Annotated in this window: 51 protein-coding genes and 2 tRNA genes (2 of these 53 cut by a window edge); 35 read left to right on the top strand and 18 right to left on the bottom strand. The window is 33.9% G+C overall.

What is annotated here, in order from left to right:
- On the bottom strand, window positions 1-2,096 hold the 5' portion of the coding sequence (locus RM519_RS12240; RefSeq protein WP_311594106.1) for a SusC/RagA family TonB-linked outer membrane protein. 1,123 nt of this gene lie to the left of the window's left edge; 2,096 of the gene's 3,219 nt are visible here — the first part of the coding sequence; its start codon is at window positions 2,094-2,096; its stop codon lies off the left edge, out of view.
- A gap of 415 nt (window positions 2,097-2,511) precedes the next feature.
- Between RM519_RS12240 and RM519_RS12245 the strand changes: the two genes are divergently transcribed.
- Complete coding sequence (locus tag RM519_RS12245) at window positions 2,512-3,420, top strand: dihydrodipicolinate synthase family protein (RefSeq protein ID WP_311594107.1); 909 nt, start codon at window positions 2,512-2,514, stop codon at window positions 3,418-3,420.
- 70 nt (window positions 3,421-3,490) lie between these two features.
- The gene (locus RM519_RS12250) at window positions 3,491-3,949 is read left to right on the top strand and encodes a NanQ anomerase/TabA/YiaL family protein (protein WP_311594108.1); all 459 of its coding nucleotides are present in this window, start codon (window positions 3,491-3,493) and stop codon (window positions 3,947-3,949) included.
- 8 nt (window positions 3,950-3,957) lie between these two features.
- On the opposite strand, the gene RM519_RS12255 is transcribed toward RM519_RS12250, so the two are convergent.
- Complete coding sequence (locus RM519_RS12255; protein WP_311594109.1) at window positions 3,958-4,665, bottom strand: FadR/GntR family transcriptional regulator; 708 nt, start codon at window positions 4,663-4,665, stop codon at window positions 3,958-3,960.
- 206 nt (window positions 4,666-4,871) lie between these two features.
- On the opposite strand from RM519_RS12255, the gene RM519_RS12260 reads away from it, so the two are divergent.
- The 8 genes from RM519_RS12260 (at window position 4,872) to RM519_RS12295 (ending at window position 16,843) form a co-directional block, all read left to right on the top strand.
- A complete protein-coding gene (locus RM519_RS12260; protein WP_311594110.1) occupies window positions 4,872-6,053 on the top strand; it encodes a n-acyl-d-glucosamine 2-epimerase in 1,182 nt (393 codons plus the stop codon).
- Between the two features lie 3 nt (window positions 6,054-6,056).
- Window positions 6,057-6,827 (top strand): creatininase family protein, encoded by a 771-nt coding sequence (locus RM519_RS12265; RefSeq protein ID WP_311594111.1) that lies wholly within the window; start codon window positions 6,057-6,059, stop codon window positions 6,825-6,827.
- 14 nt (window positions 6,828-6,841) lie between these two features.
- Window positions 6,842-7,972: a sialidase family protein gene (locus RM519_RS12270; RefSeq protein WP_311594112.1), complete on the top strand. Its 1,131-nt coding sequence runs from the start codon at window positions 6,842-6,844 to the stop codon at window positions 7,970-7,972.
- Window positions 7,973-7,998: 26 nt separating this feature from the next.
- Window positions 7,999-8,874 carry a phytanoyl-CoA dioxygenase family protein gene (locus RM519_RS12275; protein ID WP_311594113.1) on the top strand — a complete coding sequence of 292 codons (876 nt, stop codon included), beginning with the start codon at window positions 7,999-8,001 and terminating at the stop codon, window positions 8,872-8,874.
- 2 nt (window positions 8,875-8,876) lie between these two features.
- The gene (locus RM519_RS12280) at window positions 8,877-10,940 is read left to right on the top strand and encodes a GDSL-type esterase/lipase family protein (RefSeq protein WP_311594114.1); all 2,064 of its coding nucleotides are present in this window, start codon (window positions 8,877-8,879) and stop codon (window positions 10,938-10,940) included.
- 9 nt (window positions 10,941-10,949) lie between these two features.
- On the top strand, window positions 10,950-12,992 hold the full coding sequence (locus RM519_RS12285) for a family 20 glycosylhydrolase (protein ID WP_311594115.1): 2,043 nt from the start codon (window positions 10,950-10,952) through the stop codon (window positions 12,990-12,992).
- A complete protein-coding gene (locus RM519_RS12290) occupies window positions 12,985-14,085 on the top strand; it encodes a sialidase family protein (RefSeq protein WP_311594116.1) in 1,101 nt (366 codons plus the stop codon). The genes RM519_RS12285 and RM519_RS12290 overlap by 8 nt, the downstream gene beginning before the upstream one ends.
- Window positions 14,086-14,158: 73 nt before the next feature.
- Window positions 14,159-16,843 carry a sodium:solute symporter family protein gene (locus tag RM519_RS12295; RefSeq protein WP_311594117.1) on the top strand — a complete coding sequence of 895 codons (2,685 nt, stop codon included), beginning with the start codon at window positions 14,159-14,161 and terminating at the stop codon, window positions 16,841-16,843.
- Window positions 16,844-16,852: 9 nt separating this feature from the next.
- Here the strand turns inward: RM519_RS12295 and RM519_RS12300 are convergent, their stop codons facing one another.
- Genes RM519_RS12300 through RM519_RS12310 form a run of 3 tightly spaced genes read right to left on the bottom strand, consistent with a single transcriptional unit; the run spans window position 16,853 to window position 18,599 of the window.
- Window positions 16,853-17,767: a transporter gene (locus RM519_RS12300; protein ID WP_311594118.1), complete on the bottom strand. Its 915-nt coding sequence runs from the start codon at window positions 17,765-17,767 to the stop codon at window positions 16,853-16,855.
- A 59-nt stretch (window positions 17,768-17,826) separates the two neighbouring features.
- Complete coding sequence (locus tag RM519_RS12305; protein ID WP_311594119.1) at window positions 17,827-18,168, bottom strand: hypothetical protein; 342 nt, start codon at window positions 18,166-18,168, stop codon at window positions 17,827-17,829.
- Window positions 18,168-18,599 (bottom strand): hypothetical protein, encoded by a 432-nt coding sequence (locus RM519_RS12310; RefSeq protein ID WP_311594120.1) that lies wholly within the window; start codon window positions 18,597-18,599, stop codon window positions 18,168-18,170. Before RM519_RS12310 ends, RM519_RS12305 begins: the two co-directional genes overlap by 1 nt.
- A gap of 355 nt (window positions 18,600-18,954) precedes the next feature.
- Between RM519_RS12310 and RM519_RS12315 the strand changes: the two genes are divergently transcribed.
- The 14 genes from RM519_RS12315 to RM519_RS12375 all read left to right on the top strand — a co-directional run bounded on the left by RM519_RS12315 (window position 18,955) and on the right by RM519_RS12375 (window position 34,653).
- Complete coding sequence (locus RM519_RS12315) at window positions 18,955-20,433, top strand: alkaline phosphatase D family protein (protein WP_311594121.1); 1,479 nt, start codon at window positions 18,955-18,957, stop codon at window positions 20,431-20,433.
- A 17-nt stretch (window positions 20,434-20,450) separates the two neighbouring features.
- Window positions 20,451-21,842: a sulfatase family protein gene (locus RM519_RS12320; protein WP_311594122.1), complete on the top strand. Its 1,392-nt coding sequence runs from the start codon at window positions 20,451-20,453 to the stop codon at window positions 21,840-21,842.
- Between the two features lie 361 nt (window positions 21,843-22,203).
- Window positions 22,204-23,550, top strand: a complete 1,347-nt coding sequence (locus RM519_RS12325; protein WP_311594123.1) for a tyrosine-type recombinase/integrase — start codon at window positions 22,204-22,206, stop codon at window positions 23,548-23,550.
- Window positions 23,551-23,687: 137 nt separating this feature from the next.
- Window positions 23,688-24,281 (top strand): hypothetical protein, encoded by a 594-nt coding sequence (locus tag RM519_RS12330; protein ID WP_311594124.1) that lies wholly within the window; start codon window positions 23,688-23,690, stop codon window positions 24,279-24,281.
- 227 nt (window positions 24,282-24,508) lie between these two features.
- Window positions 24,509-24,700 (top strand): helix-turn-helix domain-containing protein, encoded by a 192-nt coding sequence (locus RM519_RS14015; protein WP_432280187.1) that lies wholly within the window; start codon window positions 24,509-24,511, stop codon window positions 24,698-24,700.
- Window positions 24,700-26,283 (top strand): DUF3987 domain-containing protein, encoded by a 1,584-nt coding sequence (locus RM519_RS12335; RefSeq protein ID WP_311594125.1) that lies wholly within the window; start codon window positions 24,700-24,702, stop codon window positions 26,281-26,283. Before RM519_RS14015 ends, RM519_RS12335 begins: the two co-directional genes overlap by 1 nt.
- 262 nt (window positions 26,284-26,545) lie before the next feature.
- A complete protein-coding gene (locus tag RM519_RS12340) occupies window positions 26,546-28,015 on the top strand; it encodes a DUF6965 family protein (protein WP_311594126.1) in 1,470 nt (489 codons plus the stop codon).
- A gap of 11 nt (window positions 28,016-28,026) precedes the next feature.
- Window positions 28,027-28,302: a hypothetical protein gene (locus RM519_RS12345; RefSeq protein ID WP_311594127.1), complete on the top strand. Its 276-nt coding sequence runs from the start codon at window positions 28,027-28,029 to the stop codon at window positions 28,300-28,302.
- Between the two features lie 192 nt (window positions 28,303-28,494).
- Window positions 28,495-29,178: a hypothetical protein gene (locus tag RM519_RS12350; protein WP_311594128.1), complete on the top strand. Its 684-nt coding sequence runs from the start codon at window positions 28,495-28,497 to the stop codon at window positions 29,176-29,178.
- Between the two features lie 87 nt (window positions 29,179-29,265).
- A complete protein-coding gene (gene xerA / locus RM519_RS12355; RefSeq protein ID WP_311594129.1) occupies window positions 29,266-30,438 on the top strand; it encodes a site-specific tyrosine recombinase/integron integrase in 1,173 nt (390 codons plus the stop codon).
- Between the two features lie 361 nt (window positions 30,439-30,799).
- On the top strand, window positions 30,800-31,165 hold the full coding sequence (locus RM519_RS12360; protein ID WP_311594130.1) for a hypothetical protein: 366 nt from the start codon (window positions 30,800-30,802) through the stop codon (window positions 31,163-31,165).
- Window positions 31,166-31,302: 137 nt separating this feature from the next.
- A complete protein-coding gene (locus RM519_RS12365) occupies window positions 31,303-32,604 on the top strand; it encodes a TlpA family protein disulfide reductase (RefSeq protein WP_311594131.1) in 1,302 nt (433 codons plus the stop codon).
- Window positions 32,605-32,756: 152 nt separating this feature from the next.
- Window positions 32,757-34,304: a TlpA family protein disulfide reductase gene (locus RM519_RS12370; protein ID WP_311594132.1), complete on the top strand. Its 1,548-nt coding sequence runs from the start codon at window positions 32,757-32,759 to the stop codon at window positions 34,302-34,304.
- 154 nt (window positions 34,305-34,458) lie between these two features.
- Complete coding sequence (locus RM519_RS12375) at window positions 34,459-34,653, top strand: hypothetical protein (protein ID WP_311594133.1); 195 nt, start codon at window positions 34,459-34,461, stop codon at window positions 34,651-34,653.
- A 374-nt stretch (window positions 34,654-35,027) separates the two neighbouring features.
- On the opposite strand, the gene RM519_RS12380 is transcribed toward RM519_RS12375, so the two are convergent.
- Together RM519_RS12380 and RM519_RS12385 are read right to left on the bottom strand one after the other, a co-directional pair.
- Window positions 35,028-35,111: transfer RNA gene (locus RM519_RS12380), tRNA-Leu, on the bottom strand.
- A 26-nt stretch (window positions 35,112-35,137) separates the two neighbouring features.
- Window positions 35,138-35,209 (bottom strand) — tRNA-Gly (locus tag RM519_RS12385).
- A 232-nt stretch (window positions 35,210-35,441) separates the two neighbouring features.
- Here RM519_RS12385 and cyoE point away from each other — a divergent pair.
- From cyoE to tsaB, 10 genes are all read left to right on the top strand, one after another.
- The gene (gene cyoE / locus RM519_RS12390; RefSeq protein WP_311594134.1) at window positions 35,442-36,341 is read left to right on the top strand and encodes a heme o synthase; all 900 of its coding nucleotides are present in this window, start codon (window positions 35,442-35,444) and stop codon (window positions 36,339-36,341) included.
- Complete coding sequence (locus RM519_RS12395; RefSeq protein ID WP_311594135.1) at window positions 36,341-36,925, top strand: cytochrome c oxidase subunit 3; 585 nt, start codon at window positions 36,341-36,343, stop codon at window positions 36,923-36,925. Before cyoE ends, RM519_RS12395 begins: the two co-directional genes overlap by 1 nt.
- Window positions 36,926-36,981: 56 nt before the next feature.
- The gene (locus tag RM519_RS12400; RefSeq protein ID WP_311594136.1) at window positions 36,982-37,974 is read left to right on the top strand and encodes a cytochrome c oxidase subunit 3; all 993 of its coding nucleotides are present in this window, start codon (window positions 36,982-36,984) and stop codon (window positions 37,972-37,974) included.
- Between the two features lie 20 nt (window positions 37,975-37,994).
- Window positions 37,995-38,348, top strand: coding sequence for a cytochrome C oxidase subunit IV family protein (locus RM519_RS12405; RefSeq protein WP_311594137.1), 354 nt, complete (start codon window positions 37,995-37,997; stop codon window positions 38,346-38,348).
- A gap of 57 nt (window positions 38,349-38,405) precedes the next feature.
- Window positions 38,406-39,044: a hypothetical protein gene (locus RM519_RS12410; protein WP_311594138.1), complete on the top strand. Its 639-nt coding sequence runs from the start codon at window positions 38,406-38,408 to the stop codon at window positions 39,042-39,044.
- A gap of 4 nt (window positions 39,045-39,048) precedes the next feature.
- Window positions 39,049-39,690 carry an SCO family protein gene (locus RM519_RS12415; protein ID WP_311594139.1) on the top strand — a complete coding sequence of 214 codons (642 nt, stop codon included), beginning with the start codon at window positions 39,049-39,051 and terminating at the stop codon, window positions 39,688-39,690.
- Window positions 39,683-40,198, top strand: coding sequence for a DUF420 domain-containing protein (locus RM519_RS12420; protein WP_311594140.1), 516 nt, complete (start codon window positions 39,683-39,685; stop codon window positions 40,196-40,198). Before RM519_RS12415 ends, RM519_RS12420 begins: the two co-directional genes overlap by 8 nt.
- A 1-nt stretch (window position 40,199) precedes the next feature.
- Window positions 40,200-40,415, top strand: a complete 216-nt coding sequence (locus RM519_RS12425) for a hypothetical protein (protein ID WP_311594141.1) — start codon at window positions 40,200-40,202, stop codon at window positions 40,413-40,415.
- A 99-nt stretch (window positions 40,416-40,514) separates the two neighbouring features.
- On the top strand, window positions 40,515-41,906 hold the full coding sequence (locus tag RM519_RS12430) for a TolC family protein (RefSeq protein WP_311594142.1): 1,392 nt from the start codon (window positions 40,515-40,517) through the stop codon (window positions 41,904-41,906).
- Window positions 41,907-42,009: 103 nt separating this feature from the next.
- Window positions 42,010-42,687, top strand: coding sequence for a tRNA (adenosine(37)-N6)-threonylcarbamoyltransferase complex dimerization subunit type 1 TsaB (gene tsaB, locus RM519_RS12435; protein ID WP_311594143.1), 678 nt, complete (start codon window positions 42,010-42,012; stop codon window positions 42,685-42,687).
- Here the strand turns inward: tsaB and RM519_RS12440 are convergent.
- The 7 genes from RM519_RS12440 to RM519_RS12470 form a co-directional block, all read right to left on the bottom strand.
- A complete protein-coding gene (locus RM519_RS12440) occupies window positions 42,684-43,274 on the bottom strand; it encodes a peroxiredoxin-like family protein (RefSeq protein ID WP_311594144.1) in 591 nt (196 codons plus the stop codon). The two genes, tsaB and RM519_RS12440, sit on opposite strands and share 4 nt — an antisense overlap.
- Before the next feature lie 51 nt (window positions 43,275-43,325).
- Complete coding sequence (locus RM519_RS12445) at window positions 43,326-44,945, bottom strand: sulfatase family protein (RefSeq protein WP_311594145.1); 1,620 nt, start codon at window positions 44,943-44,945, stop codon at window positions 43,326-43,328.
- Window positions 44,946-45,035: 90 nt separating this feature from the next.
- Window positions 45,036-45,398, bottom strand: a complete 363-nt coding sequence (locus tag RM519_RS12450; RefSeq protein WP_311594146.1) for a DUF1304 domain-containing protein — start codon at window positions 45,396-45,398, stop codon at window positions 45,036-45,038.
- Between the two features lie 25 nt (window positions 45,399-45,423).
- Window positions 45,424-47,472: a thioredoxin domain-containing protein gene (locus RM519_RS12455; RefSeq protein ID WP_311594147.1), complete on the bottom strand. Its 2,049-nt coding sequence runs from the start codon at window positions 47,470-47,472 to the stop codon at window positions 45,424-45,426.
- A gap of 158 nt (window positions 47,473-47,630) precedes the next feature.
- Complete coding sequence (locus RM519_RS12460; RefSeq protein ID WP_311594148.1) at window positions 47,631-48,818, bottom strand: pyridoxal phosphate-dependent aminotransferase; 1,188 nt, start codon at window positions 48,816-48,818, stop codon at window positions 47,631-47,633.
- A gap of 14 nt (window positions 48,819-48,832) precedes the next feature.
- Complete coding sequence (locus RM519_RS12465; RefSeq protein ID WP_311594149.1) at window positions 48,833-49,921, bottom strand: fatty acid desaturase family protein; 1,089 nt, start codon at window positions 49,919-49,921, stop codon at window positions 48,833-48,835.
- 222 nt (window positions 49,922-50,143) lie between these two features.
- The gene (locus tag RM519_RS12470) at window positions 50,144-51,439 is read right to left on the bottom strand and encodes an NCS2 family permease (RefSeq protein ID WP_311594150.1); all 1,296 of its coding nucleotides are present in this window, start codon (window positions 51,437-51,439) and stop codon (window positions 50,144-50,146) included.
- A 106-nt stretch (window positions 51,440-51,545) separates the two neighbouring features.
- Here RM519_RS12470 and rsmG point away from each other — a divergent pair, with 106 nt between their 5' ends.
- On the top strand, window positions 51,546-52,175 hold the full coding sequence (gene rsmG, locus RM519_RS12475) for a 16S rRNA (guanine(527)-N(7))-methyltransferase RsmG (RefSeq protein WP_311594151.1): 630 nt from the start codon (window positions 51,546-51,548) through the stop codon (window positions 52,173-52,175).
- Between the two features lie 318 nt (window positions 52,176-52,493).
- Here rsmG and RM519_RS12480 read toward each other — a convergent pair whose 3' ends face one another.
- From RM519_RS12480 to pruA, 4 genes are all read right to left on the bottom strand, one after another.
- A complete protein-coding gene (locus RM519_RS12480; RefSeq protein WP_311594152.1) occupies window positions 52,494-53,327 on the bottom strand; it encodes an FKBP-type peptidyl-prolyl cis-trans isomerase in 834 nt (277 codons plus the stop codon).
- A gap of 38 nt (window positions 53,328-53,365) precedes the next feature.
- Window positions 53,366-55,147, bottom strand: a complete 1,782-nt coding sequence (locus RM519_RS12485; protein ID WP_311594153.1) for a M61 family metallopeptidase — start codon at window positions 55,145-55,147, stop codon at window positions 53,366-53,368.
- A gap of 15 nt (window positions 55,148-55,162) precedes the next feature.
- Complete coding sequence (gene ggt, locus RM519_RS12490; RefSeq protein ID WP_311594154.1) at window positions 55,163-56,854, bottom strand: gamma-glutamyltransferase; 1,692 nt, start codon at window positions 56,852-56,854, stop codon at window positions 55,163-55,165.
- An 84-nt stretch (window positions 56,855-56,938) separates the two neighbouring features.
- Window positions 56,939-57,671 carry the 3' portion of an L-glutamate gamma-semialdehyde dehydrogenase gene (gene pruA, locus RM519_RS12495; protein WP_311594155.1) on the bottom strand. Its footprint extends 893 nt past the window's final position, so only the last 733 of its 1,626 coding nucleotides appear in the window; the start codon falls outside the window, past its right edge; it ends in the stop codon at window positions 56,939-56,941.

Genomic DNA, 57,671 nt, shown 5'->3' on the forward strand with positions numbered 1-57,671 from the left:
GTTGGTAAAGCAGTATTTGCATAACCAGTTTGTCCATTATAAACTCCTTGGCTACCATAAGCACCATACACACCGTAGTTGCTTAATACCTCTTGGTTTCCGTTAACACCATAACTCAATCTTGGCTTCACTCTGTTTAAAACATTCGCAAAAGAAGAATTTATAAAGAAATCTTCGTTGTGTAAATTCCATCCAAAAGAAACTCCAGGGAAGAATCCGTATTTGTTATTGCCTAATCTTGATGAACCATCATTTCTGAAAGTAAATGAGAATAAATATTTATTGTTATAATCGTATAACAACCTTCCGAATACTGAAGAAATTACATATTCAGTTTCAAAACTTGAAGGAATACCATTTGCTTCTGCTCCAGCATTTAATGTTTCAATTAAATCCGTTGGAGAATTTCTTGTTCCTGCAGAAGTTGAAAAATAATTGTCTTTGTAATATTCAGCACCTAATAAAGCATTGAAATTGTGATTGTCAATTTTCTTAGTATAATTTAAAGTACCAGTAACTTGGTTTCTTAAAGTTCTGCCTAAACTAACAGCAGCTTCACGTCCAGTTCTTAATGGCCCAGTTGTGCTTCCAACTCTATAGGCTCTGTTAAAACTTTCGTTATGATTGTTAACTGTAAAGTGGCTTCCGTTAACCGCTAAGGTTAAGTCGTCAATAATATCCCAACTAATACCAACATTAGCTGATAAACGTTGCTCTAAGTTTTTTCTAACAAATTTATCTTGGTAGTACAATGGGTTACCAAATCCTTGGTTTTGACCTACTGCATAAACATCAGACCAAGTTCCATCAGGATTATTATCGTAATCTCTAGATGTTGGTGCTTGCCCTTGGAATCTTCTAAATACGGTGTTGTCGCTACCTAGTGGACTTCTACTTAAATTAGAATGAGAATATAAAATGTTAGAGTTCACTTTTATGTTTTCTCTAATATTATAAGAGCCACTGAATTTACCAGAATATCTTTCAAATCCAGAACCTAAAATTAGTCCATCATTGTCTAGAATTCCTAAACCTAAATAGTAGGTTCCATCTTCATTACCACCGTCAAAAGATAAGTAGTGGTCTCTTGTACTACTATCTTGATAAATTCTATCACCTACGTCTTGATTGTCATAGAATAAAATTTCTTGACTCGGATCTAAAATATCCGGAATAGAGTTCCAACCAGGCTGATTTAATAAATATTGATTTGCAGGTGTGAGTGTTTGTGTTGTAAAAGGTGAGTTAGTTGCGTTACCACCAGTTGCAAACGAGTTAGCACCAGTTAAAAACTGACGAATAAAATTAGGGTTGTTTAAAACCTGCTCTGCGTACTCATGACCTTGTCTGTTATAGTTCAAGAAATCTTCGGCAGTTAAGTATTCTTGATCGTTACGTTCGTTATTTATACTATACTTGTATTTATAGTTGATAGAACTTTTACCAGCTTTACCAGATTTTGTAGTTACCAAAATAACTCCGTTTGCAGATCTTGCTCCATAAATAGCAGTTGCAGCGGCATCTTTTAATACCTCGATCGATTCAATATCGTCTGAGTTTAAGGCGTAAAAAGAACTTGGTATCCCATCAACTAAAATAAGCGGGTCTCCTTTACCGTCAAAAGTAGATCCACCACGTAATACAATTTGAGGAGTAGAACCAGGTTGTCCTGTAGTATTGGTTACTCTTAATCCGGCAATAGTTCCTTGTAAGGCTGTTGCTGCGTTCGATCTTGTTGAGGTTTCTAAAATTTCAGTATCTAATTTTGCAACCGAAGTAGTAAGTGTTGCTCTAGATTGTGAACCATAACCCGTTACTACAACTTCGTCTAGTACAGAGTCATTCTCTTCCATAGAAACGTTAATTGTAGTTTGATCTGCTACGGTAATCTCTTGTGTTGCGAATCCAACAAAACTGAAGACCAATACGTCTCCGGCCGATACATCAATAGAAAAGTTTCCATCAAAATCTGTTTCGGTTCCGGTGGCTGTCCCTTTAATTATTATACTCGTACCGGGCAGCGGTTCGTTTTGCGAGTCTGTTACAACTCCTGTAACAGTTTTAGTTTGACTATATGCGCTTGTGCACAGTATCATCAAACAAAGCATGAATATGCTTTTAATAAGTTTGTTTGTTTGTCCCATATTATATTACTTGTTTTATGTATAACATAATGCAATACTATACATTATTTTTTGAACAAACAAAAAATCTTAGCCCAATCAGCGAAAATAAATGATTGAGTTTTAAAATTTTCCGAAAAATATGGAGGCAGACCAAACGGTTTTTTTTGTAGTTGGTTAGCGTCAATGTAGGTGATGGTTTGCTGTTAATCGATCTTGATTTAGGCTCTGAAATCTACCGTGTTTATTGGTTGTTTTTCATTATTTGGTTTGATTTAACCGACTTCTTTTTGTATCTTTAATAGACGGAAATAATGTAATTATCTGCAATATTTCTTTGTTAATTCAATTCGGTTACCTAATATTGCATTATGTTATACATATTAAAATGAATATAAAAAATTTAATCGCTGCTACATATACTCCATTGAAAGATGATGGATCTTTAAATGTTGATTTAGTGCCTAGATACAATGAGTTCTTAAAAAAGAATAAGGTTGCTGGAGTCTTTGTAAATGGCTCAACTGGAGATTTTGTTTCCTTAACAGTTGATGAGAGAAAAGAAATAATAGAAGCATGGTCTAAAGTGAAGTCTGATGATTTTTTTGTTATAAACCATGTTGGTCATACAAGTTTAAAGGTTTCTAAAGATTTGGTAACGCACTGTGCAGATAAAGTAGATGCAATTTCTACGTTGGCTCCGTATTATTTTACTGTACCGACTTTAGAGTCGTTGGTAGAATACTGTGCTGAGATTGCGGCTTGCGCTCCACACTTGCCTTTTTATTATTATCACATTCCAGTTTTATCTGGGGCGGATTTTTCAATGCTAGAATTTTTAAAATTGGCTGAGACAAAAATTCCAAATTTAGGCGGGATTAAGTTTACCAAGAATGATGTTATTGATTATAGATATTGTAAAAACTATAAAAATGGTAAATACAATATATTGTATGGTGTAGATGAAATGTTGCTTTCTAGTTTGCCTTATGAGGCTACTGGTTGGGTAGGTAGTACCTATAATCACTTAGCGCCATTATATTATGGAATTATTGAAGCGTTTAAGCTGGGAGATCACACACTTGCTTCTCAGTTACAGACGAAATCGGCTCAGTTTGTCGATGAATTGAATGGTAGAGGTGGATTTAACGGTGCCGGTAAATCTTTTATGAAAGTTTTAGGTGTTGATTGTGGGCCATGTAGGTATCCGCATAAAACATTTTCAGATGAAGAACTTTCCGAAGTGAAAAAAATATTAACAAATTCGGGTATAATGGATTATACCAGTAAATTGTAATTTCAAGTAGTTTAGTTTTCAAGGAGCTCGGTATATTTTGTACCGAGTTTTTTGTTTAAAAAAAAATTGTATGATTATTGATAAATTAGAGAATATCGATTTATATAAATCGATAAGTAATAACCTCACAGGTGCGTTAGAGTTTTTAAAAATTATGGATCTATCTTCACTAGCCTTGGGTAAGACGATTGTCGATTTGAATGAAGAAACTGTTTTTGCAATCGTAAGTGATTATGAGACGAAAGAAATTGACGAGTCAATTAGATTAGAGGCACATCGAAAATATATAGATATTCAGTTGGTATTGAGTGGAAGTGAAGAAATTGGATTTGTTTCTAAATTCGATCAGATTGCCTCAAAACCATATGATTCAGAAAACGATTATGAATTGTTTCATGAAGAATTTAAAACGGTTATTCTTAAGGCAGGTCTTTTCTGTATTTTGTTTCCAGATGATTTACATGCTCCTGGATTAATTCATGAGAAATCTGAAACCGTAAGAAAAATTGTTATTAAAGTTAAAATTTAATAGTACTCTTAGAGAATTCTGTAAAAATGAGGATCTAAATGTTGTCGCATTGCTGTTCTAAAGGTTTCAGGATTTCCAACTTTTAAATTGTCCAATAAATTACGGTGGGTAACTACTTTTCCTTTAACGTAATTCTCATCCAAACCTTGTTGTTCATGAACAAACTCAAAAACAGGAAGAAGTAAAACCTGAAAACGTTGCAAGGTAACATTGCCGGCCATTTGATATAGTTTTCCATGAAATTGAATTTCATGTTCTAAAGAAAATATAGAGTTGTCTACACCTTCGGCCTCACCTGCTTCTACAATTTTTTCTAATTCATCAATCCCTTTTTGTGTTTTTCTTGCAAATAAGGAATCTGCCATGCCCATTTCTAGCATTAGACGTAACTCAAATAGGTTTTTTAAAGTTTCATTTCCCAACAATTTAGGATCCAAAACGCGTTCAAAATTATCTATAAAATCCGGTTGGGTTAGAATCATTCCACGATGCTTTTTTGATTCTACCAAGCCAAGAGTCCTTAAACGCAAAAGTGCCTCGCGTACAACCGTACGGCTTACTCCGAGTGATTCCGCAAAATCTAGTTCCTTTGGAATAGCGTCTCCGGGAACTAAATTATTATCTTTAAAGAATTGAATTAGTCGAAGTTCTACTTTGTCAACTAGTGACAGGTTTTTTAAAGGGGCGATTTTTTTAAATTTCTTAGTTTCAGACATGAATAGTTAGTTCTTTTTTAGCGTCTTAATTCGATAAACAAAAATAAGTAAATATATTTAACGAATATTACATTCATTCGTGAAGCAATTGCTCAAATATACACAAAAAATTAAATATGTCTGATTTATATGTAATTTTAATCTGATTTCTATCAATTTAACTTAAATTATTCGAGTGTAATTAATAAATTTTATATTTTTGTCTTATGTTAGACATATTAAAACATAGAACACTTAGTAAGCAGTATAAAGACACCTTATTAAAGGATGTGATTCCATTTTGGGAACAAAATTCTGTGGACTTCGAGAATGGTGGGTATTATACATGTTTGGATAATACAGGAAATGTTTTTGAAAAGGATAAGTTTATGTGGCTTCAAGGGCGCCAAGCTTGGATGTTTTCTATGCTTTATAATAAAGTTGAGACAAACGAAAAATGGTTAGAAATAGCAAAAAACGGAATTGATTTTATTGTAAAGAATGGAATGGATGCTGAGGGTAACTTTTATTTTTCAACAACCGAAGAAGGAGAAGCGTTGGTGCAGCCCTATAATATTTTCTCAGATTGTTTTGCAGCGATGGCATTTAGTCAGTACGCAATTGCAAGTGGAGATGAAAGTATCAAAAAACTTGCAGTCGACACCTATAGAAGCATTTTAAAAAAGAAGGATAACTCAAAAGGGATTTATGAAAAATCTACCGGAGCAAGACCTCTAAAGAGTTTTGCTTTACCAATGATTTTATCGAACCTTGTTTTAGAACTCGAAGATATTCTTCCGAAAGAGGAAGTAGAAAAAACCATTGACTTCAGTATTCACGAAGTTATGGAGGTGTTTTTGGATAAGGAATCTGGAATTATTTATGAGTTCGTAAAACCTGATGGCTCTTTGGAGGATAGTTTTAACGGTCGCTTATTAAACCCCGGTCATGGAATTGAGGCCATGTGGTTTATGATTGATATTGGTATTAGAAGAAACGATCAGAGTCTAATTCAAAAAGCAACAGATACTATTTTAAAAATCTTGGAGTATAGTTGGGATTCAGAATTTGGAGGAATTTTATATTTTATGGATGCCAAAGGGTATCCTACACAACAATTAGAATGGGATCAAAAATTGTGGTGGGTGCATTTAGAAACTTTAGTTGCACTTGCAAAAGCATACGAGCATACACAAAGAGAGGAATTGTTGCCTTGGTATCAAAAAGTGCATGACTATTCTTGGTCACACTTTTCAGACCCGGAAAATGGAGAGTGGTATGGTTATCTAAATAGACAAGGTGAAGTGCTTCTTGATTTAAAAGGAGGTAAATGGAAAGGGTGTTTCCACGTGCCAAGAGCCATGTATCAATGCTGGAAATCCTTCGAAAATATTGAAAGTAAATTATAAAATATGAAAACTCCAAGACCCTATATTCTGGCAGAGACCAACTGGAAACATGTTAAAGATGAACAGTTTTCAATTGCGATATTACCATGGGGTGCAACCGAAGCACATAATTATCATTTGCCTTATGCAACAGACACCATTTTAGCCGATAAAGTTGCCAATGAAGCTGCAAAGTTGGCTTGGGAGCAAAATTGTAAACCGATTGTATTACCAGCTATTCCCTTTGGTGTAAATACCGGTCAGATGGATGTTCAATTATGTATGAATATGAATCCATCTACACAATATGCTGTACTAAAGGATGTGGTTCAAGTTTTAGACACACACAACATTCATAAATTAGTAATTGTAAACGCTCATGGCGGGAATAATTTTAAACAAATGATTCGTGAATTGAGTCTTGAGTTTCCGAATGTGTTTGTGTGTTCATTGAATTGGTGGCATGCTGTAAATCCTTCTGATTATTTCGATGAACCAGGTGATCATGCGGGTGAATTAGAAACCGCGGCAATGATGCACGTTACACCAGAATTGGTGTTGCTCTTAAGTGAGGCGGGAGATGGAGCTGCAAAACAATTTAAGATAAAGGGACTAAAACAAGGATGGGTTTCTGCTCAGCGAAAATGGACATCAGTTACTGAAGATACTGGAGTGGGAGACCCGAAAATGGCAACTAAAGAGAAAGGAGCCAAATTTCTAAATGAAACAACAAAGGCAATAGGTGAATTCTTGGTTGAATTACACCATGCCGATATAAATAATATGTACGAATAGAAAAACTAGAAAAAATGAGAAAATATATTTTAGGTTTAATTGCAGCATGTTCAATTTCTGCTTGCGCACAAACAAAGGATTTTAAAATTGCTGAAGGAATCATTCATTACGAAGATTTGTTCAATAAATCGATGCAAGATGATGTAGAGTGCTATAGGATTCCGGCAATAGTAACAGCGCCAAATGGCGATTTAATTGCAGTAATTGACGAGCGTGTTCCAAATTGCGGTGATTTAAAATGGAGTAAAGACATTAATATTATTCAGCGTCGTAGTTCGGATAATGGAAAAACGTGGACACCTATTGAAATGGTTATTGATTTTCCGTTTGGTCAATCGGCTTCAGACCCATCAATGATTGTTGATGAGGTTACAAAAGAAATTTTCTTGTTTTACAATTACATGGATTTAGACAAGGAATTAAATGTGTATTACTTACATGTCTTGAAAAGTTCAGACAACGGTAAAACTTGGGGTGAGCCAGTAGACATTACCTCGCAAATTGCGAAACCAGAATGGCATAAAGAGTTTAAATTTATTACATCGGGTAGAGGAATTCAAACACGTTCTGGAAAATTATTGCATTGTATGGTTAATTTAGAAAGTGGAATGCATTTGTTTGGAAGTGATGACCACGGTAAAACTTGGTTCTTTATCGATACGCCAATATCACCAGCAAATGAATCTAAAGTTATTGAATTGGCAGATGGAACTTGGATGGTAAATGCCAGAGCAAATGATAAAAAAGGAGTTCGTTATGTGCATACTTCAACTGATGAAGGTAAAACTTGGGAAACAAAAGCGGAACCTCAATTGATTGACCCAGGTTGTAATGCAGCAATTCTTAGGTATACATCAATAGAAGACGGTTACAAGAAAAACAGATTACTATTTGCAAATGCCGCTTCAAAAAAAGGGCGTGTAAATATGACGGTAAAAATCAGTTACGATGAAGGAAAAACATGGTCTGAAGGAAAAGTTATTTATGAAGGAAAATCTGCTTATTCAGATTTAACAATTTTAGAAAATGGAGACATCGGTTTGTTCTTTGAACAAGATGGTCATAAGAAAAACCCATTTGTAAGTTTTTCATTGAAGTGGCTAACAGACGGAAAAGACAAATACAAAAAGCCAAGAAAGAAGTAATACAATTCTTTTAGAATGCCATAAATATGATTAAAGACTTAGCAGATTTTCATTACCCTTTGAGTTCGGTTTTTCAAATGCCGAAATCTAAAGAAGAATGGGATGAGTATAGGTTAACCGAAGACCAAATTGCTCATTATAATGAGATGGGATATGTTTCTGGTATTAAATTATTTGATGAAAGTCATTTAAAATTATTAAAAAAGGAATTAAATGAAATTAGAGATCCAAAACATCCTTTACATCATTTGTTTCATGAATTTCATTCAAATGAGTCAACGAATGAAAACTCGGTATTGTTTCATTCTTTAGGGCATTGGAGAATTGGACAAACCTTTCATGATATATTGTGGAATCCGGCTTTTGTGATGGCTGCAAGTCAATTGTTAGGTAATCGTTCTGTACGTTTTTGGCATGATCAACTTTTTTGCAAACCAGCAAAACACGGAGGAGTTGTCGCTTGGCATCAAGATTATTCATATTGGACACGAACAGTTAAAATGCAACATTTAACCTGTTGGACTGGTTTAGATGATACTACAACAGAAAATGGTTGTATTCATTACATACCCAAAAGTCATAAATGGGGACTATTAGATGCTCCAAATTTGGCAGGAGATATGAACGGCTTAATGCAATATTTGACTGAAGAACAAAAATCAGCATTTAAACCTGTTGCCATAGAATTGAAAAAGGGTTACGGAACATTTCATCACCCATTAATGGTACACGGATCTTACGAAAATCATTCCGATATCAGTAGGAGAGCATGCGTATTGAATGTCTTTGCAGATGGAACTGTAAGCGATACGGATAAAGAATTATTGAAAGGAGTTCCAATAGTTAAAAAAGGGCAAAAAATGGAAGGAAAATTTTTCCCACTACTTTATAAAAACATTTAAGTATGAACCGTCTTTTTTTATTGAAAATGTTAGTGATTCTATTGGTTGTTGAAAGTATGGTTGCTCAAAAAATTAAAGTCGCTTGTATTGGTGATAGCGTGACTTTTGGCGCTGGGATTGAAAATAGAGAAGAAAACTCGTATCCTGTTCAATTGCAAGAATTGTTGGGAACTAAGTATGAAGTTCAAAACTTTGGATTTTCTGGAGCGACACTTTTAAAAAATGGCCACAAACCTTATTGGGAAAAACCACAGTTTCAAAAATCTAAAGATTTCGAGCCTAAAATTGTAATCATACATTTAGGGCTAAATGATCAAGGCAACAATAATTGGCCTGCTCACAAAGAAGAATTTATTGATGATTACTTGGAGTTGATCGAAGTTTATAGAAAGTTACCTTCGAAACCAAAAGTTCTAATTTGTAAAATGTCACCAACATTATCTGGGCATCATTGGTTTGAAGAGGGTATGCGAGAGAGTTTCAAAGAAATTCAAACGAAGATTGAGGAGATTGCAACAATGGCAAAGGTAAAACTCATTAATTTGCACGACCCACTAAAGTACTTCCCTGAATATTTACCGGACAATTTACATCCAAATAAAAAGGGAGCCTCCATAATTGCTAATAAAGTATACGGTGCTATTTCCGGTGATTATGGCGGATTGCAATTGCCAAAATTATATGGTGAGAAAATGGTCTTACAACGGAATGAACCTGTAGTGATTTCCGGAACTGCCAATGAGAATGATCAAATCAAAGTTACTTTAAACAACAGTTCATTAGAAACAAAAGCAATAAATGGTACTTGGAAGGTGGTTTTTCCAAAAATGGAAGCAGGAGGACCTTATCAACTTTCGATTTCATCTGAACAATCTCAAAACATTGTTATAAACGAGATTTATATAGGTGAAGTTTGGTTGGCTTCAGGGCAATCTAATATGGACTTTAAAGTCCACCAAATGAAAAATGCCAAAACCGTTTTAAGTGATTCGCTAAATAAAAATATTTTCTTGTTCTCCATGGATCCAAAAGTTTTGGGGCCTAATAAATTTACTGAAGAAGAGAAGACATTATTAAATGCGAATGACTATTTCAAATATTCTGGATGGAGTAATGCAAATAATGAGATTTTATCTAATTTTTCCGCTGTTGCATACGCTTATGCTTACAATCTTCAAAAAGAATTAAATGTACCGGTAGGTGTTGTTTGTAACGCAATTGGAGGTTCACCCATTCAAAGTTGGGTAGATAGAGAATGGATGGAGCAAAAGCACGAAACCATAAGTTTATTGAATGATACATGGATGCACCCTAAAATGAACAAGTGGGCAGCTGGGCGAATCTCTGAGAACTTCGGAGGAAATAAAAGAAGAGCAACTAGGCACCCGTATGATCCAACATTTTTATTTGATGCAGGGGTAAGGCCTATAAACAATTATAATTTTGCTGGAGTTATTTGGTACCAAGGAGAATCCAATGCACATGATATCGAATTGCATAACACCTTGTTTAAAATGCTTGTTGACAATTGGAGAAGAGCATGGAACAAAACTGAAATGCCATTCTATTTTACACAGTTAAGTAGTATTAATAGAGGTACTTGGGGTGCCTTTAGAAATTCACAAAGTAAGTTGACCAGTATTCCAAATACAGGTATGGCGGTGACCTTGGATGTTGGGCATAAAACCGATGTACATCCAAAAAAAAAATGGATTGTAGGCGAACGACTTTCAAAAATTGCCTTGGCAAACACCTATGGAAAAAATATAGAGTATTCAGGACCTGCTTTAGATTTTATAAATGTGAACGAGAATAAATTAGAGGTTTATTTTAAACATGATAATGGATTAAAAACGGCTGATGGATTGCCTGTAAAAGATCTTAAAATTGCTGGGAATGACGGAGTGTTTATTCCAGCAGATTCAGAAATAAATAATGGAATATTGTATGTGTGGTCTTCCGAAATAAGTGAGCCACGTTATGTACGATATGGATATACACCTTTTAGTGAGGGAAATTTAATTAACGATGCTAAGTTACCAGCGTCAACATTTTCAAACGAATAACAAGTTCTAATGGGAAACATTAAACATTTAGTTGCAGCAATATTAGTAGGAGTAAGTTTAATTTCCTGTACTGCTCATAAGCAGGAAGATTGCAGTCAAACGCATCCAATAATTCCAACACCGCAAGAAATTTCGTATGGCAATGCGTTGTTAGAATTTAAAGTTGTTTCAATAGTTGCTAATGAATTTGAACCGGAAGGAGAATTGTTAAAAGGCTTTTTTCAAAAAGAAGGAGTCGAAATTGGAGAGAATGGTCTTGCCATAGAATTAGTTAAAAAATCTAGTGAAAACGATTCTTCTGATGAGGGGTACACCTTAGATATTACTGATAAAATAGTTGTTACAGCGAACACCTCTAAAGGAATTTATTATGGAATTCAATCTTTAAAACAACTTACTCGAATTACAGAAAATGGTGTTTCTGTACCAACAGTAGCAATTAATGATTGGCCTGCATTTAAAGTCCGTGGATTTATGCACGATACTGGTAGGAATTTTCAATCAATAGAACAATTAAAAGAACAAATTGAGGTATTGGCGCAATACAAATACAATGTTTTTCATTGGCATTTAACCGATAATCCAGGTTGGAGATTGGAGAGTAAGTTGTATCCAGAATTACAATCTGAAGACGCTACATCAAGGCATAAAGGGTATTATTATACACAAGAGGAGTTTAAAGATTTGGTGGCGTTTTGCAAGGAAAGATACATCACCGTAATTCCAGAATTGGATATTCCAGGGCATACCGAAGCATTTAGAGCGGCATTAAATATAAAGTCGATGAAAGAACCGAGAGTATTGCCTATTTTAAAGGATCTATTCTCTGAGATGATCGATTTAGTGCCACATGAAGATATGCCATATGTTCATATTGGTACGGATGAAGTAAGAAACAAAGAGGAGTATGTATCAAACGAATTTATTTTAGAATTGATGAATCATATCAAGTCGAAAAACAAAGAACTAATTGTTTGGAGAGAAGGTATTCTGATTCCAGAAGACACAAATTCAATTAATCAACTTTGGGCTCAACATGAGCCAAGAGAAGGACATCGTTTTATAGATTCAAGAGCCAATTACATCAATCATTTAGACCCTTTTGCTGGTATGGCAAGGCTGTTTTTTCAGCAACCATGTAGGCAGTCTGAAGGAGATGAGTTGGCATTAGGTGGTGTACTGTGTGCTTGGCCAGATAATAATGTAAAAATGGGGAGAGATATTTTAAGGCAAAACCCTATTTATCCTTCCATAGTTTTTTATGCCGATGCCATTTGGAAAGGTCGCGATAAAGATTATAAAGAATACTGGGCAAAATTGCCGTCACAAAATACTCCAGAGTTTGAGGCTTTTGAACAGTTCGAACAAAAAGCACTAACGCATAAGGCCTTGTATTTTAAAGAAAAAGAGTTCCCTTATGTAAAGCAATCAGCAATTAGTTGGAATTTGATTGGGCCGTTTAATCATGGAGGAAATGTGGAAAAGATTTTCCCGGTAGAAGATGAGATTCGAGCATCCTATTCAATCAAAAACGAAGAGTATGAGTGGTCTGAAAATCATGTTGGAGGAACCATTCATTTGAAACATTTTTTTGGGTTTGAATCTATTACCGCTGAGAAAGAAGGAACCTATTATGCATATACTAACATATATTCTCCAGATGATAGAATTCAAGATTTCTGGATGGGATTTCAAGGATGGTCGCGTTCTAGTAGGAGAGGGGGGGCAACGGCTAGTCAGGGCGAATGGCATTTTACAAAACCTAAAATTTGGGTAAATGATACTGAAATTTCGCCTCCAACTTGGCAACAACCTGGGTTGGATGAAGATGATATGGAAATTCCATTTTTGGATGAGGATTATTTTTATAGAACTCCAACAAAAGTTGCTTTGAAAAAAGGATGGAATAAAGTGCTGCTTAAGATTCCACAAGGAGGTAAGTCATGGAAATGGATGTTTACTTGTGTGCCAGTGAATACTGATGGAGTTAATGTATCTACTGTATTCGATTTAAAATTCAATCCGAACATAAAAAATAACACTAATGAATAAATTAAAACTCATATTAATACTACTTTTTTGGCAACCATTTCTTTGGTCGCAAGATTCGTATACAACTTTGTTCAATCCAGGAGAATCTGATTACAACTGCTTTAGAATTCCTGCGGTTGTAAAAACCAACGATGGGAGTATTTTGGCTTTTGCCGAAGCTCGAAAAAGTAGTTGCTCGGATACTGGAAATATAGATTTGGTAATGAAAAAATCTACCGACGACGGAAAAACGTGGAGTAAATTGAAGGTGGTTTGGGATGATGGAAATAATGTTTGCGGAAACCCGGTACCAGTAGTGGATCAAAATACCGGGTTTGTACATTTATTATTGACTTGGAACAATGGTGATGATCATGAGTCGGAAATTATAGCAGGAGCAACTAAGGAAACTCGAGAGGTGTATCATTTAAAATCTGATGATAATGGAGAGAGTTGGTCTACTCCAAAAAACATTACAAAAACGACAAAGAAAGATAATTGGACCTGGTATGCTACTGGACCTGTACATGGGATTCAATTGGAAAAAGGAGAAAATAAAGGGCGTTTAGTAATTCCGTGCGATCATATAGAAAGAGATTCAAAAAAATATTATTCGCATGTAATTTATTCTGATGATGGTGGTGAAAATTGGGAATTGGGAGGAAGAACACCTAAAGATCAAGTAAACGAATGCACGGTAGTAGAGTTAGAGAACGGTGATTTACTTTTGAACATGCGAAATTACGAGCGTAAAGATAAACAGGCAAGACAAACGGCTATTAGTTCAGATGGAGGCTTGACTTGGATAAGGCAAAACATAGATGCAAATCTACCAGAACCTCGCTGTCAAGGTGCTATATTAAGTGTGGAGAGAGATGGAAAACAAGTGTTACTTTTTACCAATCCGGCGCATGAAAAGAAACGTGAAAACATGTTACTTTCTATCAGTAAAGACCAAGGAGAATCTTGGGATGAAACGATTTCTATTTATAAATCTCATGCCGCTTATTCAGATTTAGTTGAATTAAATGACAATAAAATATTTGTACTTTTTGAAGCAGGTAAAGACAATCCCTATCAAGGTATTCACTATAAAATAGTGTCGGTCAAATAGTAGGTGCTTTTAATATGTATAACATAATACAATTTTATTAGTTATTGTGTATATTGCGACCAAATAGCCATTTATGATGAAACAAATTCTATATATTTTCTGCTTTTTATTCAGTTTAAACTTAATAGCTCAAAACGATACAGCCATTTTTGATTGGAAAACCGATGTAGAAATTCCAAATAAAGTTGGACTGAATGGGTCTTTTAGCGGTGTTCATAATGACGCCTTAATTATTGCAGGGGGCGCGAATTTTCCGGACAAACCTGTTTGGGAAGGTGGTAAAAAGAAATGGCATAGCACAATTTATGTGTTGCCAAATAAAAACGAACCTTCGAATTGGATTACCTCTGAAGTAGTATTGCCTTATCCAATGGCAAATGGTGTTTCTATTAATACTTCCAAAGGAATTTTATGTATCGGTGGCGATAATGAAAGCACGGTATTTAAATCGGTGTTTTTCTTAAAATGGAATGCTAAAACTAAAACCGTAGAAATAGAGAATTTACCTGATTTACCAATTCCGCTTTCAAATTTTGGAGGAAGCATGATTGACGATATGGTGTATCTAGTCGGTGGTCAATTAGAAAAAGGAGGAATCTCAACAAATTCATTTCTGTCATTCAACGTTATTACATCCTTAACTAGAAAACAATATACATGGAAACAACATGAAGAATTTCCTGGAATGCATCGTATTCAGCCTGTTGTTGTTGCACAAAGTAACGGGCATCAAGATTGTTTATATGTGTTTAGTGGTTTGTCTTATGATGCTAGCAAAGATGTTGCATATAATTTATTGGGCGATGTGTACGAATTTGATCCGCATAGAAATGTTTGGTCACAAAAAAATGATATCCCTTCTAACGGGACACCAGGTATTGAACATGGCTATGTTGCGGCCGCACCTTCAATAAAAGTTGGAGATTCTCATATTTTAATTTTTGGAGGAGCCGGTGGAGAACATCAAGAATTAAACAATAGAATTAGTAATTGGGAGCAACAAAATATCTTAAAAGATAAGGCTGAACTTGCCGATAACGAAAAGTTGAAGTTAGAAGCCTTGCAGACTGAGGACAAAGAATTGGTGAAAGCCACATCGTTTTCAAAAACGGTTTGGGCGTATCATACCATTACGGATACCTGGAGTAAACGCGGAGAGCATCCGAACCAAACACAGGTTGTTGCCAATGCTATAAAATGGGGGGATGCTATTGTGATTCCTGGTGGAGAAGTACGACCAGGCGTAAGAACAAGTTCAGTGACAATAGCAACGCAAAAACCATATGAAGCGAGTTTCGGCTGGATTAATTATGTAACCTTGGTTGCTTACCTATTAATTATGGTATTAATGGGTTGGTATTTTTCAAGAAAAAATAAAACGACTGACGATTATTTCTTAGCAGGAGGTCGTATTCCATGGTGGGCTGCTGGGTTAAGTATCTATGCAACCATGCTAAGCGCTATTACCTATTTATCGCAACCGGCATTGGCATATTCGTTCGATTGGCAAGCTTATTTAGGATATTTCGCCATTTTATTAGTGGTGCCAATTGTAATCGCATTTTATTTGCCGTTTTTTAGAAAATTAAATATTACAACCGCTTATGAATATTTAGAAAAGAGATTCAATGTAGTTATAAGAATGTTCGGTAGTACTTCGTTTGTACTGTTTCAATTAGTGCGAATGGGAATTGTGGTGTACTTGCCAGCTTTGGCATTATCTACTGTAGTGGGAATCGATATTTATTTAGCCATTGTGGTTATGGGTATTCTAGCCATTTTATACACCTATTTAGGTGGAATGGAAGCCGTAATTTGGACAGATGTTGTGCAAGTTATTGTATTGATTTTGGGATTGATTTTAGGACTGATATTTATTGCTATTGAAATTGGAGATGTTGGGTATATTTTTGAAACTGCCTATGCTGATGGAAAGATGCAAATGGTAGATCTACGATTTAGTTTTACTGAAGTGGTAACCTGGTCCTTGTTTTTAGGTTCATTTGCGTTGACTTTAGTGCCTTATACAACAGATCAGGCCGTAGTACAACGGTATATGACAACAGCCAATGAAAAAGAAGCGAGAAAGAGTATATGGTTAAACGGATTTATTGCAATCCCTGCCGGATTGCTAATCTTTACAATGGGAGCGTTTTTATATGTGTATTTTAAAGAGCATCCTGAGTTTTTATCGGTAGGTATGCAAAACGACAGTGTGTTTCCATTGTTTATAACAAACCATTTGCCGCCAGGAATTGCAGGGTTGGTAATTGCAGGTATTTTCTCAGCATCTATGAGTAGTTTAGATAGTAGTATGCACAGTATTTCTACAGTGGTTACTGTTGATTTTTATAAACGATTTTCAAGTAAGTATTCCGAAGAAAACGGATTGCAAATGGCCAAATGGATTACGGTTATAGTAGGTGTATTCGGAACGATAATAGCCTGTTTAATGGCTGCTTTCCCGGTAAAGTCATTGTTCTTTTTATTCCAAGAAGTTATAGGTCTTCTAGGAAGTGCAATCGCAGGGATATTCATTTTAGGAATCTTTGTAAAATCGGCCAATTGGAAAGGAACCTTAATTGGTGCAATTTTAAGTATAGTAGTATTGGCGTTTATAAAATACAACACACCAATTAACTTTTATATTTATCCACTAATTGCTATTCCGGTTTGTGTAATTGGAGGTTGGTTGTTTAGTTTTGTTTTTAAAGTTGAACAAAAGAATTTGGAAGAATTGACCTACAGTAAAAAGTAGTTAAGGCTTTTAAATTTTATCCAACCATAGAAATTGATACCCTAATAAATAAGAGGTAAAGTCTGTACCAATATTTGTAGAAAGGCCATTTGTTGCAATAAACTTTAGCGAACCTTTTTTTCCTATTCTTCTAGAAAAAGTAAAACTATAACGTGAGTTATTTTGGTGATTTTCTTGTTTTAATTCATTTAAATGAGTTTGACCAAAAAACACAGCGCCAATTGCCACAGACGCCCAAGTTTTTGGATTGAATATATAGGCAGTATTCAATTGCGTACTTAACAATGGTTCTTGCCAAAGTTTATTATCAGCATAGAACGAATTATTTGTAGTGAAAAACCAAGAACTAACATGACCTTCTATAATTAACTTTGGAGAGATGCGATAAGCGGCTGCCGTCTTAAAATGGAAGCCAAACCGATTAGAACCTAAATTTATCAATTTTGAATTGTCGTATTGTCCAATAGGTATTCTTGTTTTTAATGCAACCCCTAATTTAAATTTTGAGATTTTTCGTTGTCCAAATTTTGAAGCCTCTAATGGTTCATCTCCAATTAATATTATAGACACTCTAAAGTTTGGGTCTCCAATACCGGTTCTAGTGGTTTCTTGGGCTGAATCCTCTACAAGGGCATTGAACTGCGCGTTGGAATAGGAAAGATTAAAATCGAATTTCGCCAATTTGTTAAACAAACTAAAACTTCTAACATAAACAATAGTCCCAGAATGCATATCAGAATTTAAATCTTCTATAGGTAATGAATTATCCATTAAAATATTACCAGTAGAATAACTATAAATTACACCAGCAATATTTGATTTTATAGGTAAGGATGATAAAAATCGAGGCTCTAAATCTTGAGAAATGGACTTAAAACTAGATAATATGAGTACTGCTAGAAAGAATTTATTGAAAAACTTCATTCTAACGAATTTACGATATTATTCAAAAATGAAAAAAGACATATAATTGAAAGACTATTTTATAAGTCATATTCAATTAATAATTTACCATTTGTACAACGATATGGATTAAATAAAAATATTTTGTTGTAAGTGCCATAGTATTCCATCTGTAATATAGTATCGATATTTCCAGAAAATTTAAAATTATAAGTATCACCTTGTTCTTTTATGATAATACTGTCATTACAAAAACCCTTCACGCGAATTAATGCTTTAGTATAGGATTTATTTGGATATGGTTTTTGAGTGTCTATTCTGCCTTTAGAAAAATTTTCAACAGTAAATTGAATACGATCTGTTTTTTCAGAACAAGAGTATAAACACAATAGGATAAGGCTGAAATAAAGTTTTCTAATCATTATTCTTGTAACGTGGCTATAGTTTTTATTTCAATAAAATTCCCATCTACTATAAAATAAACTGTAAAGCGGTCGAAATACCGCATTATTTTATAAGAGTCAAAATGTTGTGTCGTATTATCAATAAAGGTTTTAGGTTTTGCTTTTAAATATGATTTTAAATTATGTATTGAGTTAGGTCTTAAATTGGTTAAGATTTTGGAGTTGGAAATTTGAGTGAATAATAATAAGTTTTCTCTAATAATTTGTCCAAAGGCAGATGTTACAATTTCTTCGTCAATAAACTTGATTGTGTTATTTTCTTCATAATTCTTTAAACAAACTAGATAATCAGAGTCAAACTGAAAATATAATGTGTCTTTAGTTGAATTTTGACCTTTGGAATACCATGTTGCACAAAGCAAAATTATTAATACGATTCGTTGTTTCATAGTTGGCAAATAGCAAAATTAAAATTAAGGAAAATCTAAAAATAAAAAAACCCCGAAATCAAAAGATTTCGAGGTTTAGTAATAAAGGCGGGACAACAAATAAAATCCGTAATTAGCTTTAAATAGGTTGATTGCGGATTTTTTAATATTGTTTTAGATTTTATTTAGAGTATTTCTAAAACAATCTCTCTGCCCGTTACCTAATATTTAAATTATTCGTCTATAATTCGTGTCAACAGTTTTCCGTAGTTTTATGGAATCTTTAAAACAAAAAAATAACGAATAATAATAGTCTAATCAGAGTTTAAGAATTGAATTTATCTAAATTCTAAGAGTAACAATCAAAAATATAGAAATGAATAGATGTGTATTTAATAAGTCTAAGTTTTGGTATCTAATTTTTGTCTTAATTTTAGTTTCATGTGATACTTTAAGAGAAACCAATGGACCTTTTTTTGGGAATGGAATTCACAACGGATGGGCAGACCAAAATTCTATTGTTATTTGGACAAGACTTACTAAAAATGCGGAACGCAATACAAAAGGAACTCCGTTTATAGCAATGAAACGGGAAAAATTGAACCAATATGATGCAGAAGGATTTGATGATGAAATTTATGCAGCACAAATGCCAGAAGGTAAAACCTTAGAAAATATGTTAGATGCTTGCCCTGGAACAAGTGGTGAGGTAAAATTAACGTATTTCCCTTTAGGAAATGAAGAAGACAAAATAGCAACTGATTGGGTGGCTGTTGCCAATGATAAAAATTTTACAACACAGTGGAAATTAGAAAACCTAAGACCTGGAACTAATTATGCAGTTCAGATTGAGGCTCGAAAGGATGAAAATTCAGCGATTTCCGATACTGTAACGGGTGCATTTAAAACAGCGCCGGAAACGGAAAGTACGGATGATATAAATTTTTCTATAGTTACTTGTCATGATTATTTAAGAAAGGATGACCCAGACGGACACCTTATATACAAGGCGTTAGAAGATTTGAATCCAGATTTTTATGTGCATACAGGTGATATTGAATATTATGATAAAATGCAGCCTTATGCCATGACAGAAGAACTTATGCGCTTTAAATGGGATCGACTTTTTGGATTACCGCTTCAAAGAGAATTCTGGTCGAACCATACTACTTATTACATGAAAGACGATCATGATATTTTGAGAAATGATGCATATCCTGGAATGCATTATGGATCAGTAACCTTTGAGCGTGGGCAAGAAATCTTTGATAAAGAACAATTTCCAACGCATGATAAATTTTACAAAACCATTCGTTGGAGCAAGGATGTACAGGTTTGGATAACTGAAAGTAGAAATTATAGAAGTCAAAACGATATGCCAGATGGACCTGGAAAAACAATTTTTGGGGCTGAACAAAAAGCATGGTTATTTAAAACCCTCCAGGAATCTGATGCAACATTTAAAATAATTATCAATGCAAACCCCATTCTTGGTCCGGATAGAATAAAGAAATATGATAGTTACGCCAATAAGGCATTTAAAACGGAGGCGGATGAAATTCGATCTTTTCTAAATGAATTTGACAATGTTTATTTGGTCAATGGTGATAGGCATTGGCAATATGTAACACATTTAGAAGGGACAAACTTATGGGAATTTGGTTGTGGAGCAGGATCTGATAAACACGCAAGTGGATGGAATCCAAATGACAAAAGACCTGAGCATAAATTTCTAAGAGTAAAGGGTGGTTTTTTACAAGGTAATGTTTCTAGAACTGAAGGTAATCCTACACTTAAATTACAACTTATGGATGTTGGTGGTAATGTTGTTTTTGAAAAAAAGTTTGTAAAATAAAATTGAATAAAACGATAATGAATGCATCAATTTTAAAAATGAGCGATAAATCAGTCTTTTTAACGCTACTAGTTTTGTTGTCTTTCAGCTCTTTGAGAGGGCAAGATAAAGTATTAGAAAAGCCAAATATCTTACTAATTATTACGGATCAACATCACGTAGACGCAATGAGTTGTGTGGGGAATACATACCTTAAGACGCCTAATATTGATAAATTGGCAGGAGACGGTGTGCTATTCAGCAACAATTATGTTACACAACCCTTATGCCTTCCCTTTCGGTCTAGTTTGCAAACGGGCCGTTATCCACATCAAATAGGAACCATCAGAAATGGGCTTAAAATAAAAGAGGGAAATGCGTTTTTAGGAAACCTAGTCAAATCTGCTGGTTATACAAGCGACTATATTGGGAAGTGGCACGTTGGAGCAACAGAAGTAGCAGCGGGCTATAATTATGAAGAAAGTAAAAAATCAACCGATACTAAAAGAGCGACGGCAGCAGAAGCATTTTTATTAAAGAAAAGGGAGCAACCTTTTTTCTTAACGGTCTCTTTTATGAATCCACATAATATTTGTGAATTGGCACGAGCAGATGCCATTGGAACCAATTTGCCAGATGGTCCAATAGAATTGGCACCAGACGATTTAAGTAAGTTGCCACCACTTCCAGATAATTTTGAAATCCCAGAAAACGAACCAACTGTACTTCGTGAAATTCAGGGAGATACTCACTTTCATTATCCAACCCAAGAATGGGATGAAAAAACATGGCGACAGTATTTGTGGGGTTATTATCGCTTAGTAGAAAAGGTGGATGCGGAAATAGGTAAAGTGTTAGCGGCTTTAAAAAATGGAGGTTACGAAGACAATACCATCGTAATATTTACAAGCGATCATGGAGAAGGTGTTGCCATGCATCACTGGAATCAAAAACAAATTCTTTATGATGAATCTGTAAAGACGCCATTTATTATTCAATGGAAAGGGGAAACGAAGAAAAGAGTGTATTCAGAATTGGTTTCTAATGCTCTCGATATTCCAGTGACCATTTTGGATGTAATCGGAACTGATATTCCAAAAGAAATGGAAGGAAAATCACTAAAACCTATCCTAGAGGGTAAATCTGTAAAACCCCGTAAGTATGTGGTGAGTGAAACCATGTTTGCACAGGGAGATAAAGAGTTAGGCGCAACCGGTAGAATGATCCGTACAAAAAAATACAAATACTGTATTTATGACAATGGTGAAAAACGAGAACAATTGTTTGATATGAAAAACGATCCAGGTGAAATGAAGAATTTGGTATATGAAAAAGGATTTGAAAAGATTCTAATCAAACATCGCAAATTAATTGGAAAATGGGCTAAAGAAACCAATGATAAGGAGTTTCCGTATTATAAGATGAATTAATTGTAAGGATTAATAATAGAAGATGTGACAAAATCTGATATGTTTCACTCATATTTCTGTATGATTTTTCTTATAGTGCATAAAACGTATTCTTGTCGTTTCTAAAAATAAAAAAACCCCGAAATCAAAAGATTTCGAGGTTTAGTACTGAAGGCGGGACTTGAACCTTTTTTTAATTAAAAATGACGACTCGCTTATAAACACTGTGTTTTTAGAGCAAAAACCTCTTGTCTAAAGGATTTGTTTCAATTTAGGTTTTAGTCATGAGCACTCACTAGTTTTCAACAATATTTAGAATTAGTCATAAAACCGTCCAAATAACGTTCATATTTTTTACCTTTGTGGTTTAAATGTTTTTAATATGGCTACAGCAAATTTTTTATATCGTTCAACAAGGGTAAAAGCTCCTTTAATTTTAAGGATTAGGTTTAACAAGAATAAAAAAAGTTGTTATTTGGATTGTCCAATTAAGGAGGAAGTTGAGCGGGAATATTGGGAGAAGAAGCATTTTTCTAACTCAAAGGATGTTCTCATTAAAAACAAACAAATAGAGTTGTCTAAAGAACTTCTAAAAATTGAAGAGTTCATTTTGGATGCATTGAAATACGAAGAATCCATTGACGCTGTTACTAAACCTTGGCTTAAAGCTCAGATGGAATACTACTATAACCCACCTGAAAGATTAAATCAAGATGTTTCTTATTGGATTCAAAAAATTATTGATGAAGCACCTTTTCGTGATAATGCAAAAGGAGGGATTGGATTAAGTAAAAGCAGGGTTAATTCATATAAAATTTTGTTACTTCATTTTGATAATTTTCAAGGTGGTAGAAAAATAATTGTTGAGCAAATGGACAAATCCTTGTTTGAAAACTTTAAGAAATATTTATTGGCTGAAAAGAATTTTGCTCCGACATATGCGCTCAAGAAGATAGCAGACTTAAAAACGGTTTGTAAAGAGGCTCGTTCAAACGGGGTAAAAGCTTCCGTAGAATTAAGTGATATTAAGGTGAAACAAGTTTCTCCGTATGATGATGACATGGATGTGATTCCGTTAACTCTGCAGGATATTGAGAAAATTGAAAAGGCAGATTTGAAAAGACCTGCATTGATAAATGCGAGAAAGTGGCTTATTCTTGGAGTTTTTACAGGTCAGAGGGGAGAAACACTCACCAAAAGAATTGTAGAGAAGAATTTTTATTCCTACGGAAATGGATTAGAGATTAGAGTCACTCAAAAAAAAGGCAATAAGCCAGTAAGAATACCAGTCCTTCCTAGGGTGAAAAAGATATTTGAAGAAGGTTTACCATATTCTATTTCAACTCAGAAGTTGAGATTGCATTTTAAAGAAATTGGTAAAATTGCTAAGATAGATGAAATGGTTAACGGTAGAATTACAGAAGCAATTGAGGTAAAAGGAACTGATAAAAAGATTAGGAGAGGAATTAAAAAGATGCGTGAAAAGTACAATTATATTGGACTGCACACACTAAGAAGGAGTTTTGCGTGTATTCATGAAGGAAAGATACCGAGAGAAGTTATTATGAAGGTGACAGGTCATAAAAAAATTGAAACATACCTTCAGTATGTTAATCAAGATAGAAATGAGCACTTGGATGTGTTTATGGATTATTACAACAAGGAAGAAAAAAAATCGAAGGGAAATTCGACGTTATCTGTCGTTTCCAGAAAATATGGTGTTTCATAGGTTGCTAGGGTTAAAACACTCTAAGTTAGCACTTTGATGTTATTTTGTATTATACGTATATTCCTCTTTTGATTGATTGTAGAATATTGTTTAATTCTTTAAAAGATAGTATTTTAATAAAATTTAAAAACTGTTTTATGTCCTCAATGAAATCCACCTCTATAAACGAAAGCAATCAAGAAATCCAATTTCTAAAATTGAAAGAGAATATTGAAAATTCTCTCACAAATATCCTAACACCTTTTTTTGATACTAAGAGTCAAATCAAAGTTGTAAATCAATGCTTTCGTGGAAAAAAATCACGAAAATATAGAGTTGATAGCACAATTAATCAATTAGAAAAAATTGAGATACCTCTTAGCATTTTTATTAATTATTTGCGGGTTCTTATTGATGCCCATTTTGGAACTCCCGCTGAGAATAAAACAATAGATGTTAACGCTATTCTTCTAGCTATGGGGAAACCAATTCCAGAGGAGAAGCCATTGAGAAGGAGCAAAAGTATTAGAGATTTTTTGAATAAATTAATACTATTGGACTCACAACCAAGGTTGCCTCTTATTGATGATTCCTCAAAGGGACTTAAAGAAGTAATTCCGATATGGAGGCAATTGGAAAAGCACACATCCATATCCCCTTTGCAACTAAAGAAATTGTTTAAAGAACTTTTCTCACCAAAATTTAAAGATTCATACTTGGACAGAATATATAGTGACAATAAAAATATTTAATCCTTTTTGAATACGCATTTATTGGGTCTATTCACCGAAATAGGTTTGTTTTTTATTATTTGATGTAATAAACTGTTTCATTTTACTCTTTTAATGACAAAATCATTTCTATAGAGTACTGAGTTGCGTAATTCTATCTTACTGCATTATTGAGTATTGTTGATTTCCTTTGCCTAGGCTTAACCATGAATGGTTAGTTATGAATTTAATAATTAAAACGGTATATCATGGAAATACAAAAAGAGAAAATCTACTATACTGTACCAGAGACAGCAAAGATACTTAGAATCTCACAGAGTACATTGAACAGAAGAGTTCGTTCAGGAGGTATAAAGAGTAGGAAATTTGGGTCAAGAGTTTTATTTCGTATTGAAGATATTGAAAATAGTGTAGTTGAGGTAATCCAAAAATCTACGTAATGAAAAAGCAAGACAAAGGGCACTCCGCTAAAAGTACCCCTGAAAAAGTTGTAAACTCGGCGACCACTCCGAATCTACAAGTTACGGAAAATAACGGACAACTGCAATTCTTTAAGGGTCATGTAGAAGCACCAAAAATGGCAGAAGATAATTTTTTTGAACCGCATCTTGAAGAGGTAGAATCCGCAAGTAGTGATGCAGAACCAACCTTTAACCTCAACACACTAAACGATTCAAAGAGTTTTATTGATGAGACAGACAGAGCAAGAGATAAGTTTAAAGACAAGGAAAATTTATTCCCTATCGAGATTTTCCCAAAGACCATTCAACATATTATTAAGGAGACAAATGTGAGCCTAAACTATTCTGTCGATTATACAGGTGCATCAATGCTTTTTGCAGCCTCCGTTGCTATAGGTAATTCCTTCGCAGTTAGCAACGGCATCTACACTCAAAACGCTACTCTTTACTTAGCCCTAATTGGTCAAAGAGGAGTCAATAAGAGCCACCCTTTAACGTTTGCATTGAGACCTCTTCAGAATAAAGACGGAGCAAGTTTCAAAGAATATTTAGAAAGAAAAAAGGAGTATGAGAATATTCAGAAAGGTTCAAAAAAAGAAGCGAAAGAGTTAGAGGAAAAATTTGACCCTCCAGTATGGCAACAATCTATTGTCTCGGATTTTACACCCGAAGCCTTAGTGGATATACACAGTCACAACACGAAAGGTTTAGGAGTTTACAGTGACGAACTTGCGGGGTGGTTCAAGAATTTCAATAGATATAGTAAAGGAAGCGAGGAGCAGTTTTGGTTAAGTGTTTGGAGCGGAACACCAATACGAGTAAATCGTAAGTCGAGTGAACCTATTTTTATACCGAACCCATTCATATCTGTAGCGGGAACAATTCAGCATGGAGTTTTGAAAGAAATGGCAAAAGACAGAACGGAAAATGGGTTTATGGATAGACTCTTATTTGTAATTCCAGAAAATCTTAAAAAGGAGTATTGGAGCGAGGTGAAAATAAATCCTAAAACAATTGCATTATGGGAGACCACCATAAACCACTTACTTGAGTTAAAAGTGCCGTATGATAAGAATAACAATGTAAAGCCTAAAGAACTATTCTTTACTACAGAAGCCAAAGACCGCATCTACGAATGGCAACAGAAGATTACAGATTTAAGCAATGCGACTAATGATGTAACTCTTAAAGGGATTTATGCAAAAATAGAACCTTACGCAATGCGATTCTCCTTAATACTTCAAATGTTACATTGGGCAACAGGGAGCGGAGGAAATACAATTGTAGAACTACCTGCGGTAGAGGGAGCAATAAAATTTGCCGAATATTTTATTAAGTCCGCTATCAAAGTAAACGATTTAATCCAAACCGAAAATCCTTTAGGAGACTTGCCATTTGTAAAGCAACAACTGTACGATAAACTACCCCAATTCTTTTCAACTGGAGAAGGAATGGTCATTGCCGAAAGTTTAAATATCAAATCAAGGACTTACAGCAGGTTTATTAAAGAAAAAGAACTCTTTTCCTTTATAAGTCATGGGCAATATGAGAAACTCTTTTAGAGATATATAAATAATAGCGTGGCATTATTGGCATTATTGACACTATCCAGTCGTAACAAAGGTTGCAGAACGATTTCGATTGGCACTTTGTTGGCATTATTGGCACATTCAAACAAAACACAAAAACAAGGTTGGCACTATTGGCACTTTGTTGGCACTTTTAAAATTATCACAATCATAGTCTTAATAATGGTTGTAAGCTGTAGTTAAGAACAAAACGCCAATAATGTCAATTATGCCACACCTCCTAAACAAAATTAATATGGAAGATTTCTTATTCTCTTTAGCATCAAATAAATTCAAGAAATTACAGTGTCCAAAGTGCCACAAAAAAGACCATTGGCAACGTTATTATAATGTTGAAACTGGAGAGGTGCTACCCGAACAATATGGGCGTTGCGACAACGCTTCTAAGTGTAGAGAGTGGGTAATACCATCGAGAGGAGATTTCAAAGACGAATTAATTCCTAGAGTCGTTAGTAAGAAGCCGAGAGTTATTCCACCATCCGTGAATATTCCAAAGGAGGTTTTGATTGATACGTTGAAGGGATATGATAAAAACACCTTTATACAGTACCTAGCTACGAGCGCACCTTATCCTTTCCCTTTTACCGTTATTAATAAGATAATTGAATTGTATTTCGTGGGAACGGTTGGAAAGGGATATATGTACGGAGGGACTGCGTTTCCTTTTATCAATGCGAACGGCAACATAAGAACTATCCAAATAAAACAATTCGACAACAATAACTCTACTGTTAAAACGAGTTTTCTACACACTAAACTTGAATATCAATTAAAAAACAACGGTAAACCAATTCCGAAATGGTTGATAGATTACAACAAACAAGAGTCGAAGATTGATTGTTATTTTGGAGAGCATCTTTTAAAGCAATATCCAAGAAATCCTATTATCCTTGTTGAAGCACCGAAATCAGCCTTTTACGGTACGCTATACTTTGGACTCCCAAAAACAGATAGCGACTTTCTATGGTTGGCAACATATAGCCTAGGTGGTTTTACCCTTAAAAAAAGTAAAGTACTACAAGGAAGAAATGTACTTGTATATCCCGACTTATCAGAATATGGGAAAACGTTCGAGTTGTGGAGTGAGAAAGCAAAAGAGTTTGAAAAGGCTATAGAAGGGACTCAGTTTATAGTCGCTGATTTAATTGAAACCCTTGCCCCAAAACATGATAGAACACAAGGTAAGGATATTGCAGACTTTCTAATAAAATTAGATTGGAGAAAATTCAGAAAGGACTCTACGGTTCATACAGCAGTTAAAATCTCACCGCCCAAAATTGAATCGTCGGATTGTACAAACGACCAAGAACAACCAAGGGAAAGACCCCTCCTTAAAGTTGAGGGTGAGTCTATCAATACTCAAGTTTATAACTCGCTTCTCAAAAATGAGAAGCAAAAAGAGACTACAACTAAAACTCTAAATGAGGAGGATTCTACCCAATTAGAAGCATTCGACGCGCCCCAAGAAAAAGAAATTATTACTTGGGAAAAAGACATTTTAGAGCTTGAAACCTTCTTGAATAACACAACGCTTCCAACAACACCTATAAAATTAGAAACCGCTACCACGGTGACAGATGCTAAATCATTTATAACTGTAAACCTAAAATATATTAAAAGAAATAATGGAAACTTAATCTTTAAACCGTACCTCAACAGATTACACCAACTAAAAAGAATATTAACCGTAGCAGATGCTACATAAATCTAAATATAATGAAAATAATAAAGTTTAAAACAAAGTTCAAAAACCTGCCAAAAACTGACCAAGACCATTTTAAAAAAAGAAGAGAAAAATGGAATGGTGGCGCAATATCGTTGAGTCAAGACGATGAAAACGGAAGATACACTCTTCAGATTGATGAGCCAACGAAAAGTAAGAAGTATTTCGATAAGGGATTAATAGTGGAGTTTGAAGAGAGCGACGTTAAAGCGCTCAAAGAAAACTTATTCGGCACATTTCTTTTAAAAACTTTAGATAAAAAAAACTAATCCAAAGCCACCCTAGAGCTTATATTCTTAGGGTGGTATTTAAACAAAACCCAATAAATAAAAGCAGAAAAGAGCATGGCTTGAAATGTTAGATGGGATAAATAAACTTGTGGCAAAGGAGGCTAAATCAAATTCCATTAAAAAGAATGATAATATTAAGAGCTAAATAATTAATTCGCGCACACAAGACAGGTGTTGATTCCATCTCCAGCACCAATTCCGTATCTTAGTCGAAGTGCACCTTCCAAGCGATATTTGGAGTCGTTTTTTGATGGGAAAATTCAAGGGTTAATTATTAGTTCTGTTCATTTTGCGGTATCTTTATACAAACCTAGTACTATGCCCTTCAACGATTCCTTTTCGGAAGAAACTAAAGCCCAATTAGAAAAGAATTATATACTGAAACGTTCAAAATCCAAGAAGTACAAAAAGGAATTAATCGTTGAGGTCAATTACAACTATTTGCAGTATCTAGGTGTAGTACGAATATACTTACAAAACAAGTACAACTTAAAATTTGAGGACATTGAATTGCTCTTGTATCTTTACCCAATAAACTACTTTACAAGAAAGGATATTAGGCGCTTTCCCTGTTCTTGGGGTTATAAGCGTCTTAACAGGTTGATTCAAGAGGATTACATTGTAAAGTTATCTTCCGTTCCAGCAAGGACTCGCGGCTGTGTTTTTATGTTGTCTATAAAGGCTAAGAATCTAGTTAGAAACTACCACGAATTACTTTCGGGAGAAAAGTCTATCCCTAATTGTCCACAGCACAATCCTATTTTTAGAAAAGACACGAATACATATAGAAGCACGGCAAGAGCAATAATGGAAGAGATGAGGGAATTACTTAAAGACCAGAACCGATGGGAATAACTACTATATTTATCTTAGATTAAATTCACTACCGCAGCCGCTCCTGAAATAGCGCCAATAAATATTTATTCGTATTTTTGAGTTGCTATGAATACTAAAATAACCGTTACACTCGGAAAGATTCTACATGGGAATCAAGTAAAACTACTAGTTACTTTTAAATATGATGAACCAATAATTTCTAGGATTAGGAATTTAGGAGGCTTTAAATGGAGTAAATCCAACCGCGGCTGGGTCTGCATATTTTCCAATGAGAATTTGAATCGTACTCAGCAGGAATTGGCAACTATAGCCATTATTAAGATTGATGATTCTATTTACAAGAAACTAGTTCCAAAACCAATACGAAAACCAAGAGATATATCTGAACCAAACAAAAAAGTAATTCGCTCTTTTGTTAAATATTTACAAGGAAAAAGATACGGAGAAAGCACCGTAAAAACATATTTTACATACGTTGCTGATTTCATTGAATATGTTGGCAAAAAGCCATTAAAAGACTTAGAAAACCGAGATGTGGAAATGTTTATTGAAGATGTATTTGCTCCTAATAAATATAGTATTAGTTCCCAAAGACTACTCATTAGTGCGATTAAACTCTTTGCTGTTTTCTATCCCGAATGTAAGATTGACCAACTAACATTGACAAGACCTCATAAATCAAAAAAATTGCCAGTAGTATTGTCTCAAGATGAGGTTATCAATTTAATTCGCTGCACCAAGAATCTAAAACATAGAGCCATTATAGCGTTTCTGTATTCATCTGGAATGAGAATTGGAGAACTGATAAACTTAGAGTTAAAAGATATTGATATTAATCGCTTTCAGGTCTTTGTTAGAAATTCAAAAGGAAGAAAAGACAGGTATGTTTCTCTTGCCGAAAGTTTCAAACCACTTTTGTTGAATTATGTAAATACTTATGAGCCTAAGAAGTATTTTGTAGAAGGAAAGCCATCGGTTAAATACACGGCTGGAAGTGTACGATTATTTCTGAAGAAGTCTGCGGAATCGGCTGGAATCAAAAAAAGGGTGACCCCACACTGTCTCCGCCACAGTTATGCTACACACCTATTAGAACACGGTACAGATATAAGGCTAATTCAAGAACTGCTAGGGCATTCAAGACCAGAAACAACAATGATATACACACACGTATCGAATAAGAGTCTAATGACCATTTCTAATCCGCTTGATGTGGCTGTAAAGAATTACGCAACCAAGAAAACGGGTGAAAACGATTCTAATAAATATTTAAAGTAAAATAATAACAATAATGATTTCAAATATAATTCTAGGTTATTATATTTGAAATGAATAGTTCCTACCGATTATACCAAATAAACGCAAAGGGATAAAACAAGTAAAAACTAACGTTATCCCGTAAATTAGATAGGGATAAACGCATAAAATATAAACTTATAACGAGTTGGGCACAAGCGGAAAAAATCAAATGGCGAAAAAAATAGGACTTTTAATAATCATTGTGTTTATCTCGACAATTCTTGCTTCGATTTATGGGTTCTTGCACAATCAAATCTCCTACTCAATCTCGACTGAATATTTTACTAAATTTAAATTTGAACAATTTTGGTCAGTTAAATATATGCTTGACTTTCCTCGCATGAGTGCAGGATTAATCGGAATAGCGTCAACTTGGTGGTTCGGACTTTTAATTGGTGTCATTATAGGCGTAGTTGGACTTTTACAAGCGAATAGCAAAATTATGTGGAAAGGTTCTCTCGGAGCAATAATTCGGACATTGGGAATTGCAATAGGAATCGGAATCGCGGGAATTTTAGTTGGAAAGTTTATAATCTCTAACATAAACGCTAATTGGAATCTTCCAGCGGAATTAACTGACCGAAAAAGTTTTTTGATTGCTGGAACAATGCATAATTTCAGTTACCTTGGTGGAATAGTCGGATTAATTTTCGGAATAATATATCAACTAAAAATAAAAAAAGCCAGTGCCCAACAATGGCTATAATTCATCGTGGCATTTGAACAAAAAATAATAAATTTAACAAACCAATCGGCTGATTTCTATAGCGGAAAAGTCTCCGACATTTTCCACAACGAAATCATAGCCTAACCGTTGCCCCCAATAAAACAAAAAACCAATGAATGAAAACTAACATATTCTTACTAGGGGTATTGCTGATTTTAATTTCTTGCGTCAAAAAAGAAAAAGCCCTTTCCCAAATAACAACCGAATTAAAAGTTAGTACTACTGACAATCCATTTCGCAAGACAATGTTTCCTTTAAGATATTTGGATTCTACACAATATGATTTCAAAGGAATTATTAATAAGGACAGTTCTTTTGTAATGAGTTTGAATACTGTTAGTTTAAGGGATTTGAAAAATGCAATAAAAGAAGGAATATTAAAAAAAGAAACTGCTGATTCAGTAATAACCAAAATTTATGTGTTGAGTGGTTTCAACCAAGGCAAACAATATTTTATTATAGACCTCAATTGCAACAAAAACTTTAATGATGACGAATTAGTAGAATTTAGCAAAGATATTACAAACAATGAAAACTACCGTGACTCATTCAACATCAAGAGCATCAAAGTTGTAAAACTTTGGAAAGGCAAATTATACAAGCAACAAACATTTCTCCAATTTTTACCTGCTCCGAATTTTAATACTTACAAGAATGAAACTGAAAAAGAAAAATTCAAACATAGTTTACAATTAGCAGCTTTAAAACACGACTTTTTGTTCGGAACATTTAAAGAGAACAACAATAATGAATATGGCGTAGGTGTAAATAAAGGAATATTCGGAAATGAAATCATTTTTAAAAAAGCGAATACTAACTTTTATCCTCGAAATCATCAATTATTTGCAAATTATAAACTAAAAGATACTGTAAAGTTTGATGATAAGTATTTTAGAATAGACAGTTTGTCTTTTTATCCTCCAAAGTTAGTAATAAATGAAATTAACAATGTAAATGACATTTACGGGTTCAGAACAAATGAGATTTCAAAAAACTATGTGATTAATGACTTAAATGGAGACTCTACAACCCTTAAAGATTTAGCAAAGGAGAAAGGGTTTCTATTACTAGACTTTTGGGGCACATGGTGCGCACCGTGCAAAGAACTGACTCCTGAATTGGTCAATTTACATCAAAAGTTTAGTGACCATATTCAATTTGCGAGTTTAGCATTTGAATTGGACCCAAAACCCGTATTGGATTATTCCAAAGCCAATCAAATGAATTGGTACAATGGAATAATAAAAGGAAAACCGAAATCTGGAGCTATGTCATCACCAATTATTGGCGGCTTAAGAATTGAATGCTACCCTACTTTTATTGTTATGGATTCCGACTTGAATATTTTATATCGAACTTGTGGCGGTGGAGATAATTATTTAGGGTTAAAGGATTTTTTAAACTCAAAATTCAAATAAAATTACTGGGCACAACACCGTATATAATTTATTGCTAGTTCTAGCCTACTTACGAAAATCCTCTCGGATTTTCTATTCGGTTTTTATTTGCTAAATTACGTGATTAACCACGCAACAAACCGTATACAAACACGTTGACAACAAGCTGAAAAATGAAATACGCATTAAACATATTACTTCTGATTTTAACTTTTGTCTCTTGTAAAAACGAAAATGAGAAAATTGTAACTGAACAAACGAAGCCAAATAAAATTGTTCTTATTTCAGTAAATGCACCGAATAAATTCATTCATTTAATTAAACAAGATAGCGTTGGAAAAAAGTTAAAAGATAGTTTAGGACCAAAAGCATTCTCGAATAACAATGGTTTCGCATATTTAGACTATATGAACAATGTTCAAACTTGGAGACCAAAACCAAATGTATCAGATACAATTACCATAGAAACCCACAATGACTACCTAGAATTATCCACAAACAACTTTTTTACCTCAATAAAAGAAACTTTTTTAGTCAAAAATGGAGACACAATTATATTTAACTACGAACATAATATTCCAAAAGCAAAAATTACTAATAGAGAGGTAAGCGACATAGAACTTAATTACAATAGTTATCGACTCAAAAAATTATTTGACAATAAATACACCAGTTATTATCTAATTTTTGGCAATATGTTTTTAAATGAGAATATTGAAGATTACGAGTGGAAATCTATTGATTATTACAATCAAGCAAAGCTGGATTTTACAAAAGAGGTTAAACTTTTAGATTCTTTAAAAAACAATAATTTAATTTCTCAAACAAACTATCTCTATCGTAAGGATGCCCTGAATATGTTAATGGAAAAGCATAAAAATCTAAAGAATATTAAAAAATGGTTAGAACAAAAAAAATCTTTTAGGAATAAAGAAGCTATTGAACAAGTTTTTGGGTTTGACTTATCAGAAACAGATTCTTTAATGAAATTTTCGTTCTTTCGAAACTACTTGAATAACATTTCTCAATATAATTTAAATTTCATCGAAGAAAATAATGGAAGTTCTGGTGGATTTTACATTGATTCAAGAATAAGATTTGACTCAATCTTAAAAGACAAAAGATTTAATCAGACTGCAAAAAATTTCCTATTATTCGACGCTTACAATGGAATAGGTCAAAATTTTAGGGTAAAAGACAAGGAAGAATATTTTAAGAAACTTCAGGAAAGCACTACAAGCATAGAACAGCTAGACAAACTGAAAAAAGACTATAAACTTGATTTCAATAAATCGAATGAATTGGTTCTGACAAGTTTGAAAAACGACTCTCTAACTTATCGCAATCTTTTAGAAAATAATAAAGGGAAATGGCTTTATATTGACTTTTGGGCAAGTTGGTGTGCACCTTGCAGAAAAACAATGCCAGAATCCAATAAACTCAAAAAAGAATTAAAAGAGAAAAATATCGAGTTCATTTATTTAAGTCTTAATGATAAAAATGAAAACTGGAAAAAGGCAGTTGAAGTAAACGGAATTTTAAGTAGTCAAAATTATTTTATAGAAAATGGAAATGTATCAAAAGTTATCGAAGATTTGGGTATTAAAACAATTCCACATTATCTGATTTACAGTCCAAATGGAGAGTTAGTCAACGGATTTGCTAATCGACCTGGTCAAGGAGCTAAAGAACAATTGAATAAATTAATAACGGAAAAATAAAGCCAGTTGCCAACAATGGCTATAATTCATTGTGGCATTCTAAGTAATATGAAATCACATCAACTACTGCGGCTGCTACAGCCTACTTTAATCAACTAAAAGAAATGACTCTATACGAATTAACGTTCTAAGTTTTAAAGCCAAACAAGCAACGGTGTGGAAGGATGGAGTCTTTATTGAAAATAAGCCTTCGAAGAACGAATTAGAGTACTTGTCACTATATGGTATCAACAAATTTTATGTGGAGCTGGTATATGATATTGATTCAAATAAGATTGTTGAGGTAAGAAGTTTTAAAACGGGTAAGACCTTAGATAAATATCTGCCTGATATTCCAAACTCAATTTAGGCTAAAAAAAATACCGCGCATATTTTTTGGGCTGATTCTATATATACATCCGAAGCCGAATTTCTCAAAATGGAAACGACTTTTGAAAAGGGTACGGGGTGCTGTTTAAAACGTATTCCAAAACGTATTTTAATTTTTTACTCAATTTCTGTTTAGAGGTGGGTGTTCCATTTGTTTTAACTCCCGCGTTGGGTTTAAACCCCGTTTTTAGTAATAAAGACTAACATAGGAAAAGCACCATTTAGACAGTAATTAAACTACCAGATTAGAAGTGAAAACGAGTTCAAATGCAATAAAACGTTCAAATACCGTCCAAAAAATAATCAGTAAGACCAAAAAAGCCTTCAAAATCAAAGGATTAAGAAGGCTTTTAGTACTGAAGGCGGGACTTGAACCCGCACGCCCCAAAGAGCACAGGATTTTAAGTCCGGCGTGTCTACCAATTCCACCACTTCAGCATATTGGTATTTTATATAGGTTGTAGAGCGAAAGACGGGATTTGAACCCGCGACCCCCACCTTGGCAAGGTGATGCTCTACCCCTGAGCTACTTTCGCAGTCATTTTAATGAACTTCCATTTGTTACTCAAACGGGTGGCAAATTTAAAACATTTTATAGAATTGCAAAGCTTTTTTTTTAAAAAATTAGAATTAATTCATGCCTCAATTTCTTTGATAGAATTAGTTACTGTAAATCAGTTGTTTAAAGCGGTGTAAGTTCTGTTAATTTCTGATGGTTATTCGGGAAGAAAAAAATATCTTTGCACCGATTTTAAAAGAACCGTCAGATTGGAGTCAGAATCTATATCAAATCAACCTATTGCATCATCATTTATAAGTGATTTTAAACAACTTACAAAAGTTGGTTTGTCGATTAGTGTGGTGTTTTCTTCTGTTGCTGGTTATTTGTTAGCAACGGAATCGATAAATTATACAATTCTTGTTTTATTAACCATTGGAGGTTACTTTATGGTAGGTGCATCGAATGCATTTAATCAGATTATAGAAAAAGATACAGATGCTTTGATGAAGCGCACCATGAATAGACCAATTCCTACTGGAAGAATGTCTGTTAATTTTGCCCTAACTATTGCTACTGTTTTTACCATATTAGGAATTGGAATCTTATATTATATCAACCCGAAATGTGCATTATTTGGTGCCGTTTCAATATTCTTATATACTTGTGCTTATACACCATTAAAGTCGGTTACGCCTTTAACAGTTTTTGTAGGTGCTATTCCAGGAGCGATTCCTTTTATGCTTGGATGGGTAGCCGCAACAAACGATTTTTCCATAGAGCCTGGAACTTTATTTTTAATTCAGTTCTTTTGGCAATTTCCTCACTTTTGGGCAATTGGTTGGTTACAGCATGATGAATATAAAAAGGCCGGATTTAATATGTTGCCAATGGGTAAAAAGGATCGAGGAGCAGTAAAACAAATTATTTTATACACCATTGTTATGATATTGGTTTCAATATTGCCTGTGTTTAAGCAAACCGGTGAGTTTTGGATTTACCCAATTACGGCTGTTATTATTGCCTTATTAGGAGGCTTAATGTTGTATTACGGTGTAAAACTATATAAAGAACAATCAGATAAAGTGGCAAGACAATTAATGTTGTCGAGTGTATTATATATTACCTTAATACAAATCATTTACGTAATAGATAAATTTTTACATTAATGGAGAATAGGAATTTGGAATTAGAATATAAGGCAGCTAAGCAAAAATCGGCCAAACCAATGTTGTGGATATCTATGGTAAGTATGACCATGATGTTTATTGGATTGACAAGTGCATATATTATAAGTAGTAAACGTGAAGATTGGGTTTCATTTGAATTGCCATCTGCATTATATACCAGTACATTATTAATAGTATTGAGTAGTTTGTCTTATATGATGGCAAAAAGAAGCATCAAACAAAACAACAGAACGTTAACTTCTGTATTCTTAATTGGAGCACTTTTATTGGGAATAGGATTTGCTGTTTATCAATTAGAAGGCTTTAATCAGTTAAAAGCAGCAGGGCTATATTTGGCTGGTGCCGGAAGTCAAGTTTCAGCGTCTTTATTAATGGTCATTTCATTTGCCCATTTATTGCATGTTATGGCTGGCTTTATTGTGCTCGGTGTTGTTATTTATAATCATTTTAAAAAGCGCTACAATGCTACGGAAACACTTGGCTTAGAGTTAGGTGGCATCTTTTGGCATTTTGTAGATATTTTATGGGTCTTACTCTTTTTATTTTTCTATTTTATTAGATGATATAAAATGCGTAAATTTGGCCATTCAAAAAACTAAAATAAATTTTATACTTTAATATGGGAGCGACTGCTGCAAGTTCAGATCACCACTCTTGGGACGACGATAAAACGGAGAAAAAACCATTTGAGTCGAGTTATGGTAAAATGATGATGTGGTTCTTCATTTTGTCTGATGCCTTAACATTTTCTGGTTTTATTATTGCCTATGGTGCAATGCGATTTAAATTTTTAGAAACGTGGCCAATTGCCGATGAGGTATTTACCCACGTTCCATTTTTCCATGGAGAATTTCCTATGTACTATGTGGCATTTATGACCTTTGTACTTATCTTTTCTTCTGTAACAATGGTTTTAGCGGTTGATGCAGGACATAAAATGCAAAAGAACAAGGTTGCATGGTATATGTTTGCAACTATTATTGGAGGTGCTATTTTCGTTGGTTCTCAAGCTTGGGAATGGAAAACTTTTATCAAAGGTTCTTATGGTGCAGTTCAAATGTACGACGGAAAAATCTTACAATTTGTAAATGCAGAAACAGGTAAGCAAATTGCTATTGGTAGTGAAGATTTTCCAATTGAAAGACAACATTCAGACAGAGCACAACATCAAAGCGATAACGGACTTTGGTTCACCAAAGAAGGATCTTTACCTGCATATACTATTGCTGAGGTACAAGATGCATTTGCGAAAAACTCTAATGTAACTATTAGAACAGAGCAAATGGATATGACTGCTAAGAAAAAGCAAATCTTATCTAGAGAGGATGCAACAAGATTTTTGGCACAAGGGAAGCAAGTTGTTACCGGAGCTAATTTAGAAGTGAATGAATATGGAAATACTTTATTTGCAGATTTCTTCTTCTTTATTACAGGTTTCCACGGTTTCCACGTATTCTCTGGAATTGTATTTAATATCATTATTTTCTTTAACGTAATTATGGGTACCTATGAGAAGCGTAAGAGTTACGAAATGGTAGAAAAAGTAGGTTTATATTGGCACTTTGTAGATTTAGTTTGGGTATTTGTATTCACATTCTTCTACTTGGTATAATTCAAAATAATTAAGAAAAAATGGCACACGACGCACACGAACATAATCACGTAGCATTAATTTGGAAAGTATTTATTTTCTTATCAATTGTAACAGTTGTTGAGGTAATTTTAGGAATCATAAAGCCTGCTTCATTACACTTAACTTCATTTTTAGGAACAAGTCCATTAAATTGGATCTTCTTAATCTTAACATTGGTAAAAGCATACGGAATTACTTGGTATTTTATGCATATGAAAGATGAAAAGAAATGGCTGAGAAGATCGGTTGTTTGGACAAGTATTTTTCTAATTATATACTTAGCAACGCTTTTATTAATAGAAGGAAGTTATTTAAATGAGGTAATGACACCACATTTAAAATGGGATTATTAATAGAATAATTTATAAAATATAAAGGTGGTTCATTCCACCTTTTTTTTGATACATACTATGCAAAAAAAGAAAATAATTGTACTGTCAACATTGTTTATAGTTCCATTACTATTCTATATGTTCCTTTCTAAGGGAATTTATCATTACGCAAATCTTCCAATTTTATCTAAAAATGTGGTGGAGTTGAAAGGAGATACTCAATTTAAGGATCATTATTCTGTAGTTTGTTTTTTAGGTGATGATTTAGAATCGTCGAAGGGAAAATTATTTAACTTGAATGAAACCATATACAAACGTTACCATGGTAAAAAACAATTTCAAGTTGTGGTGGTTATTCCAGAAGGAATTGAAGAAGAGCTTCAAGAATTGGAGCGTCGATTAGCAACCTACGCAGACGCAAGTAAATGGAAGTTCATTTCAACAAATAAAGAAGAATTGGTAACTGTTTTTAACAGCTTCAATACGCCATTTACGTTGAATGAAAATTTCGGTTCTGATTATGCGTTTATAGTAGACACAGAATTGCGCTTGAGAGGTCGTAAAGATGATGAAGATACAGCGGATGGTAAGTTATATGGATATGATATGAACTCTGTTGCCATTTTAAAGAATAAAATGCGTAAGGATATTGAAGTGATTTACTACCAATTAAAAAAGTCGATGGAGAAGGAGCAACGTAGAAAAAGAGAAATTTAAGATCATGAAGAATAAATCTTATATAGGTGTTGCGTTTATTATTTTGATTTTTGGAATTTATGCCGTTCCTAAAATTGTAGACAACTTTAAAAAAGTAGAGCTACATACCTTCTCTAAGGTTCCAAACTTTGAGTTTGTAGATCAGCATAATAAAACAGTAACCAACCAAACGTATAATGGTAAAGTGTATGTATTGGAATTTTTCTTTACTACATGCCCGACCATTTGCCCTATTATGAACAAAAAGATGATTGAAGTTCAAAATGAGTTTTTTGGAAACCCGAATTTTGGAGTTGCTTCAGTATCAATCAATCCAGATTATGATACACCCGAAGTTTTAAATGCTTATGCAAAGGAGTACGGTGTTAATAGTCCAAATTGGCACATGTTAACTGGGAAGCCAAAAGAGGTTGTGTACGATTTATCTAATAATGGATTTAAATTATTTGCTGGGATTGCAGGAGAAGAAGTTGGTGGTTTTGAGCATTCTGGCTTATTCGCTTTAGTAGATAAAAACGGTTACATAAGATCTAGGTATGATAAAGATGGAAACCCGATAATGTACTATAGAGCATTAAAGGAGAACGAATTTGAAGATCAAATAAAAGAATTGAAAGAGGATATTAAAATTTTACTAAATGAGTAATCTAAGTAAAGAAAAGAAATACAATAGAATAATTACAATTTTGTCTATTGTTTTACCATTGGCAGTTGCTGCTTTGTTTGGAATTAAGATTGATGTTGAGTTACCGGTGTTTTTACCTCCAATTTATGCGTCAACTAATGCCTTGACAGCAGTACTTTTAGTTTTTGCTGTGGTTGCTATAAAAAAAGGAAATAGAAAATTACACGAACGTTTAATTAATGTTGCAATTTCACTTTCAGTGTTGTTTTTGGTTTTGTATGTATTATACCATATGACTTCAGATTCTACATCCTATCAAGGCGCATATAGAAATCTATACTTGGTCATTTTAATTAGCCATATTGTTTTGTCTGTAGTTGTAATTCCATTTGTGTTGGTTACCTATGTAAGAGGATTGTTAGGGAAGTTTGACGCACATAAAAAAATAGCGAAATTTACATTTCCGCTTTGGTTGTATGTGGCGGTTACTGGAGTTGTGGTGTATTTAATGATTTCACCTTATTATTAAAATGAAAAAACGCATACTCATATTTATGTTTTCTCTATTTGTTGTTGTCGAATCATCAGCTCAATGTGCTATGTGTAAGGCTGTAGTGGAAAGTGGAGATACTGAAGTGGCTGAAGGGTTGAATGACGGCATTATGTATTTGATGGCATTTCCGTACATTCTTGTAGGCGGATTACTGTACTTTATTTACCGTTATAAATTCAAATCAAAAAATTAACACTATAATAAGATTTCATTTTTGTAACATATTGTAGTTTTGTTCGTCATATCAGTAGATTAATTCAAAAGTACTGACTAAGCAAACTTAAAATATCTTATGAAAACAAAATTTTTTGTAGTCGTAGCATTTCTTACAATAGCCATTTCGGCCAATGCTCAAACTAAAAAATGGAATCTTATTGAATGCGTTAATTACGCAATAGAGAATAACATTCAAGTTAAACAAACTGTATTAGATACACTCTTAGCTGTTGAAGATATCAATTCTAGAAAAATGAATTATTTTCAAGGATTAAATGCTTCTGCATCTCACAGATATAATTTCGGAACCTATATCGGTCAATTTGGAACACAGATTTCGAGTGATACTAGAGGTAATTCATTCGGATTAAATACTGGTGTAACTATTTTTAACGGGTTTCAAAATTTAAATGTAAAGAAACAAGCAGATTTAGGGTTAGAATCGAGTAGATTGCAATTAGATATATTAGAAGATAATATATCTGTTATGGTTGCAAACAGCTATTTAAATATCTTATTTAATAAAGAAAACTTAAGGATAGCAAAAGAACAAGCTGAAATTACGCAGAAGCAAATAGATCAAATTGAAGAATTGGTAAATTCTGGCGTAAGAGCGAAGGCAGATTTATTTAGTGTTCAGGCGCAATTAGCTAGCGATAACGAAGCGATTGTCAATGCAGAAAATAGTATTGAATTGGCAAAATTAGGGTTGGCACAGTTGTTAATGATTTCTCCTGTTGGTTTTGATATTGCTGATGTTTCTGTTGAAATTCCTGATGCAAATTTAAAATACCAAAATTCTGATGAAATATTTAACGTAGCTGTAATTGATAGACCAGAAATAAAAAGAGCAGAACTTGATATTGAAAATTCAGAATTAAGTATTGATTTGGCAAAAGGAAACTATTACCCAACTTTAACTTTTGGAGCAGGTTTAGGAACATCTTATCAACACCGTCAAGGTAAAAGTGATGAAATTATAATTGATGACCCATTAAACCCAGGAAATCCAATTGTAATTGACAACAGTTTTTGGACGCAATTAGATAACAATATGGGTTATAATATGGGCTTCAATTTATCTATTCCGGTTTTTAACGGTTTTAGAACAAAGTCTAGTGTTAACCGAGCTATTGTAAATCAAAGAAAAGCAGAATATAGATTAGAGCAAGAGAAACAAGATTTAAGAACGAATGTAGAAACGGCATTTACGGATGCAAAAGCTGCCTTAAATCAATTTATTGCATCTGAGGCATCTTTGATAGCACAAAATGCTGCATTTGACAATGCACAGCAAAGTTTTGATTTAGGAGCGATGACCTCTTTTGAATTTGAACAAATTAGAACGCGTAAAATCAACGCTGAATCTTCACTGTTAAGAGCAAAATATAATTTTGTGTTTAAATCGAAATTATTAGAATTCTATTATGGAATTCCAATTGTAGCACAAGGTATTACCTTCAATTAAATCAACATACTGAAAAAGAAAATGAAGGCGTTCAACGACTATTATGGTTGTTGAACGTTTTTTTTTGTAATTCGTTATATTTGCGCAATCAAAACAAAATACGTTGGCTTTAATATTAAACATAGAAACTTCCACTAAAAATTGTTCAGTTTCACTTTCAGAAAATGGTGAGTTAATTGCCATTAAAGAATTAAATGATGGAAATTATTCACATGCCGAAAAATTACATGTTTTTATTCAAGAGGTTTTAGATGTAACGAACAAAAGTTTTTCGGACTTAGAGGCCGTAGCAGTAAGTAAAGGACCTGGATCCTACACTGGCCTAAGAATTGGGGTTTCTGCCGCTAAAGGGCTTTGTTTTGCTTTAGACATCCCATTAATATCGGTAAATACACTTCAAGGTCTTGCTATGCAAGTTCAAACTGAAAACGGATATATAATTCCAATGTTGGATGCGAGAAGAATGGAGGTTTATAGTGCCATTTTTGATGTTAATTTTAATGCAATTCGAGAAGTACAAGCACAGGTGCTTGATGAATTTTCATTTGAGCGTTATTTAATTGAAAAGCCTGTTTATTTTATCGGTGACGGTGTTGCAAAAACAAAAGAATTGATTAAAAATAGCAATGCAAATTTCATTCAACATAAATTTCCTTCTGCCCGCGAGATGGCCTCTATTTCAAATGCGAAATATTTGGAAAATCAATTCGAAGACGTTGCTTATTTCGAACCTTATTATCTAAAGGATTTTTTGGTTACTCCCTCTAAAAAGAAAGTTTAATTAAATTTATTTAATGCTTCTAATAATTCGTCTTCCTCTAGGCGTTCTTTATAATTAGGATTGACATAATTATATAATACTTTTCCGTTTGTATTTAAAATATAGACAGCTGGAACCGGAATTACATCCGAATTTTTGTCATCAGAAAAATCTAACAACATATTTGAATACCTTTCCGGAGCCGTAATAGCAAGCCCCATTGCTTGCATCAATTCTGTTGAAGCATCAGAATACAATTCATATTTCAAACTATTCTTATCTATGTTTTCGCTCAATTTTTCTGGACTATCAGGACTAATCGCAATAACTTGATATCCTAATTCCGATATTTGATCTTGAATTGCACCAACAGCTGCCAAATGCTTGTTACAATAAGGACACCAACCTCCTCTAAAAAACACCAACACTGTTTTTTGCTCCGAAACAATTTTCGAAATTGATTTACTTTTTCCAAGATAAGAAGTCACTTCAACGGCGGGAATAGTTGCACCTATTTTTAAAGGTTCAATCTGGGTTGCATCTTCAAAAACCTGCGCATTAATTATAAAACTGCTTAAGAAAAGTGATAAGGTTAGTATGTGTCTCATTGTTAAAATTTTGAATTAATAGTCCGATTAAACTTTAAAACTTACACTATTTTATTCTTTTAATTGATCAATATAATGTTGATCTAACGCTTCTGAATCTTTATACTTAATTCTAAGGTCTTTAAGTCTTTTTTTAAGATCTAACACTACCTCTGCATATGCGGGATTGTCATATACATTGTTTAGTTCATTCGGGTCTTTCAAACGATCATACAATTCCCATTCATCCACATCATGGTAAAAGTGAGCAAGTTTGTATTCAACGGTTACAATTCCATAATGTCTTTTGACCATATGAACCGCCGGATACTCGTAGTAGTGATAATACACAGCATCTCTATCCCACTTTTCTATATCACCTTTTAATAAAGGAATTAGGCTTTCACCTTGCATATCATTCGGAGCAGCAATTCCGGCTGCTTCTAAAAATGTTTGTGCAAAATCTAAATTCTGAACCATTTCTTCACTTGTTGTGCCGGGCTTAATTTCATTTGGCCAACGAATTAAAAGAGGTGTTTTAAAGGATTCATCGTAAATGAATCGTTTGTCAAACCAGCCATGTTCACCTAGATAAAATCCTTGATCAGAAGTGTAAATTACAATGGTATTTTCTGCCAATCCACTCTCGTCTAAATAATCCAAAACACGTCCTACATTATCATCAACTGAAGAAATTGTGCCTAGGTAATCTTGCATATAGCGCTGGTATTTCCATTGCATTTTTTCTTTGTCGGTCATAGTAGGCCAATTCGTCTTAAAATCATGATTAATTTTATCAAGTGTTGGCTTGTATTTCGCTTTTTGTTCAGCATTTGCTCTGTTGTATGGGCCAGAGAAACCATCTACGCCACCCCACATAAACGGAGTGACTTTAGGTGAAACACCGCCCATTTCCTCAATAGTTTCTGGCCTTATTTTAGAATCATGCCCATACTTCATATGGTTTAACAAATTCATCTCAGCAGTTTTCGCAGCTGTGCCTCTATTGCTATAATCATCAAATAAGGTTTCTGGTTCTGGAAATGTTTTTTGGGAGAACTCCGCCATTTTCTCAGGACTCGGCCACCAAGGTCTATGTGGTGCTTTATGCAAATACATCATCATAAACGGTTTTTCTGGATTGCGTTTTTCCTTAAGCCAATTAAGGGTTAAATCTGTGATGACATCGGTAACATATCCAGTAATGGTAGTATCTCCTTTTGGAGTAATAAACTTTGGGTTAATATAATTTCCTTGACCCGGTAAAATCATAAAATCATCTACACCTTTTGGGTTGTTTCCAAAATGCAATTTTCCGTACATAGCAGTTTCATAACCTGCTTTTTGAAATAGTTGTGGAAATGTAACATTGGAAGTGTCGAATGGATTGGACTGCCTATTGTCTATTTTACCATTAATATGTGTGTGTTTTCCTGTTAAAATTGTTGCTCTGGATGGAGCGCAAATAGAGTTGGTAACACAGGCATTGTTAAATTTAATTCCCTCATTCGCTAACCTATCTATATTCGGAGTTTCGATTAATTTATTACTGTATGTACTAATGGCTTGGTACGCATGATCATCAGACATTATAAAAAGAATATTCGGCCGTTTTTTTTCAGATGTAGCTGCATTTTTACGGCAAGCAGAAAAGGTGATAGTTAGAACAACTAGTAATCCAATATTTTTCATAATTTCATATTTGTTAGAAGGCATTTTACAAAAACACTCATGAAGCAATGGGGTAAACAGAGGTCTTTACAGAGGTAGTAAAAGTAAGCTTTAAAAGAATGTATAAATTATAAATGAAATTAAGGCCAGAATTGCGGGTATTGACTGCACATAGAACAAAGATATTTTTTTAGTAGAATAAGCTCCATAGATTCCTGCAATTATAATACAGGTTAAAAAGAATGGAATAACATGATAGTAGGTAGATACAACTCCCCAAAGTAATCCCACTGCTAGAAAACCATTGTATAAACCTTGATTAGCCGCAAGGACTTTGCTTTGCTCTGCAAATTCTTTATTGAGACCAAAAGTTTTTAAGCCTTTGGGTTTGGTCCATAAAAACATTTCCAAAATCATAAAATAGATATGCAAAAAGGCAACTAAAGTGGTTAGAAAAATAAAAATGTAGTACATTCGTTAAACGGGTTTTTAATAGTTATTACTCAAAATAGAAACTCATTTGTTCCAGTGCTCTTTCAGTAGTTTCTTCTGGCAATTTACAAGCACCATCAACACAAATATAAATTAAAGTTTCATCGTCGTTAAATCTACCTTCCATGAGTGGTACATCACTTTCTCCAATAGAACCTGCAATTAATTTATTAGGAATATAGACTTGATTAATTTGTTTTAATTTGTAAAGAGATTCTGGCCCAGAAATTGCAATTTCATAATAACTACTGGAAAAATCACTTGCCAACTGTAACCAATTAGAATAGCCACTAGGGTATTCAATCATGCTTTCTTTTATATTATTCAACATTTGCTTACTTGTTTTTAAGTAGTGCTTATTTGAATAATAATGACTTAGTTTGGCAAGGTTTCTGGCCATAATTGAGTTTGATGCAGGTATGACATTGTCCGATACCTCCATTTTACGTGCAATAAGGTTTTGATCCTCATCAGAAGTAAAGAAAAACATACCACTTGTATCATCAAAGAAATGATCAAAAGTGTAATCTGCTAATTGTTTGGATGTGTTTAGCCATTGCTCATCTAATGTAACTTCATACAAGGAGATAAATGCATCAATCAAAGTTGAGTAATCCTCTAAATATCCATTGATGGTACTTTTTCCGTCTTTGTAATTGTGATTTAATCCACCATCTTCTCGTAATTGATTAGCAACTAAAAAGTGTGCGTTTTTTAATGCAACGTTTAAATAATGTTTCTTGTCAAATACCTTATAAGCATCTATATATCCCTTTAACATTAAGGCGTTCCATGAAGTTAATATTTTATCATCTAACCTTGGTTTGTCTCTTTTTGAACGTTCTTCGAACAGTAATTTTTTCCATTCAACTACTGTGTTCTTTAGTTCAATTATTGAGATGTTATGTTTTTGAGAAAACGCTTTATCAGATTCATTTCGGATTAGGACATAATTATCATGTTCCCAATAGCCATAGTCGTTTACATTGTAATAATCTTGGAATAATTCATAGTCGTTACCAAGTAATTTTTGTATTTCAGTTTTGGTCCATACATAAAAAGCACCTTCTTCTAATTCACCTGAAGTGTTATTACTATCGGCGTCTAAAGAAGAATAAAACCCACCATTGTCATTCATTAATTCGCGCTCAACAAATTGAAGCGTTTCAACAACAGTTTCTTTATAAAGTGGATTTTTAGTTAATAAAAAGGCATCTGCATATAAACTTACCAATTGTCCATTATCATATAGCATTTTTTCAAAATGTGGTACGTGCCATTTTGCATCTACAGAATAGCGTGCAAAACCACCGCCTATTTGATCATATATTCCTCCAAAGGCCATTTTGCTTAAAGTAGTATTGGTATAGTCCGAAATTTGTTGATCCTTTGCTTGAAATCCATAGCGTAGTAAATAGGAGTAATTGGTTGGCATTGGAAATTTTGGTGCCGTATTATTACCTCCTAAATTGAAATCTAATGTAGTTTTCCAATTGGTTATGGCGTCTTTAATTTCATGAGTTGAAAAAATAGCCTCATCAGTATTCAATTCAATTAATTCTGAATTTTGGACACCTTCGGTTAATTTTTCTGCATATTCAATGGCTGTTTCTGGCTTGTTTGTATAAAGGTCAGACAATTGCTTTAATGCGTTCATCCATTGCTCTTTTTGGAAATAAGTGCCTCCAAAAATTGGTCTACCGTCTGGTAATGTAATACAATTCAATGGCCAGCCACCTTTACCAGTCATTAATTGCACAGCATTCATATATACCTGATCCACATCGGGTCTTTCTTCTCTATCAACTTTAATATTGATAAAGTTTTCATTCATTAACTTGGCAACTTCTTCATCTTCAAAACTTTCATGTTCCATCACATGACACCAGTGGCAGGCTGCATATCCAACCGAGATAATAATTAATTTATTCTCTTTTTTAGCAAGGTCTAGTGTTTCTTGATTCCAAGGTTTCCAATCAACTGGATTGTGGGCATGTTGTAATAAATAAGGACTTGTTTCATTTATTAATTCGTTCGTATATTTATGCTGTTCCATAGAATCTTTTGAATTCGTTTTGCAATTGGAAAATAGGATAATTATAAAAGTTAATACAAGGTATTTGTATTGCATGAAAATGTTTTTTTTCAAATATATAAAAAACAAAAGGCGTCTTGATATTTCAAGACGCCTTTTCTATGTTAAAAATTATGTTTCTAGTTTAAAACATCTTTAATTCTTGTAACAGCAGTTCTAATGTTTTCTTCAGATGCAGCGTAAGAAATTCGAATACAATTTGGAGCTCCAAATGCTTCACCAGTAACAGTTGCTACATTTGCTTCTTCTAAAATATATAATGCTAAGTCTGAAGCATTATTAATTTTAGTTCCGTTTAAGGTTTTGCCAAAAAATGCAGAAACATCAGGAAAAACATAAAAAGCACCTTTAGGTACATTCAATTTAAATCCTTCAATTTCGCCTAATAGTTTTAAGATCATATCTCTTCGTTTATGAAACTCTTTAACCATATAGTTTATTTCGGAAACAGGAGCGTCAAGAGCTGCAATTGTTGCACGTTGAGCAATACAATTGGCGCCAGAAGTTATTTGTCCTTGCATTTTTGTACATGCCTTTGCAATCCATTCTGGAGCACCGATATATCCAATTCTCCAGCCAGTCATTGCAAATGCTTTCGCAACTCCATTTACGGTAATAGTTCTATCATACATACTCGGAATTCTAGCAAAACTAAAATTCTTAGTCCCGTAATTTATGTGCTCATAAATCTCATCTGAAAGAATGAAAATATTTGGGTGCTTTTCTAAAACTACCGCCAAAGCCTTGTATTCTTTCTCCGTATAAATTGTTCCACTAGGATTATTAGGAGAATTAAAGAATATCATCTTCGTTTTTGGAGTAATAGCCGCTTCTAATTGTTCAGGAGTAATTTTAAAATCTGTATCAATTGAAGATGGGATTTCTACAAATGTTGCCTCGCATAAAGTTGCAATAGCAGAATAGCTTACCCAATATGGTGCGGGTAATAAAACTTCATCACCTGGATTTAACAATACCTGTGCAATATTGGCAATAGATTGTTTTGCCCCCGTTGATACAACAATTTGATTAGGTTTGTATTCAAGGTTATTATCGCGTTTAAATTTGTTGCAAATTGCTTCTTTCAATTCGCCATACCCATCTACAGGTGTGTAAGAATTGTAATTATCTTGGATGGCTTTTATCGCGGCATCTTTAATAAACTCAGGAGTGTTAAAATCTGGTTCACCTAAACTTAATCCGATAATATCTTTTCCTTGTTCTTTTAATTCGCGCGCTTTCGCCGCCATTGCCAAAGTTGCCGAAACCGGTAAACTTTGGATTCTGTCCGATAAATGTTGTGACATGGTTTAAATAAAATTTATGCTAGTTGTGGTTTTTTTCCTAAGAACTCTAATTGTCTGTAATGTTCGGCTACAGCACCCCACATCGTTTTATACTCGTTGTAAGGAAGGCTAAACTCTTTAGCTGTTTCCTTTACAATCTTCGCTAATTTATCATAATGTATATGACTTATGTGTGCGAATAAGTGATGTTCTACTTGATGATTCAATCCGCCTGTAAAGAATTTTACCAACCAATTTTTTGGTGCAAAATTAGAGGTGGTATATAATTGATGGATAGCCCATGTATTTTTCATATTACCATCTTGATCGGGCATTGGCATATCCGTATTTGGCATTACGTGTGCCAGTTGGAAAATTACACTTAAGATGATCCCTGCAGTATAATGCATAATTAAAAAGCCAATTAAGACTTGGTACCATGCAAAACCTAAAGATAAAGGTAGTACAATCCAAAGTGCGTAGTATATAATTTTTCCAATTACCAATTTTGTCCATTGTGTAGCTGGGTTTGGAAATTTACCATAGGATAATTTTCTTTTTAAATATTGGTAGGTTTGCTTAAAATCGGTGGTAATGGCCCAATTCATAGTTAACAAACCATACAAAAAGAAAGAATAGTATTTTTGATATTTGTGAATTTTGTACCATTTAGCATGTTTAGAAAAACGAATAATTCTTCCGGCTTCAATATCTTCATCGTGCCCTTGAATATTAGTATACGTGTGATGTAAAACATTGTGTTGTACTTTCCAATTGTAGTCGTTGCCGGCTAAAATGTAGATACTAGATCCCATAAGTTTGTTCACCCATTTTTTACTAGAAAAGGATTCGTGGTTGGCATCATGCATAACATTCATTCCAACACCAGCCATTCCAACACCAGTAATAATCATTCCTAATATTTGAGCCCAAACAGGTAAGTCTAGGGTAAAAATTAAAATAACAGGTACTAATAATAGAGAAAACATTACGATAGCTTTGCTATATAGTTTCCAATTTCCTGTCCTTTTTATATTGTTCTCTTTAAAGTAGTTGTTAACTCTTTTATTCAATGTTCTAAAGAATTTTGCCTTGTCTACTTTCGAAAATTTAATTGCATTCATTTAAAAGGGTATTATAATCGCTGCAAAACTACATCAAAAAGTATTGCAAAGACCTAACATTTATCATTTTTTGGCGTTAATTATATCTTAATTTAGAATAATGTTAAATTATTAACGATTGACTATCAATTGTATTTTAAATAACTAGACGAGTCGTAAATTTTTCATTGAAGCCTTTATAATTTACTAAATTTTTGGGAATTTTTTATTTTGAATGTGGTTTTAAATCCAAAATTTAATCAAGAATAGAAGCACAATAATGTACATAATGGGTTTTATCTCTCGATATTTCCCCGTTAATAATTTCAAGAAGACATACGATAGCATTCCGAAAACAATTCCTTCTGCGATACTAAAGGTCAGTGGCATCATTATAATGGTAAAAAATGAGGGGATAGCTTCTGTGAAATCATTCAAGTCTATTTTTAAAATCGGTGTTATCATCATCAATCCAACTAAAAATAAAGCGGGTGCTGTGGCTGCCGCTGGAATAATCATAAATACAGGAGCAAAAAATAATGATAGTGCAAAAAGCAAAGCAACCGTTAAAGCGGTCATTCCAGTTTTACCACCTTCCGCAACTCCTGCAGCACTTTCTACATAGGTCGTTACTGTAGACGTCCCTAAAATTGCACCAAAAAAGGTCCCGATAGAATCAGCAAATAAGGCTTGTTTCACATATGGTATTTTCCCGTTTTCATCGAGCATTTCAGATTTTGAAGCCACCCCTACAAGTGTTCCCACGGTATCAAACATGTCAACAAATAGAAAAGTAAAAAGGACAATAAGCATATCTAATGTAAAGACTTGTGAAAAATCAAATTGGAAAAATATGGGCTCTAATGAAGGAGGTGTGCTTACAACACTAAAGTTTTCGGGTATCATTGTAACACCAACAAATAATCCGATGATGGTTGAAGAAAGAATTCCTACTAGAATGGCGCCTTTCATTTTTTTAATTAGCAAAATACCTGTAATTAATATACCAATTAATCCTACCAGAACAGTTGGGCTTTTCATGTTGCCAAGACTTAGAAGATTGGAAGGGCTGTCAATTACGATTCCTGCATTTTTAAGTCCGATAAATGCAATGAACAATCCAATACCAACAGATACGGCATGTTTTAAATTTATGGGAATGGCATTGATAATTAACTCTCGAATATTAAAAGCTGTAAGTAATAAAAATATAATTCCTTCTAAGAATACAGCGGTCAAAGCAAATTGCCATGAGTAGCCCATCCCTTGAACAACCGTAAATGCAAAGAAGGCATTTAAGCCCATTCCTGGAGCAAGTGCAAACGGAAGTTTTGCAACAAGCGCCATAACCATCGTAGCAATTACAGCAGAGAGTGCTGTGGCTGTGAATAGTGCGTTTTTATCCATTCCTGCTTCTGAAAGTATTGTTGGGTTCACCGCCAATATATAGACCATAGTCATAAAGGTTGTAAAGCCTGCAATAACTTCGGTTTTTATAGTGGATTTGTTTTGGGTAATTTTAAAAAAGCGATCAAACATAAGAAAAATCAAAAGTTCTTGAGTAAAGATACATTTTAGAATTGAAATTGTTTGGATCCAATTTTAAGGCTCTCATTTATAAAAGTTTTAACTTTGCAAAACATTTATGAAAGCACTACTTAATTATTTCCCGAATTTAACAAGGGTACAAAAGATTCAATTTGAGCAACTAGAAGCATTGTACAAAGAATGGAACGCTCAGATCAACGTTGTGTCTAGAAAAGATATTGATGAGTTGTATAGACGTCATGTGTTACACTCACTTGGAATAGCGAAGGTTCAGGAATTTAAACCAGGGTCTTCTGTTTTAGATATTGGAACCGGTGGTGGGTTTCCAGGAATTCCATTAGCCATTTTATTTCCTGAAACTCAATTTCACTTGGTAGATTCCATTGGAAAGAAAATAAAAGTTGTAAATGGTGTAGCAGAATCACTAGGCTTAAAAAATGTGAAAGGAAGTCACATGCGTGCCGAAAAGGTGAAAGGAGAATTTGACTTTATTGTAAGCCGTGCAGTTACAAGAATGGATGATTTTTACAAATGGACGAAAGGAAAAATTAAAAAGAAATCTGAACACGACTTGAAAAATGGAATTCTATATCTAAAGGGCGGAGATCTTACCGTAGAACTACAAAATTTTCCGAAAGCCACTTTGTATGATTTACCAAACTACTTTGAAGAACCGTTTTTTGAAACAAAAAAGGTAGTACATATTCCAATTAAATTTAGAGGATAGTTATTTAAAACGAAAACTGCCGAAGCGAGCGCACCGACAGTTTCAAAAAACTAACTAAACTTATTATGAAAACTTTTAAGAATACTACCCGGTTAACTACTCCTGGCTTTTGTATTAGTATCCCTTAATGTTGGTTCAAAGGTACATTGGATATCAGTTCTTAATTGCTCGTTTTTGTGTGAATCGTCCTAATGAATTCTTGAAACGACTTAATTTAGACTTGAACCATAAAGAGAATTATAAAGATGTATCCGACTAATATAAAAATGAAATTAAAAAGCCTCTATTGTTAAATAGAGGCTTTTTAATTTATAGTTATTAGTCAATAAAATCAACTAATTCAACTTCGAATATTAAAACTGAACCACCTGGTATTCCATTATAATCGTATATGCCATAACCTAAATGAGAAGGAACGAATAATTTTCCTTTTCCTCCTTGTTTAAAGTATTGAATACCTTCTGTCCAACCAGGAATTACTTGACTTAAATTAAAGAATACACCATTTGGAGAGCTTTCATCAAAAACTTCACCATCCATAAAATATCCTTTATAGACTACAGTTACATCTGCTGTTCCTGAAGGATATTCACCAGTACCTAATTCTTCAATTTGGTAATACAGTCCAGATTCGCTTCTTAGAACATTCGTAATCTCATGCTCGTTAATATAAGCTTCAATTTGTTCGTCGTTCAGAACTTTATAATCAATTATTTCAATTTCAAAAATTAAAACAGAGCCTGCTGGAATATTTTCTTTTGTACTGTTTCCAAACCCTAAATGAGCAGGAATTAACAACGTACCTTTTCCACCGTGATTGAATAATTGAAGCCCTTCAACCCAGCCTTGAATTAATCCTTGTAAATTAAATGATACAATTTCTCCTTCAGTATTTTCGAAAACAGTACCATCTATTAATGATCCTTTAAATTTAACAGAAATATCAGAAGTCGCTGTAATTTTATCTCCAGTACCAACTTCATCAATAACGTAATATAATCCAGAAGAAGATTTGGATGCATTTAAGTTATGTTTAGCGATATATTCAATAATTTGTTGATCATTTTCTGCTGAATAATCCGTAATAGGAGTTTCGTCAGATGTACATGCGAATAATAATAAAAATGAAAGGGCGAAAATTGCGTACTTCATAATTCGGGGTTTTAAAATTTTAGGCCGCAAATATAGGGTTATTTCGCTTGTAGCCAACTATCTCTGTTATATTTTATGCTTTCATTAACAGGTTTGTTTAAGTCTTCAAATAAATGTAACGAACTATTGTTGTTAGCAACAAGTTTAACTTTTGTTTCGTTTTTCTTCCCATGTCTTTCAAAAACAATTGTGGCCGCTTTATTTGGTTGTAAGTTTGAGATGATACTATTGAGGTTACTTTCTGCTGTAATTGCTATTGAATCTATTCGAATTATTTTATCACCTTTTGTTAATCCTGCATTATAGGCAGTTGAGCCTATTTTAGGGTAACTTTGAATGATTTGTTCTTTAATACGAGTTCCAAATTCAATTTTGGAAGTATCTGTTACAACCGAAACACCCATTTGAGTAAAGAGCAATTCTAAATCTGGACGTTCTTTTCCAAAAATATAGTTGTTAAAAAACGAAGCTCCAATTTCTTTTCCAGCATACGAAACAAGTACTTCTTCAAGATTTTTATTGGTATATGGAATTTCATTTTTTCCAAACTTATTCCATACCAATTTCATATAATCATCTAAGTTTAAACCTTCAGTTCTTAGCGTTAAATCAAGTGCTAGACCTAGCATTTGCCCATAAGAATAATAGGAGATAAATGTATTATTAAAATACGTTTGGTCTACAGCTTCTGCAGCATCTACAAATACCGCTTGGTTGCTCATTTCGATTGGACCTGAAAATTTGCGTCCAGGAGAATTCCAAACATAGTTAAATGTGCCTTGCATGCTTTTGATGTATTGTGGCATTGTTGTAAGTCCGGCTCTATGCATAATAAGTCCGGTATAGTAATTCGTAAATCCTTCAGCAAACCATAATTCTCCGCTCATATTTGCGGCTTCGTAATTAAAAGGTTCTAAGGATTTAGGTCTTATTCTTTCAACGTTCCAAGCATGAAAGAATTCATGAGATACTGTACCGATATTTCTATTAGCGGCTTTTTTTAAACTTCTTGTACTCGTTAAAACTGTAGAGTTTCGGTGCTCCATACCATCTCCATCTACATGTGGTAAATAACACCCTAAAAAAGTATATTCACCATAATCAAATTTTGGTAATTCTCCGAATACCGCTTTTTGCTGCTGTACAATTTTTATGGAGTTTTTAAAATAGGTATCAAATTCAGCAGATGTTCCATTATGGTGCAATGCAAATCGGATGGTTTGTCCATCAATTTCATGGGAGCGCATTTCGTGATTGCTAATTTCCATAGGACTATCCATTAAATAATGTAAGTCTTTTGCAGAATAGGTAGTACCGGTTAAATGTTTTAGTTGTGTTGCAACCTTCCATTCTAAATCTTCTCTTAAGTTGAACGTAACTTCAAAACCTTTAGTAGAAAGACTCGGTGCATATATAAAGGTTGGGGGTGCATTTAAATGCGCATGTGTCTCATCAATCTGTGCATAAGTTCCATCTCCATGATTGGCAAATAATGTATACGAAATGTTTACGGTCCCTGAATGACCAGTAACATTCCATGAATAAGGATCTTTTCTTTCCAGTGCTAATTCCTTTCCATTTTGATCGGTTGCCTTTAGATTAAAAACGTTCTTGACAAATTCGTGTAAAGCATATCTTCCAGGTGAAGTTCTACTCATTCTTAACTCCACATTTTCATCAGTCAAATTGCTGAACGTAGCATTTATTTCTGCTTGATGTAATTGTGCATTTTCAAAGGATAACTCATATCTGCTTTCGACTTGAGCCATTAATAATTGCGTCGAAAATAAAAAAACTAGTGCTAAGGTAAATCGTTTCATAATTAAAATTTTTATTTAGTATCCAACAGCACCACCATCCGGTCTTACAGTATCAGCGGCACCAGTGATTATTTTGTTTTCAGAATCATACGTTATGCCCATTAGAACACCTAAACGAGTTCTACTTCGTGTCTTATGTCCCATTGCCTCGAGTGCTTTTCTAGTATCGGGAGAAAGTAAATCTTTTTCATAGGTTAACACATCTGGTAACCATTGATGGTGAACCTTCATGTTTTCAATTGCGCGGTCAATCGGCATTTCAAATTCCAATACATTTAATACGGTTTGAAACACAGTATTGATGATGGTTCTTCCACCTGGACTACCAATTACAAGATATGGTTTCCCATCTTTACCAACTATGGTTGGTGTCATGCTAGACAACATTCTTTTTTCCGGTTTAATTAGATTTGCAGCAGATCCAATTTGCCCTGTCGTTGTAGTTACTCCTTTTTGCGGATTGAAATCTCCCATTTCATTATTAAAGATGAAACCTAATTCTGGAATTCCAGTTTTGGAACCATAACTAGACTCTAAGGTGTAGGTTAAGGAAACTGCATTTCCATCTTTATCCATAATCGAGATATGTGTCGTGTTGTCACCATCATAAATCTGACCATATTTTGTAGGGTCACTAACCGATGCTTTTTGCATGTCTAGATTGTCAAATCGGTTTTGCGCATGCTCCTTTGACGTTAGTTTGTCTAAAGGCATATCTAAATTGAAATCAGGATCTCCTAAATGCTCGGCTCTATCTGCAAAGGCTCTTCGCATAGCCTCGGCCATAATATGAACATATTCGGTAGAATTGAATTCAACTTTTTCAAAATCTACCAATTCCATCATATTCATCATTTCAATTAAAGCAACTCCACCAGAACTTGGTGGGGGCATTGAATAAATATCATAACCTTTGTAAGTGCCCTTCATCGGTTTTCTTTCAATTGCTTCGTATTTGGCAAGGTCTTCTTCGGTAATTATTCCGCCATTTTCTTTCATGTGATTTGCAATGATCTTAGCAACTTTACCTTTATAGAAACCATCTTTTCCTTGATCTCTAATGATTGAAAGTGTGTTCGCTAAAGCCGGTTGTTTCCATATTTCAGTTGGTTTAACACGTACTTTTTTATCATTTAAAAAATAGTTCGCCATAAAGGGATATACGGTATCGGAAAAATTTTCAGCGGCTCTATTTAAGGACCAGTTAAATTCGAATCCATTTTTTGCTTGTTGCACCGCTGGGTCTACCAATTCATTCCATGGTAGTTTTCCATATTTTTGATGTGCTTTATACAAGCCAGCAACAGTACCAGGAACACCTACTGCTGTTAGTTCTGTTCTGCGCCTGCTGTAAACCACATCACCATTTTCATGGAGATACATGTCTTCAGTAGCCGCCAATGGTGCTTTTTCTCTAAAATCTATTGTGGTTGCTTCTCCATCAGCATCCATAAAAACAATAAAGCCACCACCACCAATATTTCCTGCGGATGGTAGAGTAACTGCTAAGGAAAAAGCAGTAGCAACTGCTGCATCAATGGCGTTACCACCTTTTTTTAATACGGAAACTCCAACATTAGATGATAATTTGTTAGATGACACCACCATTCCGTTTTTTCCGTAGGTCTGAGAAAGTAGCGTTGTTGTTATAAATAGAAATAATAATGAAAGCGTAAGTGCTTTCGTTTGGTGAGCAAGGTATTTCATTTGAATTATAAAAAGTTAGAATAACAAATAAACAAAAAAACCACATCATAAAGATGTGGTTTTTGAATTAATATAGGTTTAAAATTATCCTAAAAATGGATATCTATAATCTGTTGGTGGCACCAAGGCTTCTTTCATTGTTCTTGGCGAAACCCAACGTAACAAGTTCCAGATAGAACCTGCTTTATCGTTTGTTCCAGAACCACGACTTCCTCCAAATGGTTGTTGTCCTACAACTGCGCCTGTTGGCTTGTCATTTATATAGAAGTTACCTGCAGCATTTTGCAATGCTTTGGCAGCAAAGTCAATTGCATATCTGTCTTGACTAAAGATAGCACCTGTTAAGGCGTATTCAGATGTTTCATCAACCAATGTTAACGTATTTTTCCAATCTGCATCTTCGTAGACGAATACAGTTAAAACAGGACCAAATAACTCAGTACACATGGTTGTGTATTTTGGGTTTGAAGTTACAATCACTGTAGGTTCTATAAAGTATCCTTTAGATTTGTCATACCCACCACCTACAATAACTTCTGCATCAGCATCGTCTTTAACTTGGTCTAAATATGAAGAAATTTTATCAAAAGAACCTTCATGAATTACCGCATTGATAAAGTTAGATGGATCTTCCGGACTTCCCATTTTAAATGAGTTTACATCTTTTACCAATTGGTCTTTAACTGCTGGCCAAATACTTTTTGGAATATAAGATCTTGATGCTGCAGAACATTTTTGTCCTTGGTACTCAAAGGCACCTCTAGACATTGCTGTAGCTACCTGATTTGGGTTCGAAGATGGATGTGCCCAAATAAAA

Origin of the sequence: Urechidicola vernalis, assembly GCF_031846385.1 — a bacterium.
In the GTDB taxonomy this organism is placed as follows: Bacteria; Bacteroidota; Bacteroidia; order Flavobacteriales; family Flavobacteriaceae; genus Urechidicola; species Urechidicola vernalis.

What these genes read in the sequence shown, in the direction of transcription:
- RM519_RS12245 (WP_311594107.1), top strand. Translation starts at nt 2,512, where the DNA reads ATGAATATAAAAAATTTAATCGCTGCTACATATACTCCATTGAAAGAT.
- RM519_RS12250 (WP_311594108.1), top strand. Translation starts at nt 3,491, where the DNA reads ATGATTATTGATAAATTAGAGAATATCGATTTATATAAATCGATAAGT.
- RM519_RS12255 (WP_311594109.1), bottom strand. Translation starts at nt 4,665, where the DNA reads ATGTCTGAAACTAAGAAATTTAAAAAAATCGCCCCTTTAAAAAACCTG.
- RM519_RS12260 (WP_311594110.1), top strand. Translation starts at nt 4,872, where the DNA reads ATGTTAGACATATTAAAACATAGAACACTTAGTAAGCAGTATAAAGAC.
- RM519_RS12265 (WP_311594111.1), top strand. Translation starts at nt 6,057, where the DNA reads ATGAAAACTCCAAGACCCTATATTCTGGCAGAGACCAACTGGAAACAT.
- RM519_RS12270 (WP_311594112.1), top strand. Translation starts at nt 6,842, where the DNA reads ATGAGAAAATATATTTTAGGTTTAATTGCAGCATGTTCAATTTCTGCT.
- RM519_RS12275 (WP_311594113.1), top strand. Translation starts at nt 7,999, where the DNA reads ATGATTAAAGACTTAGCAGATTTTCATTACCCTTTGAGTTCGGTTTTT.
- RM519_RS12280 (WP_311594114.1), top strand. Translation starts at nt 8,877, where the DNA reads ATGAACCGTCTTTTTTTATTGAAAATGTTAGTGATTCTATTGGTTGTT.
- RM519_RS12285 (WP_311594115.1), top strand. Translation starts at nt 10,950, where the DNA reads ATGGGAAACATTAAACATTTAGTTGCAGCAATATTAGTAGGAGTAAGT.
- RM519_RS12290 (WP_311594116.1), top strand. Translation starts at nt 12,985, where the DNA reads ATGAATAAATTAAAACTCATATTAATACTACTTTTTTGGCAACCATTT.
- RM519_RS12295 (WP_311594117.1), top strand. Translation starts at nt 14,159, where the DNA reads ATGATGAAACAAATTCTATATATTTTCTGCTTTTTATTCAGTTTAAAC.
- RM519_RS12300 (WP_311594118.1), bottom strand. Translation starts at nt 17,767, where the DNA reads ATGAAGTTTTTCAATAAATTCTTTCTAGCAGTACTCATATTATCTAGT.
- RM519_RS12305 (WP_311594119.1), bottom strand. Translation starts at nt 18,168, where the DNA reads ATGATTAGAAAACTTTATTTCAGCCTTATCCTATTGTGTTTATACTCT.
- RM519_RS12310 (WP_311594120.1), bottom strand. Translation starts at nt 18,599, where the DNA reads ATGAAACAACGAATCGTATTAATAATTTTGCTTTGTGCAACATGGTAT.
- RM519_RS12315 (WP_311594121.1), top strand. Translation starts at nt 18,955, where the DNA reads ATGAATAGATGTGTATTTAATAAGTCTAAGTTTTGGTATCTAATTTTT.
- RM519_RS12320 (WP_311594122.1), top strand. Translation starts at nt 20,451, where the DNA reads ATGAATGCATCAATTTTAAAAATGAGCGATAAATCAGTCTTTTTAACG.
- RM519_RS12325 (WP_311594123.1), top strand. Translation starts at nt 22,204, where the DNA reads ATGGCTACAGCAAATTTTTTATATCGTTCAACAAGGGTAAAAGCTCCT.
- RM519_RS12330 (WP_311594124.1), top strand. Translation starts at nt 23,688, where the DNA reads ATGTCCTCAATGAAATCCACCTCTATAAACGAAAGCAATCAAGAAATC.
- RM519_RS14015 (WP_432280187.1), top strand. Translation starts at nt 24,509, where the DNA reads ATGGAAATACAAAAAGAGAAAATCTACTATACTGTACCAGAGACAGCA.
- RM519_RS12335 (WP_311594125.1), top strand. Translation starts at nt 24,700, where the DNA reads ATGAAAAAGCAAGACAAAGGGCACTCCGCTAAAAGTACCCCTGAAAAA.
- RM519_RS12340 (WP_311594126.1), top strand. Translation starts at nt 26,546, where the DNA reads ATGGAAGATTTCTTATTCTCTTTAGCATCAAATAAATTCAAGAAATTA.
- RM519_RS12345 (WP_311594127.1), top strand. Translation starts at nt 28,027, where the DNA reads ATGAAAATAATAAAGTTTAAAACAAAGTTCAAAAACCTGCCAAAAACT.
- xerA (WP_311594129.1), top strand. Translation starts at nt 29,266, where the DNA reads ATGAATACTAAAATAACCGTTACACTCGGAAAGATTCTACATGGGAAT.
- RM519_RS12360 (WP_311594130.1), top strand. Translation starts at nt 30,800, where the DNA reads ATGAGTGCAGGATTAATCGGAATAGCGTCAACTTGGTGGTTCGGACTT.
- RM519_RS12365 (WP_311594131.1), top strand. Translation starts at nt 31,303, where the DNA reads ATGAAAACTAACATATTCTTACTAGGGGTATTGCTGATTTTAATTTCT.
- RM519_RS12370 (WP_311594132.1), top strand. Translation starts at nt 32,757, where the DNA reads ATGAAATACGCATTAAACATATTACTTCTGATTTTAACTTTTGTCTCT.
- RM519_RS12395 (WP_311594135.1), top strand. Translation starts at nt 36,341, where the DNA reads ATGGAGAATAGGAATTTGGAATTAGAATATAAGGCAGCTAAGCAAAAA.
- RM519_RS12400 (WP_311594136.1), top strand. Translation starts at nt 36,982, where the DNA reads ATGGGAGCGACTGCTGCAAGTTCAGATCACCACTCTTGGGACGACGAT.
- RM519_RS12405 (WP_311594137.1), top strand. Translation starts at nt 37,995, where the DNA reads ATGGCACACGACGCACACGAACATAATCACGTAGCATTAATTTGGAAA.
- RM519_RS12410 (WP_311594138.1), top strand. Translation starts at nt 38,406, where the DNA reads ATGCAAAAAAAGAAAATAATTGTACTGTCAACATTGTTTATAGTTCCA.
- RM519_RS12415 (WP_311594139.1), top strand. Translation starts at nt 39,049, where the DNA reads ATGAAGAATAAATCTTATATAGGTGTTGCGTTTATTATTTTGATTTTT.
- RM519_RS12420 (WP_311594140.1), top strand. Translation starts at nt 39,683, where the DNA reads ATGAGTAATCTAAGTAAAGAAAAGAAATACAATAGAATAATTACAATT.
- RM519_RS12425 (WP_311594141.1), top strand. Translation starts at nt 40,200, where the DNA reads ATGAAAAAACGCATACTCATATTTATGTTTTCTCTATTTGTTGTTGTC.
- RM519_RS12430 (WP_311594142.1), top strand. Translation starts at nt 40,515, where the DNA reads ATGAAAACAAAATTTTTTGTAGTCGTAGCATTTCTTACAATAGCCATT.
- RM519_RS12440 (WP_311594144.1), bottom strand. Translation starts at nt 43,274, where the DNA reads ATGAGACACATACTAACCTTATCACTTTTCTTAAGCAGTTTTATAATT.
- RM519_RS12445 (WP_311594145.1), bottom strand. Translation starts at nt 44,945, where the DNA reads ATGAAAAATATTGGATTACTAGTTGTTCTAACTATCACCTTTTCTGCT.
- RM519_RS12450 (WP_311594146.1), bottom strand. Translation starts at nt 45,398, where the DNA reads ATGTACTACATTTTTATTTTTCTAACCACTTTAGTTGCCTTTTTGCAT.
- RM519_RS12455 (WP_311594147.1), bottom strand. Translation starts at nt 47,472, where the DNA reads ATGGAACAGCATAAATATACGAACGAATTAATAAATGAAACAAGTCCT.
- RM519_RS12460 (WP_311594148.1), bottom strand. Translation starts at nt 48,818, where the DNA reads ATGTCACAACATTTATCGGACAGAATCCAAAGTTTACCGGTTTCGGCA.
- RM519_RS12465 (WP_311594149.1), bottom strand. Translation starts at nt 49,921, where the DNA reads ATGAATGCAATTAAATTTTCGAAAGTAGACAAGGCAAAATTCTTTAGA.
- RM519_RS12470 (WP_311594150.1), bottom strand. Translation starts at nt 51,439, where the DNA reads ATGTTTGATCGCTTTTTTAAAATTACCCAAAACAAATCCACTATAAAA.
- rsmG (WP_311594151.1), top strand. Translation starts at nt 51,546, where the DNA reads ATGAAAGCACTACTTAATTATTTCCCGAATTTAACAAGGGTACAAAAG.
- RM519_RS12480 (WP_311594152.1), bottom strand. Translation starts at nt 53,327, where the DNA reads ATGAAGTACGCAATTTTCGCCCTTTCATTTTTATTATTATTCGCATGT.
- RM519_RS12485 (WP_311594153.1), bottom strand. Translation starts at nt 55,147, where the DNA reads ATGAAACGATTTACCTTAGCACTAGTTTTTTTATTTTCGACGCAATTA.
- ggt (WP_311594154.1), bottom strand. Translation starts at nt 56,854, where the DNA reads ATGAAATACCTTGCTCACCAAACGAAAGCACTTACGCTTTCATTATTA.